58 protein-coding genes (2 of these 58 cut by a window edge) are annotated in these 57671 nt (G+C 48.5%); 49 read left to right on the top strand and 9 right to left on the bottom strand.

Annotated elements, in window-relative coordinates:
* The 3 genes in view from B2U10_RS15080 to B2U10_RS15070 are tightly spaced (each overlapping or abutting the next) and all read right to left on the bottom strand, a layout consistent with a single transcriptional unit that may run on beyond the window.
* Positions 1–351: the start of a hypothetical protein gene (locus tag B2U10_RS15080; protein WP_290788684.1), read on the bottom strand. 627 nt of this gene lie to the left of the window's left edge; only the first 351 of its 978 coding nucleotides appear in the window; it begins with the start codon at positions 349–351; its stop codon lies off the left edge, out of view.
* Positions 344–1210: an ATP-binding cassette domain-containing protein gene (locus B2U10_RS15075; RefSeq protein WP_035410673.1), complete on the bottom strand. Its 867-nt coding sequence runs from the start codon at positions 1208–1210 to the stop codon at positions 344–346. The genes B2U10_RS15080 and B2U10_RS15075 overlap by 8 nt, the downstream gene beginning before the upstream one ends.
* Entirely contained in the window at positions 1204–1572 is a 369-nt protein-coding gene (locus B2U10_RS15070; protein ID WP_035410669.1) for a GntR family transcriptional regulator, read from the bottom strand. The genes B2U10_RS15075 and B2U10_RS15070 overlap by 7 nt, the downstream gene beginning before the upstream one ends.
* A 156-nt stretch (positions 1573–1728) precedes the next feature.
* Between B2U10_RS15070 and prfA the strand changes: the two genes are divergently transcribed.
* From prfA to mreB, 27 genes are all read left to right on the top strand, one after another.
* Complete coding sequence (gene prfA, locus B2U10_RS15065) at positions 1729–2787, top strand: peptide chain release factor 1 (protein WP_290788681.1); 1059 nt, start codon at positions 1729–1731, stop codon at positions 2785–2787.
* Complete coding sequence (gene prmC, locus B2U10_RS15060; RefSeq protein ID WP_290788678.1) at positions 2787–3635, top strand: peptide chain release factor N(5)-glutamine methyltransferase; 849 nt, start codon at positions 2787–2789, stop codon at positions 3633–3635. The genes prfA and prmC overlap by 1 nt, the downstream gene beginning before the upstream one ends.
* Positions 3632–4630: an L-threonylcarbamoyladenylate synthase gene (locus B2U10_RS15055; RefSeq protein ID WP_290788675.1), complete on the top strand. Its 999-nt coding sequence runs from the start codon at positions 3632–3634 to the stop codon at positions 4628–4630. The genes prmC and B2U10_RS15055 overlap by 4 nt, the downstream gene beginning before the upstream one ends.
* A gap of 17 nt (positions 4631–4647) precedes the next feature.
* Entirely contained in the window at positions 4648–5163 is a 516-nt protein-coding gene (locus B2U10_RS15050; protein WP_035410655.1) for a low molecular weight protein arginine phosphatase, read from the top strand.
* 5 nt (positions 5164–5168) lie between these two features.
* On the top strand, positions 5169–5609 hold the full coding sequence (rpiB, locus tag B2U10_RS15045; RefSeq protein ID WP_035410653.1) for a ribose 5-phosphate isomerase B: 441 nt from the start codon (positions 5169–5171) through the stop codon (positions 5607–5609).
* On the top strand, positions 5609–6148 hold the full coding sequence (locus B2U10_RS15040) for a TIGR01440 family protein (RefSeq protein ID WP_035410650.1): 540 nt from the start codon (positions 5609–5611) through the stop codon (positions 6146–6148). The genes rpiB and B2U10_RS15040 overlap by 1 nt, the downstream gene beginning before the upstream one ends.
* Positions 6149–6259: 111 nt before the next feature.
* Positions 6260–7519 carry a serine hydroxymethyltransferase gene (gene glyA, locus B2U10_RS15035; RefSeq protein WP_035410645.1) on the top strand — a complete coding sequence of 420 codons (1260 nt, stop codon included), beginning with the start codon at positions 6260–6262 and terminating at the stop codon, positions 7517–7519.
* Between the two features lie 77 nt (positions 7520–7596).
* Positions 7597–8265, top strand: coding sequence for a response regulator transcription factor (locus B2U10_RS15030; RefSeq protein WP_290752984.1), 669 nt, complete (start codon positions 7597–7599; stop codon positions 8263–8265).
* The gene (locus tag B2U10_RS15025) at positions 8262–9617 is read left to right on the top strand and encodes a HAMP domain-containing sensor histidine kinase (RefSeq protein ID WP_035410640.1); all 1356 of its coding nucleotides are present in this window, start codon (positions 8262–8264) and stop codon (positions 9615–9617) included. Before B2U10_RS15030 ends, B2U10_RS15025 begins: the two co-directional genes overlap by 4 nt.
* A gap of 75 nt (positions 9618–9692) precedes the next feature.
* The gene (locus tag B2U10_RS15020) at positions 9693–10721 is read left to right on the top strand and encodes an ABC transporter permease (protein WP_290788671.1); all 1029 of its coding nucleotides are present in this window, start codon (positions 9693–9695) and stop codon (positions 10719–10721) included.
* Positions 10718–11386: an ABC transporter ATP-binding protein gene (locus B2U10_RS15015; RefSeq protein ID WP_035410636.1), complete on the top strand. Its 669-nt coding sequence runs from the start codon at positions 10718–10720 to the stop codon at positions 11384–11386. Before B2U10_RS15020 ends, B2U10_RS15015 begins: the two co-directional genes overlap by 4 nt.
* 154 nt (positions 11387–11540) lie before the next feature.
* The gene (locus B2U10_RS15010) at positions 11541–12497 is read left to right on the top strand and encodes a hypothetical protein (protein ID WP_290788668.1); all 957 of its coding nucleotides are present in this window, start codon (positions 11541–11543) and stop codon (positions 12495–12497) included.
* Between the two features lie 72 nt (positions 12498–12569).
* Positions 12570–13199 carry a uracil phosphoribosyltransferase gene (gene upp, locus B2U10_RS15005; protein ID WP_023469504.1) on the top strand — a complete coding sequence of 210 codons (630 nt, stop codon included), beginning with the start codon at positions 12570–12572 and terminating at the stop codon, positions 13197–13199.
* Positions 13200–13325: 126 nt separating this feature from the next.
* Positions 13326–14459: a non-hydrolyzing UDP-N-acetylglucosamine 2-epimerase gene (gene wecB, locus B2U10_RS15000; protein WP_290788665.1), complete on the top strand. Its 1134-nt coding sequence runs from the start codon at positions 13326–13328 to the stop codon at positions 14457–14459.
* Between the two features lie 773 nt (positions 14460–15232).
* Positions 15233–15451: an AtpZ/AtpI family protein gene (locus B2U10_RS14995; protein WP_023469502.1), complete on the top strand. Its 219-nt coding sequence runs from the start codon at positions 15233–15235 to the stop codon at positions 15449–15451.
* Positions 15448–15834 (top strand): ATP synthase subunit I, encoded by a 387-nt coding sequence (locus B2U10_RS14990; protein WP_290752966.1) that lies wholly within the window; start codon positions 15448–15450, stop codon positions 15832–15834. The genes B2U10_RS14995 and B2U10_RS14990 overlap by 4 nt, the downstream gene beginning before the upstream one ends.
* 8 nt (positions 15835–15842) lie before the next feature.
* Positions 15843–16586, top strand: a complete 744-nt coding sequence (gene atpB / locus B2U10_RS14985) for a F0F1 ATP synthase subunit A (protein WP_290784050.1) — start codon at positions 15843–15845, stop codon at positions 16584–16586.
* A gap of 76 nt (positions 16587–16662) precedes the next feature.
* Positions 16663–16875, top strand: a complete 213-nt coding sequence (atpE, locus tag B2U10_RS14980; protein ID WP_023469499.1) for a F0F1 ATP synthase subunit C — start codon at positions 16663–16665, stop codon at positions 16873–16875.
* 127 nt (positions 16876–17002) lie between these two features.
* Complete coding sequence (gene atpF, locus B2U10_RS14975; RefSeq protein WP_290788662.1) at positions 17003–17542, top strand: F0F1 ATP synthase subunit B; 540 nt, start codon at positions 17003–17005, stop codon at positions 17540–17542.
* Positions 17542–18075, top strand: coding sequence for a F0F1 ATP synthase subunit delta (locus B2U10_RS14970; RefSeq protein WP_023469497.1), 534 nt, complete (start codon positions 17542–17544; stop codon positions 18073–18075). The genes atpF and B2U10_RS14970 overlap by 1 nt, the downstream gene beginning before the upstream one ends.
* 19 nt (positions 18076–18094) lie before the next feature.
* Positions 18095–19603, top strand: a complete 1509-nt coding sequence (gene atpA / locus B2U10_RS14965) for a F0F1 ATP synthase subunit alpha (RefSeq protein ID WP_023469496.1) — start codon at positions 18095–18097, stop codon at positions 19601–19603.
* A 42-nt stretch (positions 19604–19645) separates the two neighbouring features.
* Positions 19646–20497 (top strand): ATP synthase F1 subunit gamma, encoded by an 852-nt coding sequence (gene atpG, locus B2U10_RS14960; protein ID WP_035410620.1) that lies wholly within the window; start codon positions 19646–19648, stop codon positions 20495–20497.
* 36 nt (positions 20498–20533) lie between these two features.
* Positions 20534–21952 (top strand): F0F1 ATP synthase subunit beta, encoded by a 1419-nt coding sequence (gene atpD, locus B2U10_RS14955; protein ID WP_023469494.1) that lies wholly within the window; start codon positions 20534–20536, stop codon positions 21950–21952.
* Between the two features lie 26 nt (positions 21953–21978).
* The gene (locus B2U10_RS14950) at positions 21979–22392 is read left to right on the top strand and encodes a F0F1 ATP synthase subunit epsilon (RefSeq protein WP_023469493.1); all 414 of its coding nucleotides are present in this window, start codon (positions 21979–21981) and stop codon (positions 22390–22392) included.
* Positions 22393–22709: 317 nt separating this feature from the next.
* The gene (locus B2U10_RS14945; protein WP_029342736.1) at positions 22710–22943 is read left to right on the top strand and encodes a DUF1146 family protein; all 234 of its coding nucleotides are present in this window, start codon (positions 22710–22712) and stop codon (positions 22941–22943) included.
* Between the two features lie 251 nt (positions 22944–23194).
* A complete protein-coding gene (murA, locus tag B2U10_RS14940) occupies positions 23195–24499 on the top strand; it encodes a UDP-N-acetylglucosamine 1-carboxyvinyltransferase (protein ID WP_290752951.1) in 1305 nt (434 codons plus the stop codon).
* 217 nt (positions 24500–24716) lie between these two features.
* A complete protein-coding gene (gene mreB / locus B2U10_RS14935) occupies positions 24717–25697 on the top strand; it encodes a rod shape-determining protein MreB (RefSeq protein ID WP_050676945.1) in 981 nt (326 codons plus the stop codon).
* Positions 25698–26171: 474 nt separating this feature from the next.
* Here the strand turns inward: mreB and B2U10_RS14930 are convergent, their stop codons facing one another.
* Complete coding sequence (locus B2U10_RS14930; RefSeq protein ID WP_290772008.1) at positions 26172–27041, bottom strand: hypothetical protein; 870 nt, start codon at positions 27039–27041, stop codon at positions 26172–26174.
* A 180-nt stretch (positions 27042–27221) separates the two neighbouring features.
* Here B2U10_RS14930 and B2U10_RS14925 point away from each other — a divergent pair, with 180 nt between their 5' ends.
* The 3 genes from B2U10_RS14925 to B2U10_RS14915 all read left to right on the top strand — a co-directional run bounded on the left by B2U10_RS14925 (position 27222) and on the right by B2U10_RS14915 (position 30284).
* A complete protein-coding gene (locus tag B2U10_RS14925; RefSeq protein WP_290752944.1) occupies positions 27222–28421 on the top strand; it encodes a multidrug efflux MFS transporter in 1200 nt (399 codons plus the stop codon).
* A gap of 279 nt (positions 28422–28700) precedes the next feature.
* Entirely contained in the window at positions 28701–29489 is a 789-nt protein-coding gene (locus tag B2U10_RS14920) for a flagellar hook-basal body protein (RefSeq protein WP_290788658.1), read from the top strand.
* Positions 29490–29501: 12 nt separating this feature from the next.
* Positions 29502–30284, top strand: coding sequence for a flagellar hook-basal body protein (locus B2U10_RS14915; protein WP_035410604.1), 783 nt, complete (start codon positions 29502–29504; stop codon positions 30282–30284).
* A gap of 50 nt (positions 30285–30334) precedes the next feature.
* On the opposite strand, the gene B2U10_RS14910 is transcribed toward B2U10_RS14915, so the two are convergent.
* Both B2U10_RS14910 and B2U10_RS14905 read right to left on the bottom strand, forming a co-directional pair.
* The gene (locus tag B2U10_RS14910) at positions 30335–31183 is read right to left on the bottom strand and encodes an NAD(P)-dependent oxidoreductase (protein ID WP_290788655.1); all 849 of its coding nucleotides are present in this window, start codon (positions 31181–31183) and stop codon (positions 30335–30337) included.
* Positions 31184–31281: 98 nt separating this feature from the next.
* Positions 31282–33822 (bottom strand): ATP-binding protein, encoded by a 2541-nt coding sequence (locus tag B2U10_RS14905; RefSeq protein ID WP_290788652.1) that lies wholly within the window; start codon positions 33820–33822, stop codon positions 31282–31284.
* 251 nt (positions 33823–34073) lie between these two features.
* Here B2U10_RS14905 and B2U10_RS14900 point away from each other — a divergent pair, with 251 nt between their 5' ends.
* Together B2U10_RS14900 and B2U10_RS14895 are read left to right on the top strand one after the other, a co-directional pair.
* Entirely contained in the window at positions 34074–35231 is a 1158-nt protein-coding gene (locus B2U10_RS14900; RefSeq protein ID WP_290752931.1) for an AI-2E family transporter, read from the top strand.
* 66 nt (positions 35232–35297) lie between these two features.
* Positions 35298–35621 (top strand): winged helix-turn-helix transcriptional regulator, encoded by a 324-nt coding sequence (locus B2U10_RS14895; RefSeq protein ID WP_035410591.1) that lies wholly within the window; start codon positions 35298–35300, stop codon positions 35619–35621.
* 215 nt (positions 35622–35836) lie between these two features.
* On the opposite strand, the gene B2U10_RS14890 is transcribed toward B2U10_RS14895, so the two are convergent.
* Together B2U10_RS14890 and B2U10_RS14885 are read right to left on the bottom strand one after the other, a co-directional pair.
* Positions 35837–36769, bottom strand: coding sequence for a class F sortase (locus B2U10_RS14890; RefSeq protein WP_290788649.1), 933 nt, complete (start codon positions 36767–36769; stop codon positions 35837–35839).
* Between the two features lie 93 nt (positions 36770–36862).
* On the bottom strand, positions 36863–38233 hold the full coding sequence (locus B2U10_RS14885; RefSeq protein WP_290788647.1) for a copper amine oxidase: 1371 nt from the start codon (positions 38231–38233) through the stop codon (positions 36863–36865).
* Between the two features lie 405 nt (positions 38234–38638).
* On the opposite strand from B2U10_RS14885, the gene B2U10_RS14880 reads away from it, so the two are divergent.
* From B2U10_RS14880 to B2U10_RS14855, 6 genes are all read left to right on the top strand, one after another.
* Positions 38639–38932 (top strand): DNA-directed RNA polymerase subunit beta, encoded by a 294-nt coding sequence (locus tag B2U10_RS14880; RefSeq protein WP_035410582.1) that lies wholly within the window; start codon positions 38639–38641, stop codon positions 38930–38932.
* A gap of 28 nt (positions 38933–38960) precedes the next feature.
* Positions 38961–39383, top strand: coding sequence for a 3-hydroxyacyl-ACP dehydratase FabZ (fabZ, locus tag B2U10_RS14875; protein WP_029342716.1), 423 nt, complete (start codon positions 38961–38963; stop codon positions 39381–39383).
* A gap of 7 nt (positions 39384–39390) precedes the next feature.
* Positions 39391–39813: a hypothetical protein gene (locus B2U10_RS14870; RefSeq protein WP_035410579.1), complete on the top strand. Its 423-nt coding sequence runs from the start codon at positions 39391–39393 to the stop codon at positions 39811–39813.
* Between the two features lie 96 nt (positions 39814–39909).
* Positions 39910–40224, top strand: coding sequence for a four-helix bundle copper-binding protein (locus B2U10_RS14865; RefSeq protein ID WP_290775128.1), 315 nt, complete (start codon positions 39910–39912; stop codon positions 40222–40224).
* Between the two features lie 135 nt (positions 40225–40359).
* Entirely contained in the window at positions 40360–41955 is a 1596-nt protein-coding gene (locus B2U10_RS14860; protein WP_290788643.1) for an SdrD B-like domain-containing protein, read from the top strand.
* Between the two features lie 115 nt (positions 41956–42070).
* Positions 42071–42496 (top strand): helix-turn-helix domain-containing protein, encoded by a 426-nt coding sequence (locus B2U10_RS14855; protein WP_035410570.1) that lies wholly within the window; start codon positions 42071–42073, stop codon positions 42494–42496.
* A gap of 68 nt (positions 42497–42564) precedes the next feature.
* On the opposite strand, the gene B2U10_RS14850 is transcribed toward B2U10_RS14855, so the two are convergent.
* The gene (locus tag B2U10_RS14850; protein ID WP_231496907.1) at positions 42565–42816 is read right to left on the bottom strand and encodes a hypothetical protein; all 252 of its coding nucleotides are present in this window, start codon (positions 42814–42816) and stop codon (positions 42565–42567) included.
* Between the two features lie 165 nt (positions 42817–42981).
* Between B2U10_RS14850 and B2U10_RS14845 the strand changes: the two genes are divergently transcribed.
* From B2U10_RS14845 to B2U10_RS14795, 11 genes are all read left to right on the top strand, one after another.
* Positions 42982–43392, top strand: a complete 411-nt coding sequence (locus tag B2U10_RS14845) for a hypothetical protein (protein ID WP_056064263.1) — start codon at positions 42982–42984, stop codon at positions 43390–43392.
* 497 nt (positions 43393–43889) lie between these two features.
* Positions 43890–47189 (top strand): hypothetical protein, encoded by a 3300-nt coding sequence (locus B2U10_RS14840; RefSeq protein ID WP_290788640.1) that lies wholly within the window; start codon positions 43890–43892, stop codon positions 47187–47189.
* 202 nt (positions 47190–47391) lie between these two features.
* Positions 47392–50070, top strand: coding sequence for a glycoside hydrolase family 70 protein (locus B2U10_RS14835; RefSeq protein WP_290788638.1), 2679 nt, complete (start codon positions 47392–47394; stop codon positions 50068–50070).
* Between the two features lie 124 nt (positions 50071–50194).
* Positions 50195–51769 (top strand): S8 family peptidase, encoded by a 1575-nt coding sequence (locus B2U10_RS14830; protein ID WP_290788635.1) that lies wholly within the window; start codon positions 50195–50197, stop codon positions 51767–51769.
* A gap of 137 nt (positions 51770–51906) precedes the next feature.
* The gene (locus B2U10_RS14825) at positions 51907–53466 is read left to right on the top strand and encodes a S8 family peptidase (RefSeq protein WP_290788632.1); all 1560 of its coding nucleotides are present in this window, start codon (positions 51907–51909) and stop codon (positions 53464–53466) included.
* 17 nt (positions 53467–53483) lie between these two features.
* Positions 53484–54167 (top strand): hypothetical protein, encoded by a 684-nt coding sequence (locus tag B2U10_RS14820; RefSeq protein ID WP_290788629.1) that lies wholly within the window; start codon positions 53484–53486, stop codon positions 54165–54167.
* Positions 54168–54211: 44 nt separating this feature from the next.
* Positions 54212–54910 carry a hypothetical protein gene (locus B2U10_RS14815; RefSeq protein ID WP_290788627.1) on the top strand — a complete coding sequence of 233 codons (699 nt, stop codon included), beginning with the start codon at positions 54212–54214 and terminating at the stop codon, positions 54908–54910.
* A 30-nt stretch (positions 54911–54940) separates the two neighbouring features.
* On the top strand, positions 54941–55645 hold the full coding sequence (locus tag B2U10_RS14810) for a hypothetical protein (protein WP_290788623.1): 705 nt from the start codon (positions 54941–54943) through the stop codon (positions 55643–55645).
* Positions 55645–56337: a hypothetical protein gene (locus B2U10_RS14805; protein WP_290788620.1), complete on the top strand. Its 693-nt coding sequence runs from the start codon at positions 55645–55647 to the stop codon at positions 56335–56337. The genes B2U10_RS14810 and B2U10_RS14805 overlap by 1 nt, the downstream gene beginning before the upstream one ends.
* Before the next feature lie 15 nt (positions 56338–56352).
* Entirely contained in the window at positions 56353–57048 is a 696-nt protein-coding gene (locus tag B2U10_RS14800; protein ID WP_290788617.1) for a hypothetical protein, read from the top strand.
* Between the two features lie 14 nt (positions 57049–57062).
* Positions 57063–57671 carry the 5' portion of a hypothetical protein gene (locus B2U10_RS14795; RefSeq protein ID WP_290788614.1) on the top strand. The gene runs 105 nt beyond the window's last position, so the window shows 609 of its 714 coding nt (coding positions 1–609); its start codon is at positions 57063–57065; the stop codon falls past the right edge of the window.

Here is a 57671-nt window from a genome sequence, read left to right as displayed (position 1 = left end):
GCCGATGATCGGAAACACGATCAGTGTTACGACGCCGATCGCCCATTTGATCCAGAACAACCAGACCTTCGGAAACGGTAACGCGTGCAAAATCAGGCTGCGACCACTCCCGCGCTCAGAACCGAGCATCAGGATCGCGAAGACAGCAATGAGAATCGCTGCGAATCCGGCGAAAAAGGGACTGACGAGTACGGCGTTGAGTAGAACAGGTTGCTGAGAGGCTTCGTATTTCTCGAACTCATTGATGACGCTATAACTGCCGAACCCATAGCTGAAGATCGCAAGCAGAATGAAACAAGCGAGCGGCCAGATGCCTTGTTTGATATGATAACGGATCAATTGCTTAACCATGTCGTTTCCCTCCAAATGTCCCTAAGAAGTAATCTTCCATCTGCACTGGCAAAGCATCTTTTAACAAGGGGTTCGTCGTTTCAAGATACTGCGCGCCTGCATCGGATAAGACGAGCAATGTCACGACCCGACCTGTTTGGGATAAGACGTGAAGATCAGCATGTGACAATTCCGGAACGTCCTCATAGACGACTTGCCATTTCTGCATGCTGGCTTTGGCGTCGTCGAGTGCTTTGGGTTCACGGACGAGATGCTTTTCGATCGTCATGACACGGTCAGCGAGTGAATCAAGCTCTTCGAGTTGGTGTGAGGCGATCAAGACGGCAGTTTGGCGCTCCGCAAGTAACGAGACAAGCTGCTTTAAGTAATCTCGTTTGTTGATTCGATCGAGTCCGTCTGTTGGTTCATCCAGTAAGAGGACCGGAGCATTCGTCGCGAACGCAAGTTGAAGAAGGAACAACTGAGCTTGTCCTTTGGATAATGACGTCACACGACGTCCGCGATCGAGGTTTGACGAACGACAATAGTTTTCGATGTACGTTTTCTCGAAGTTCGGATAGAACGCATTGTAGAAGTTGATCAGTTCACCGAGTGTCATCTGGCGATAGACGGAAACAGAATCCGGAACGAGGAAAAGGTGCTCGCGTGTCTTCGGGACGTGGTGGATCGACTCGCCATTCCATTCAACTTTTCCGCGCGTTGGCTCAAGAGCACCGACAAGTGTTTTCAGTAATGTCGTTTTTCCGGCACCATTACGCCCGATCAACGCAGTAATCGTTCCTGCTGGTAGAGTAAAGGATGCATTTTCATAAATCATGGTACGGTCAATTTGTTTCGTTAGATGAGAAACGGTCAACATGAGGAATCCTCCCTAATGTGTAAGATGAGTTGATAGAGTTCTTCGTTTGAAATGGAGAGTTCGTCGGCGACGGAACAAAGACGAATGAGTGGATCTTGAATGGCGGCTTTCTTGACTTCATGAAGTGGAATATCTGAGATGAAGGAGCCTTTGCCGCGCATCGTGACGATGAAGTTGCGGCTCTCGAGTTCCTGATAGGCGCGGGAGACAGTGTTCGGATTGACAAGGAGTGTACCAGCAAGTTCACGGACGGATGGCATCTGTTCGCCAGAGCGGAGTAGACCACGGGCAATCGAGCGGATGATTTGAGCGACCAGTTGTTCATAGATCGGTAACGGACTTTTTGGATCGACGGTGAACATTTCTTCACCTCCTTAAGTGTACTAGTTCAATTAATACACCAATTATAGGAATTCAAAACCTGTCTGTCAATGCCTCTTTTCAAGAAGACGATGACGCCATCGATCGCAATATTTGCTATACTGACGTCAGAAGAATCGCAGGAAGGATGACCCGAGATGTTGGATCGATTGAGTGCCTTAGAGGACCGTTATGAAAAACTGAATGATATGTTGGCTGATCCAGCCATCATTAATGATACGAATCAATTGCGCGAGGTCTCAAAAGAGCAGTCGCAACTTGCACCGACCGTCGAGACCTATCGCGTCTACCGCGAGAAGATGGAAGCCTATCAAGAGGCACGCCAAATGTTGACGGATCCGGAGATGCGCGACCTTGCGAAGGAAGAAGTCACGATGCTTGAGCCGGAGATCAAAGAGCTCGAAGCGAAACTGAAAGCCTTACTGCTACCGAAGGACCCGAATGACGACAAGAACGTCATCGTCGAAATCCGCGGCGCAGCGGGAGGAGACGAGGCAGCCTTATTTGCTGGTGATCTCTTTAAGATGTACTCGAAGTTTGCTGAGAAACAGAACTGGAAGATCGAAATCATCGACGCGAGCTATACGGAACTTGGCGGTTATAAGGAAATTATCTTCATCGTTAAAGGAACGGGTGCCTACTCGAAGTTAAAATACGAGAACGGAGCACATCGTGTCCAACGTGTTCCGTCCACAGAATCCGGCGGACGGATCCATACATCGACCGCAACGGTCGCCGTGTTACCGGAAGCAGAAGACGTTGAAGTCGAAATCCACGATAAGGATGTCAGGGTTGATACGTTCACATCGAGTGGACCGGGCGGGCAGTCCGTCAATACGACACAGTCCGCTGTCCGTGTCACACACGTGCCGACGGGAATCGTCGCCAGTTGTCAGGACGAGAAGTCGCAGATCAAGAACAAGGAAAAAGCGATGAAGGTCTTGCGCGCACGTGTCTACGATAAGATTCAACGCGAGCAGCAGGCGGAGTATGATGAAAAACGGAAGTCGGCTGTCGGTACAGGTGACCGTTCAGAACGGATCCGGACGTATAATTTCGCACAAAACCGAGTGACGGACCACCGAATCGGTTTGACGATCCAGAAGCTCGACCGGATCCTCCAAGGAGAGATGGATGAGGTCATCGATACGCTCGTCATGGAGTATCAAGCACGGGCATCGGAGGCGGCAAACTGATGCGGATCGCAAAACGTCTAAATGAAGCAAAAACGATGATGGAACAAGCAGGACGCGAGGGTTCGAGTGCCGAATGGTTACTCATGCACGTCTTAGAAGTCGACCGGACGGGACTCCTCGTCCGTCTGTCAGATGAATTGACACCGGAGCAAGATTTACGATTCAGTGAATACTTGCTTGCTCATGTTCACGGCGTGCCCGTTCAGCATTTAATCGGCTATCAGCCGTTTTACGGACGGGATTTCCGTGTCACACCGGATGTCTTGATCCCACGACCGGAAACGGAGGAGTTGATCGTCTTCGTGACGGAACGTCTCAAACGTGAGTCGTTCACCGCGGGACAGATCGTCGACATCGGTACCGGTAGTGGAGCGATCGGAATCACGCTCGCCCTCGAACTCGAGCAACCGGTCACGACCATCGATATTTCACCGGCCGCGATTGCGGTCGCGAAGCAAAATCAAGCAACGCTTGGTGGAGACGTGACGTTCCTTGAAGGAGATCTACTAGCACCACTTGCGGATGATTCCGTCCGGGTGCTCGTCTCAAATCCTCCTTATATCGAGGAAGAAGAATTACTCAGTGAGGTCGTATTCGATCATGAACCGCATCTCGCCCTGTTCGGCGGAAAAGACGGTCTCGTCTTTTACCGACGACTCGTCGAGGAGAGCGGACGGGTCCTACGCGACGATTTCCGACTGATTGCGTTTGAAATTGGACACAATCAAGGACCAGAAGTGCAAATGATGTTAAAAGAACGTTATCCAAATGCGGAAACGGGTATTTTAAAAGATATAAACGGTAAAGACCGTATCGTGTATGCGGAACGAAAGGATTGTACAGCGTGAAAACGGAAATGATTGACTTACAGACAATGGATGAAGCAGTTCGGTTATTGCAGGAAGGAGAGGTCGTGGCGATGCCGACCGAGACCGTCTATGGTCTCGCAGGGGACGCAACGAACGAAGCGGCTGTTCGGCGAATCTTCGCCGCGAAGGGTCGACCTTCCGACAATCCACTGATTGTCCATGTCGCATCCGTAGAACAGGCACATCAGTTCGTCACGCACATTCCCGATGTTGCAACACGTTTGATGGAGGCGTTTTGGCCAGGAGCCTTGACGATCATCCTCGAATCGAACGGCACCGCATCCACACTCGTCACAGCAGGACTAGATACGATCGGATTACGGATGCCAGATCATCCGCTCGCGCTTCAATTGATTGAAGCGACAGGGCTGGGTCTCGCAGCGCCGAGTGCCAACCGTTCTGGAAAACCTTCACCGACGTCATCTGCACATGTCGCACATGACCTCTCGGGACGCATCGCTGCGATCGTCGATGGAGGGGAGACGGGCATCGGGGTCGAATCGACTGTCATCGATTGTACGATGACGCCACCGGCGATTTTACGACCGGGCGGCGTGACACGCGAACAAATCGAGTCGGTCATCGGTCCTGTCACACTCGATCCTGCCTTATCGATGAAAGATGTTACACCGAAGGCACCCGGGATGAAATATACCCACTACGCACCGGAAGCAACACTTTCCGTAGTTGAGGGAGATCTTTCATTCTTACAGCAACTCATCGATGATGCACGACAAACCGGACACAAGACGGGCGTTCTCCTGTTTGATGGGGAGGATGTCGACGCAGATGTTCGCTGCTCCCTTGGTAACTCGATGGAGACGGCGGCACAACGTCTTTACGATTGTTTACGGCGATTTGATCAGACGACGGTGGATCAGATTTTTGTACGAGACCTATCAGAAGAAGGGGTGGGGCTTGCGGTCCGCAACCGCCTCCATAAAGCAGCAGGTGGTCGGGTCATTCGCCCTTGAAGAAGGAGGATACGGAGATGAGCACACGTCGCGTTTTATTCATCTGTACAGGAAATACATGCCGTAGCCCGATGGCGATGGCGTTACTACGCTCTAAGGTCGCTGATCAGGAATTCGATGTCCGTTCAGCAGGACTACGTTCGATGCAAGGATTCGATGCGTCCGAGAACGCACTACAAGTGTTACGCGAACGCGGCATCGAACTCGAGCACTATACGCAAGTCTTTGATGATGTACTCGGACGCTGGTCTGACATCATCTTGACGATGACGCGTCAGCACAAGCAGGAAGTCGGTGAACGCTATCCGGAACTGAAGGAACGGACGTTCACCTTGTACGAATATGTGACTGGGCTTGAACGGGATATCAACGATCCGTACGGCGGATCGATGAACGTCTATCGCCAAGTACGTAATGAACTCGAACCCCTCGTCAATCGTCTTGTGTTAAAATTAACGCAGAACGGAAACGGAAGAAAAACTCCGGACACACGGAAGCTTCCGAAAAAACAACCTAAACAAACGGGGGAATAGTAAAGATGAAAGTAGCAATCGGCGCGGATCATGGCGGTTTTAAGTTAAAGGCAGAAATCAACGATCTCCTACAAGAGCTCGGCATCGACTATACGGACTTCGGTACGCATTCGTCCGACTCGATCGATTATCCGGATGTCGCGATTCCAGTCGCGGAGGCAGTCGCGAACGGAGAGTTTGACCGTGGCATCTTGATTTGTGGCACAGGCATTGGGATCGGTATCGCAGCGAACAAGGTCAAGGGCATCCGAGCAGCGCTCGTCCATGATACGTTCAGCGCGAAAGCGACGCGGCAGCACAACAACTCGAACATCTTGACGATGGGCGAACGCGTTATCGGTCCAGGACTGGCTCGTGAGATCGCACAGCTTTGGCTTGAGACGGAATTCGAAGGTGGACGTCATGAGAACCGCGTTTGCAAAATCTCGGATTATGAGGTGAAGTAATGGACGTGACACGCATCCAGCACGATTTAGAAGAAACACTGAACGCTCTGGATGAACGATTTTCCTTAAAAGGAAAATTGCTCGTGATCGGCTGTTCGACGAGTGAAGTGATTGGCAAACAAATCGGCAAGGCAGGTTCACCAGAAGTGGCGGACGCCTTGTTCGATGTCTTCGATGCCTTTCGTCGATCGCATCAAGTCGATCTCGCCTTCCAAGGCTGTGAGCATATCAACCGAGCGCTGACACTTGAGCGGCAAACGGCCGAACGTCTCGGGCTTGATCCGGTGACGGTCGTTCCCGTTCCAGAAGCGGGTGGATCGATGGCGAGTGCTGCGTACCAGCGCTTCTCGGCACCTGTCGTCGTCGAAGCGATTCAGGCTGATGCCGGAATCGATATCGGTGATACATTCATCGGGATGCACTTGAAAGCTGTTGCGATTCCAGTGCGCTTGCCGCATAAGGAAATTGGTGAGGCACACGTGACGGCAGCCGTGACACGACCAAAATTAATCGGTGGGGCACGTGCTAAATACGAATAATTCATGCAAGGGGTTGCGCACCCCTTGCTTTTTTGATGTTGTTTTGGGGGATGCCGGGAACGAAACATTCGTGTTAAGATAGGTTTATCGAAATGAAATGGGGGAATTCAGATGGAACAAACACCGCTTACGTATCTGAAACAACAAGATGAGGCACTCTTTTCGGCAATGCGCCAGGAACTAGGTCGTCAACGGGATAACATCGAATTGATCGCATCCGAGAACTTCGTCTCGCAAGCTGTCATGGAAGCACAAGGCAGCGTCTTAACGAACAAGTACGCAGAAGGTTACCCGGGTCGTCGTTATTATGGTGGCTGTGAGTATGTCGATCTCGCTGAGAATCTCGCACGCGACCGCGCGAAGGAAATCTTCGGGGCAGAGCACGCGAACGTGCAGCCGCACTCCGGTGCACAAGCGAACATGGCGGTCTACTTCACGATTCTCGAACAGGGCGATACGGTCCTCGGGATGAACCTATCGCACGGTGGCCATCTGACGCACGGTAGTCCCGTCAATTTCTCCGGTGTCCAGTACAACTTCGTGGAATACGGTGTCGATCAAGAGACAGAGATGATTGATTACGACGTCGTCGCGAAATTAGCAGAAGAGCACAAACCAAAATTAATCGTAGCGGGCGCATCGGCGTATCCGCGCGTCATCGACTTCAAGCGGTTCCGTGAAATCGCAGACAGCGTCGGTGCTTACTTGATGGTCGACATGGCACACATCGCTGGACTCGTCGCAGCAGGTCAACATCCGAACCCAGTCGAGCATGCACACTTCGTCACGACGACGACGCATAAGACGTTGCGTGGTCCACGTGGTGGGATGATTCTCTGTAAAGAAGAGCATGCGAAAGCGATTGATAAAGCAATCTTCCCAGGGATCCAAGGTGGTCCACTCATGCATGTCATCGCCGCGAAAGCTGTTGCATTTGGTGAAGCCCTTGCACCAGAGTTCAAGGACTACATCGGTCAAGTCGTCACGAACGCCAAAGTACTCGGTGAGGAATTGACGAATCGTGGACTCCGGATCGTTTCAGGCGGAACAGACAATCACTTGCTCCTCGTTGACTTGCAACCACTCGGTATCACAGGTAAACTCGCCGAGCATGCGCTTGACGAAGCTGGCATTACGGTCAACAAGAACACGATTCCGTTCGACCCAGCGAGCCCGTTCGTCACGAGCGGTATCCGGATCGGAACGGCAGCGATGACATCTCGCGGATTCAAGGAAGCTGAGATGAAAGAAATCGCAGAGTTGATCGAACTCGTGTTGAACCACCCAGAAGAAGCAGACGTTCTCGCACAAGCACGTGAGCGTGTCGTTGCTTTGACAGGTCGTTTCCCACTCTACCCAGAGCGCGGATGATCGTCATCCCCTTCATCCTTTTCATTTTGAGAAGGGGGAAGGGGATTTTTTTGTTTGTCTAAAAAAGGAGGAGTACGATGTATATTCTAGTCGCAGAAGATGATCCTCATATCCAAGCCCTTGTCGTGTCAACGTTACAAGCCGACGGGCATTCCATCCGAGCGACAGCAGACGGAAACGAAGCGCTCGCTTGGATCGAGAAGGTGACGTTCGAAGCAGCCGTACTTGATGTCCTGCTCCCCGGACAGACCGGTCTCGTCTTATGCGAGCGATTACGGCAACACGGGGACATCCCGATCTTGATGCTGACGGCACTCGGGGAGCTGACAGATAAACGGGACGGTTTCGCAGCAGGTGCCGATGATTACATCACAAAACCGTTTGATCCGGAAGAATTAGTATTTCGCCTCCACGCTGTGGCTCGGCGCTATCAAAAAGCGGCGCAACCTGTTTTGCATCTTGGAGATGTCACGATCGATAAACGTAGTCAGCTCGTGACGATTCAGTCGACCGAGTGGACACTCCCGCGACGTGAATTTGAATTGTTGCATCAGTTGGCGAGTTTCCCGGGACGGGTCTTCAGCCGCGAGGAATTGATCGAACACGTCTGGGGACTCGATTTCATGGGGGATGACCGGACGATTGATGTTCACATTAAACGCCTCCGTGGACGCTTAAAGGAAACGAATCAGGTGAAGATTGAGACGGTCCGCGGACTCGGATACCGGTTGGAGGTCGACGCATGAGATCCCTCTATACGAAAATCGTCGGACTTGTCTGCGTTGTCTTACTCGTGTCGGCACTACTGGCGCTCCTGATTAGTAATATTGCCTATTATTCCTTTTGGCAGGACAGCTACAGCCAAAAAGTCGAGGAAGCGGTCGAGACGGCGATCGATTATTATGAAACGCACGGGGACGGCAAGACGGAGTCGTTTTACCGGATGTTACAAGCGACCGGCTTTCAACTTTATGTGCGCACGGACGACGCAATCGAGCGTTACGGAAACCCGTTTCGTGATGAAGCGCTCTCGAATCGGGTCGTCGAGCAAGTGAAGAGTGGTCAACCGTATTACGGAATGCGTGAATATCCGTTCCATCTCTTCTTGCTCGGTCTGTTCGATAACGAAGTCATCAATACGTACGGCACGTCGGTCAAGACGGTGCAAGGCACGGACGCGATCTTCGTCCGACCGGACTTGAGTCGTCAGATCCGTGAGTTGCATCTGTTCGTCGGTCTGTTCCTTGGACTGCTTGTCGTGATCAGTTTCCTTTTGCTTGTCTTTTCAATCCGCTATCTCGTTCGTCCGATCCGGCGCCTGACAAAAGCGACGGAACAGATGGCAGACGGTGACTACGGAATCCGCGTCGGAACGAAGGCACGCGATGAAATTGGTGAGCTGTCCCGGCGGTTTGACGAAATGGCAACGGCAGTCGAAGCGTCTGATACGGAACGGCGCCGATTCGTTGCGAACGTCTCGCATGAATTCCAGTCGCCGCTGACGACGATTGCTGGTTACGCGGGACAACTCGATGTGACGGGAGAAGACGTCAGGAAACGGACGGTCATCCGTCAAGAGGCGGAGCGAATGTCGGAGCTGACGCGTCAACTGTTGATCTTAGCGAAGCTCGATGAAGGACGACGCTTCAAACGACAAGCACTTAATCTGCGGACGAATCTTGAGGCGACACTCACGACACTTGCCTTCCAGCTGGATGAGCAAGGAATCGCTGTCGCACTCGATGTTCCGACGGTGATACAAATACAAGCGGATGTCAGTGCGTTGGAACATGTCTTCCAAAATGTCATCCGAAACGCTGTCTCGGTCTCAAAAGACGGAGCGACGATCCAGATTCAAGCAGAGGAACAAGCGGATCAGATCATCATCCGAATCAAGGATGAAGGACCAGGCATGACTGATGAACAGATGAAACATGCCTTCGAACGCTTTTATCAAGGCGATGCATCCCGGACGACGCGCGGAACGGGTCTTGGTCTAGCGATTGTCAAAGAGACGATGCGTCAACTCGGCGGGGATGCGAGCTTGTCGTCCGCTTCATCGGGTCTAACCGTAATGTTAACTTTTTTACGCGCGTGACACCTGCGTTCATGTTCCGTTCATATTGCGGCTGTATCATCAATCCTGTAGCGAACATACAGGAGGGATCATACAATGAAACTAGGATGGAAAGAACTCGTCCGGATGAAAGGGCGATTCAGTTGGATGACGATTGTGACGATGTTGATCGTCTTATTGATCTTGATGATCACCGGTCTTGCAGATGGACTAGCTTATGACAATGGGGCAGCCGTCCGTAATCTGCCGGTCGAACAGTTTGCGCTAAGTAAAGATGCAGAAGGGCAGCTGACCCGTTCATTCTTACAGGCGGATGAGACACCAAAGGACGCGGAAGCACTCGGTGTCCAGAACATGGTGCTTGAGAAGAAGAATAAAACGAAGGACGACGTAACGGTCTTTGCGTTACCACAGACTACGAAATATGGTCCCAAACAGCTGCAATCGTTGCAAAAAGGGGAGGTACTTGTTGATGCTGAGTATGCGGAGCAACGCGGAACGCGCGTCGGCGATACGATCACAGATTTTCGAACGAAGGAGACGTTCCAGATTGCCGGTACAGTAACGGACGGTCGTTATAGTCATGCACCCGTTCTCTGGATGACGGATGAATCGTGGCAAGCGTGGCAATCGAAAATGGGCACGTCATACGTATCAGCGTACATCGGTCAGTCGTTGCAAACGGATCAAGCGCTCTTTTCGAAACAAGCGGTGGTCGAGAACGTTCCGGGTTATGCGGCAGAACAAAACTCCTTTCAGATGATGCGGGTCGCGCTCGTCGTCATCGGAGCATTGATCCTGACAGCCTTCTTCTATATTTTAACGATGCAGAAGATGAAACAGCTTGGTGTCTTAAAGGCAATCGGTATCCGGACACGGACGATGGGTGCGAGTCTGCTCGTTCAAGTCGTCATACTGACGAGTCTTGCCTTTGGTGTCAGCGTCGCCATCACCTATCTGACGAGTCTTTTCCTACCGACGGATCTTCCCTTTCGATTTGAATGGTCGACGAGTCTGATGTACGGCGGCATTCTACTCGCAACGGCGATTCTCGGTGCGCTCGTTCCGTTACGGATGGTCAAGAAACTCGAAGCGGCAGATGCGATGGGAGGAATGAACGGATGATTCGATTAGAACAGATTGAGCAAAGTTATGGTGAGATGACGGTGCTGCATGACATTAACTTACAAGCAGAAGCGGGTGAGTTGATTGCTCTCGTCGGACCGAGCGGTAGTGGGAAAAGTACACTGCTCCAGTTGCTTGGATTGTTACAGACACCAACGAATGGTGCCGTCTACTTTGATCATACGTGTGTCAGTGAAGCAGTGGACGAAGAACGCCGTCGCTTACGTCTCGAAGAAGTCGGATTCATCTTTCAGGAATCGCATCTCGTGCCGTTTTTGACGGCAGGTGAGCAACTGGAGCTAGTCGCGAAGGAAGCCGGTCGATCGGTTGACGCGACGGCGGCACTCGCTGTGTTCGGACTCGAGCACCGGAAAGACCATTTGCCGCACGCCTTATCGGGTGGGGAACGTCAACGTGTCGCAATTGCCCGGGCTTTCGTCAATGACCCACGACTTGTACTCGCGGATGAACCGACGGCGAGTCTCGATTACCCAAATGGACGCCGGGTAATGGAGTTATTGCAACAGCAAGCGCATGATGCGAACAAGACCGTCATTGTCATCACCCATGACGAACGGATGCTAGATGTCTGTGACCGGATTTGGCGGATCGAAGACGGACGGATTACGGAAGCGACAGCATCCCGGTCCTATTCTCATAGTTGAACGAGTTACCCTTTTGTTTTCGTGCCTCAGTGCATGTGAAAACAAAAGGGTTTTTTGCTGATTCGTCACGAAGATAGGGGAAACGGACCATTTGCGGAAGCGTTATCTTTGATATACTTAACCGTAGTAAAAAAAGATAAGGGTGGAAATAAATGTGAATTTAACAACCTTGATCCAAAGCGAATTACAAGCCATTCAGACTGAACGACTAACGGAATGGTTTACACATAAAAGCCACGAGCGCCGGGAATATCAACGGATGCTCGAAGATTTCAAAGCAATCGTCATCATGCAACAGGCCGGATTTTATGAACAAGCGGATGCTCGGTTTGAACAGTGGAAGACGTTACCGATGCCGGCAGAGGTTTATCGTTACCGCCTAGCGATCGCAGGAAAAGCAGGCGGGAAACGTCTTGTTCAGAAACGGCTAGCATCGTTTCCTATGACCGTTCAGAATCATCCACAGCTGAAAAACTGGAAGCGACTCGGAAAACTAAATCCGTGGTGGCTCGGTGGAGCTGTAGCTGTCGTTTGTCTCGGTCTGATCTGGACACAGTTGGACGATGAACCGGCAATACCTGTCGCGACGAAACAGACAGAGGTCGAGCAACAACTCGCAGCGCTGCAAACAGAAGTCGAACAGTTAAAAGAAAAAAACGAACAATTGGCAAGTGAGCAAGAGAGAGAGAAAGCAATCAAGCCAGAGAAGAAGAAAACGAAAACGGAAACGCAGAAGCCGAAAGTGTCTGCGAAAGAATCGCTCGAGCAAGGGGTCGCTGCCGTTCAGGCGAAGGACTACAAACGAGCAGACAGTGTCTTGAACGGATCCGTCTTGACGAACAAAGAGACAGCAGGCATGGCACGCTTTTATAAGTTAATTGCTGCTGGAAAGTTGAAGAACACGACACAAGCGGATTACATCGCCTATCGGGAAGATTTTCCGAAGTCCGGTTACATAAGTGATGTCCTCTGGATGCAAGCCGTTTATGAACAAAAATATAAAAAAGGCGACTATCGAGCGACCTTACAAGAACTCGCGAAACAACCGGAAAATGAATGGTCTTATGCGGCAAAAGCGATTCTATCGGGTAAGAGTACGCTCGGGAACTGACGAAAAAACAGTTCCCAAGCAGTACGCTTATAGAGTACAATGCGAAAAGAGAATGGAGAGGAGATGCAAACAATGAGTAAAGTACATGTATTTGATCACCCATTGATTCAGCACAAGATGACGATCATGCGTAAAGTCGAAACAGGAACGAAACAATTCCGGGAACTTGTCGACGAGGTGGCTTCATTGATGGCATATGAAATCACACGTGACCTTCCACTCACAGATGTCGCGATCGAGACACCGGTCACGAAGACGACGCAGAAGATGATCGAAGGCAAGAAACTCGGGATCGTCCCGATTCTCCGCGCCGGTCTCGGTATGGTCGACGGCATGCTCCGCATGATGCCGAACGTCAAAGTCGGTCACATCGGTTTGTACCGTGATCCGGAGACACTCGAGCCAACGGAATACTACCTCAAGCTCCCAACAGACGTCGCAGAACGTGATTTCGTCGTCGTTGACCCGATGCTTGCGACAGGTGGTTCGGCGGCAGACGCCATCTCCTCCTTAAAGAAACAAGGGGCGAAGAGCATCAAGCTCGCATGTCTCTGTGCAGCACCTGAAGGCGTTAAACGCGTTCAAGAAGAACACCCAGACGTCGACATCTATCTCGCGGCACTCGACGAGAAGTTGAACGACCATGGATACATCGTCCCAGGACTCGGTGATGCAGGAGACCGTCTCTTCGGAACGAAGTAAAAAGACAGCAAGATATACGAAAAGACCGCAGACGATGATCTGCGGTCTTTTCGTTGCTATTTCGTAAACTGCGCAAGATTGCTGAAATATGCTTTAATGAAAAAAGGAAAAAAGGAGGAAGTCACCATGCCGATTACAGTCATGCCGATTTTCGGGACACGACCGGAAGCCATCAAGATGGCACCGCTCGTCAACGCCCTGAAGCAACACCCTGCTTTTGATGTTCATGTTACGATCACTGCTCAACACCGCGAGATGCTCGATCAAGTACTCGAACTGTTCGAGATCGAACCGGATCATGATTTGAATATCATGAAGCAACGTCAAACACTCGTCGACATTACGACGCGTGGTCTTGAAGGACTTGATGCCATCATGAAGGACATCAAACCGGATCTCGTCCTCGTCCATGGGGATACGACGACGACGTTCGTCGGAAGCCTGGCTGCCTATTACAATCAGATCGCGGTCGGTCACGTCGAGGCGGGACTGCGGACCTATAATAAGTACTCTCCGTTCCCGGAAGAGGTCAATCGTCAGTTGACGTCGACGCTCGCGGACTTGCATTTCGCTCCGACAGCGCAAGCGGCAGCGAATCTCGCATCCGAAAATCGTCACGCCGGTGTTTACATTACAGGAAACACGGCGATCGATGCCCTGCAAACGACCGTCCAATCGGATTACGTCCACCCGATGCTCGAGACGGTCGGGGACAGGAAGTTGATCTTGATGACAGCGCACCGTCGTGAGAACCAAGGCGAGAAAATGCACCAAATGTTCCGGGCGATTCGTCGCCTCGTCGATGCGTTCCCGGAGACGCACGTCGTCTATCCGGTCCACCTCAATCCAGTCGTTCAAGAAGCAGCGAAGAAGGTTTTTGAAGGGCATGATCGGATTTCGCTGATTGCTCCACTCGACGTCTTCGATTTTCATAACTTCGCGAGCCGTGCCCATTTGATCTTAACTGACTCGGGTGGTGTACAAGAAGAAGCACCATCACTCGGTGTTCCTGTTCTTGTCTTACGCGATACGACGGAACGTCCGGAAGGGATTACTGCCGGAACGTTGAAGCTTGCCGGAACGGAAGAAGAGACGATCTATCAGATGGCAACAGAACTCTTGACGAACAAAACACTTTATCAGGAGATGGCACATGCCTCAAACCCGTATGGAGACGGTCACGCGTCCGAACGCATCGTCCAAGCGATTCTGCATCACTTCGGTCAAGGAGAAGCACCGGCACCGTTACTCACGCAATAAAAAACGATCATCCTCGAATCGCTTGCATTCACTTGCTTTCCTCAGGCGAGACGTGAGCCGCGCCTCCTTCGTCTTTAGACGAGGAGTCGGATCTCACTTGTCTCTGACAGCACGAAAACTCGTGCTTTTTCCTGTAGGAGTCGCGTGATGTGAGCGATTCTTTGTTATGTCTTGAATTTCGTGTAATCGCAATAGTTGATTTAGGAGGATAATATCTTTAAATCTTACCATTTTCACTAAAATCAGCCCATTTGTTTAGAAAATGTAAAACCAGATGACCTTGAAACTGGAAGGGAAGCGATGACGATTCAAGCTGTGACGTAGCGCACGATTAAAAAAATGGAAATCGCTGAAATGTATTGTTACAAACAGATGTCAGAGCTGTTTTTATGTCCTGATTCGGAAGCGTTTTCAATTGTGAACGAAAAATGCTTTTTCACAAAATCGACACAAATCAATTTTAGAGGTCTTGTTTCGGTTTAACGGGTACGATATAACGTTACTGTTCAACGGTTTTGTTCACCATATGAACAATCTCTTTAACCGTTGATAGCACTACATATTTTCTTCACATCTTCGTGAAATGACTTGCATGTAAGACATCTGTGAAAACCTTATCAATCGTTGATATGTATAGGTTTTTCGGCTCTGTTTTTATTGTGAATTCATTTGACTATGAAAGCTGCTTCATTGTATTCTTGACTAGTATGAAAATCCGCAAATTGTGGGAAAGAAAAAGAACTCACAATTGGGAAAAAAGGGGGTCGTCTCTAGTGCGCCAAAGTGGGCTCGCAAAGAGTATGGTCATGGCCTCGCAAATTTCGACGGCACTGGCTGCACCGATCGTCATTGGCTTTTTGGTTGGGAACTATGGGGAACAACAACAATGGTGGGAAAAAATGGGTGCGACGTTCGCCGTGTTCATCGGGATTTTCATCGGCATTCTTTGCATGATCGCCATGATCAGGCACTTGTTAGGGGAGAAGACATGAACATCATCCTTCAAGATGCGTTGTATCGTGCGTACTTACGATGGTTTGGACTCTTTTACGGGATCCTGGCTGTCCTGCTGCTCATTGGACGCCCGAGTGAACCGGTCATTTATGGACTGGCGCTTGGTGGAACTGGCAGCTTTCTGATCTTGACGCTTCAACGACTCAGCGTCGATCGGATGTATCGTGTAATCGAGACGGGGCGTAAGCCGATGTCTCGTGGGACCGTTTCACGCATGGCGGTCGCGGTACTTTGTGTGATGATCGGTTTGAAATATCAAACTGAATTGTCATTAACTGCGGTGGTAATAGGCCTTCTCGCCGGCCACGTCATACAATTTTGTGAGTTCTTGACTCACGAACTCAAGCGGGAAAAGAGGTGAATAGTCAAATGAACCACGAAATGCCACTTTACGAAATCCCACTCTGGGGTGACTTCGTTCTGTACGGTAGCTGGACGAACTTGATCACAGTATTGATTGCTGCTGCTCTCGTCTTCTTGATTGCCGTGGCCGGTACGCGACGTCTTGTGATGAAGCCAACCGGTGCTCAAAACGTGATGGAGATGTTCCTCGAATTCGTTCGCGGTATCATCAGCAGCACGATGGACTGGAAAACAGGGGGTCGCTTCCTTACGTTCGGAATGACATTATTCCTGTTCATCCTTGTATCCAACATCATGGGTCTCCCATTCAACGTCGTGACGGGACACTACATTTGGTTCAACTCACCAACTGCAGATCCTTACGTGACACTGGCACTTTCATCTATGGTAGTGGTCATGAGCCATTACTACGGTGTGAAGATGCGAGGCTTCGGCTCTTATGCGAAAACATTCATGACGCCGATGTTTATCATTACCATCATCGAGGAGTTTGCAAACACGTTGACACTCGGTCTTCGTCTTTACGGAAACATCTTCGCTGGTGAGATCATGATCGGAATCATCCTTTCGATCGGTATCGTCTCTGGTACGAACGATTTCCAATTCGCCGGACCACTAGGCGCGATCATCTCGGGTATCCCGATGTTGATCTGGCAAGGATTCTCACTCTTCATCGGTGGTATCCAAGCGTACATCTTCCTTATCCTGACGATGGTTTACATCGGACATAAGGCAGCGCACGACCATTAATTCGAAGGTAAAGCATCCGCTTTTCCGATAACAGCACGACCAAATCAATGAACACACTCTAGGGAGGCAATTTATCATGAATCTTATTGCAACAGCGATCATCATCGGACTCGGCGCACTCGGCGCAGGTATCGGTAACGGTCTTATCGTAAACGGTACAGTATTAGGTCAAGCACGTCAGCCAGAACTCAAAAACGAACTTCGTCAAACAATGTTCATCGGTATCGGTCTCGTCGAGGCACTTCCAATCATCGGTGTAGCGGTCGGTTTCCTTCTTCTCAACTCTTAATCCACGATTAACGAGAACGGACTACATAGGGCGCTATTCGTTCAACGTTTGAGTGAACCGTCACGGGAGCTTAGGCTCCCTTATGTAGATATTGAAGTTGAACCAACCACGAGGGGAGTGTAATCGAATGAATCTAGCGTATCTTGCTGCTGAAAAAACAGAGACTGCAAACACGCATGAACTCTTGATCGGCAATATGATCGTCACGATCGTCGTTTTCCTCTTGCTCCTCATCCTCTTGAAGAAATTCGCATGGGGCCCGCTCGTCAACATGATGAAAGCGCGGGAAGAGCATGTGGCTAGCGAGATCAACTCGGCTGAAAAGAGCCGTAAAGACGCTGAAGTCTACGTAGAACAACAACGCGAAGAATTAAACAAGGCGCGTACGGAAGCACGCGACCTTTTAGAAGCATCACGCCGTCAGGCAGAAGCAGAGCAAGCACGTGCGATGGAGCAGGCACGTCTTGAATCCGAAATGAGTAAGGAAGAAGCTCGCCGTGCGATCGAACGTGAACGCGCTGAAGCACAAGCTGCTTTGAAGAACGATGTCGCTCTTCAAGCAATCGCTGCAGCACGCCACGTCATGAAAACACAGCTTGCGACGGACGAAGCCGCTCAAAAGGCACTCGTCGATCAATTCCTTGCTGATACTAAGGGCACGAACTAATGCGTGATCACGTAGCGGGACGCTACGCAAAAGCGCTCTTCGATCTTGCGCTTGAGCACCATGTGCTCGAGCAAGCAGAAGCTGATGTGCGGACGCTCGGCGAAGTGCTCCACGCAACACCAGAGCTCGCTTCGGTTTTAGATAACCCATCGATTTCTGCTGAAGAGCTCAAGCAAGTTCTTCAAACAAGCTTCACTGGCTTCAACTCGATCGTTTTGAACACGTTGCTCGTCATGGTCGAAAACGACCGGGCAGCAGAAATCGTCACGTTACCGGAACACTTCATTGCATTGTTGAATGAACACCGCAATGTCGCGACGGCAATCGTCACGAGTGCATACAAATTGTCAGACGAGGAACTCACGAAAGTGAAAGAGACGTTTGGCCAAAAATCAGGTAAAACGCTTGAAGTCGAGAACGTCGTCGACACGAGTGTCATCGGAGGACTTCGCGTTCAAATCGGTTACACGACATATGACGGTACGATCGAAACTAAACTAACGCGCCTTGAGCGTGAGCTGTTAAAAGCGTAAGAAAATAGGGGTGAAACGCATGAGCATTAGAGCTGAAGAAATCAGCGCCCTGCTTAAAGCGCGTATCGCGCAGTACGGTTCTACGATGGAAGTGAACGAGACAGGTACGGTCATCCAAATCGGTGATGGTATCGCTCGTGCACACGGACTCGACAACGTCATGTCGGGAGAGCTCGTAGAATTCGCTAACGGCACAATGGGCTTGGCGCAAAACTTAGAAGAAGGCAACGTCGGTATCATCATCCTCGGTGACTACCTTGAAATCAAAGAAGGCGACTCTGTTCGCCGTACGGGCCGCATCATGGAAGTACCAACTGGAGATGCACTCCTCGGACGTGTCGTCAACCCACTCGGTATGCCAATCGATGGTCTTGGTCCAATCGAAACAGAACACTACAACCCGATCGAGCGTAAGGCGTCTGGCGTCATGGCGCGTAAATCGGTACACGAACCACTTCAGACAGGAATCAAGGCAATCGATGCCCTCGTTCCAATCGGTCGTGGACAGCGTGAGTTGATCATCGGTGACCGTCAGACGGGTAAGACGTCGATCGCAATCGATACGATCATCAACCAAAAAGAAGAAAACATGATCTGTATCTACGTCGCAATCGGACAAAAAGAATCAACAGTCCGTGGCGTCGTCGAGACGCTCCGTAAAAACGGTGCCCTCGATTACACGATCGTCGTTTCGGCAGCGGCTTCACAGCCGGCTCCACTTCTTTACCTCGCACCATTCGCAGGTGTCGCGATGGGTGAACACTTCATGGACCAAGGCAAACACGTTCTTGTCATCTATGATGATCTTTCAAAACAAGCAGCTGCTTACCGTGAGCTTTCACTTCTCTTGAAACGCCCACCAGGCCGCGAAGCTTACCCAGGGGATGTCTTCTACCTCCACTCACGCCTTCTTGAGCGTGCGGCGAAGTTGAACGACGAGCTTGGCGCAGGTAGCTTGACTGCCCTTCCGTTCATCGAGACACAAGCGTCGGATATCTCAGCTTATATCCCGACGAACGTTATTTCGATCACGGATGGTCAAATCTTCCTTCAATCGGATCTCTTCTTCTCAGGTGTCCGTCCCGCGATCAACCCGGGTCTCTCGGTATCGCGTGTAGGTGGTTCGGCTCAAGTAAAAGCGATGAAGAAGGTAGCGGGTACGCTCCGTCTTGACCTCGCATCTTACCGTGAGCTTGAAGCATTCGCACAGTTCGGATCTGACCTTGATAAAGCGACTCAGTCGAAGCTTAACCGTGGTGAGCGGACAGTTGAAGTCTTGAAACAAGACTTGAACCAACCACTTACTGTTGATAAGCAAGTCATCATCATCTATGCCTTGACTCGTGGTCACCTTGATGATGTTGCTGTAACGGATATTCGTCGTTTTGAAAAGGAACTCAACCTCTGGCTCGATCAAAACCGCAAACAACTTTGCGATGAGATCCGTAAGACAGGTAACCTTCCAGCAGACGAAGAGATCGTAGCAGCAATCTCAGAATTTAAGAAAACGTTCCAAGCGACGGTTTAATCCGGCGGAACGCTCTTGATACTAACAAGGTGGTGAATCGAAATGGCATCGTTGCGCGAGATACAAACGCGGATCAACTCGACGAAAAGTACGAAACAGATCACGAAAGCGATGAACATGGTTTCGGCGTCGAAACTGAACCGCGCTCAAGCACATAGCGCGAAGTTCCAACCTTACATGCTGAAAATGCAAGAGGTACTCGGAACCATTGCGAATGGCACGACAGGTGCGAGCCATCCGATGCTCGAGAAACGTCCCGTCAAAAAGACAGGATATATCGTCATCACATCGGATCGCGGCTTAGCTGGTGCATATAACGCCAACGTGCTGCGTGAAGTCTACCGGGAAATCAAAGAAAAGCATACTACGGACAGTTACGTTCTCTTCGTGGTCGGTAAAGTCGGTGTCCAGTTCTTCCGTTCGCGCGGAATCACGGTCACGGATGCGATCACAGGTTTGAACGATTCTCCTTCGTATGTCGACGTCGCTGAGATCGTGAAGCGCACAGTGAGTGCGTTCACGGTCGGCGAAATCGACGAGCTCAAGCTGTGCTACAACCACTTCCTATCTGTCATCAGCCAGGAAGTGAAAGTCGAAACCCTTCTCCCACTCGGAGAAATCGAAGCTTCATCTTCGACGACTTATGAGTACGAGCCAAGCGAGGAACAAATCCTTGCGGAACTCCTCCCGCGTTATGCGGAGAGCTTGATCTTCGGTGCGCTTCTTGACGCGAAAGTAGCAGAACATGCGTCACGTATGACAGCAATGCAAAGTGCGACAGATAACGCAGATGACTTGATCGGTCGATTGACTCTCGTCTACAACCGAGCTCGACAAGCTGCGATCACGCAAGAAATCACAGAGATCGTCAGTGGGGCTGCTGCGCAGCAGTAATCCCGACTGGCGTAACGATAGGTAGGAGGAAACACGATGAACGAACTCGGTTTAAAAGGCCGCGTCGTCGCGGTCATGGGACCTGTCATCGACGTTAAGTTCGAAGGACACTTACCGAACATCTACAACGCGCTCCGTATTCAATATACGCCGCAAACTGTAGAAGAAGTGGCTATCGACTTGACGCTTGAGGTCGCCCTGCACCTTGGTGACGACGTCGTCCGTACCATTGCGATGGACTCTACGGATGGAGTACGCCGTGGAATGGAAGTACTCGATACGAATGCTCCAATCTCGGTACCCGTCGGAGAAGCGACACTTGGTCGCGTCTTCAACGTACTCGGTAACCCAATTGATGAAAAAGAAATCGCTGCTGACGTGGAACGTCTTCCGATCCACAAAAAAGCACCGACTTTCGATAACCTTTCAACGAAAGTTGAAATCCTCGAAACTGGAATCAAAGTCGTCGACTTGCTCGCTCCTTACATCAAGGGTGGTAAGATCGGTCTCTTCGGTGGTGCCGGTGTAGGTAAGACCGTCCTCATCCAGGAATTGATCAACAACATCGCGCAAGAGCACAGCGGTATCTCGGTATTCGCAGGTGTTGGTGAGCGGACGCGTGAAGGAAATGACTTGTTCCACGAGATGACGGATTCAGGCGTTATCAAACAAACAGCGATGGTCTTCGGTCAGATGAACGAACCACCGGGTGCACGTCTTCGTGTTGCCTTGACTGGTTTGACGATGGCGGAATACTTCCGTGATGAGCAAGGACAAGACGTTCTTCTCTTCGTTGATAACATCTTCCGTTACACACAAGCGGGTTCTGAGGTATCGGCCCTTCTCGGTCGTATGCCATCTGCCGTTGGTTACCAGCCGACACTCGCAACAGAGATGGGTATGCTCCAAGAGCGAATCACATCAACAAACAAAGGTTCGGTTACATCGATCCAAGCGGTTTATGTACCAGCCGATGACTATACTGACCCGGCTCCTGCAACGACGTTTGCTCACTTAGATGCAACGACGAACCTTGAGCGTCGTCTCTCTGAGATGGGGATCTATCCTGCCGTGGATCCACTTGCATCGACATCACGTGCCCTTTCACCGGAAATCGTCGGCGAAGAGCACTACGGTGTTGCACGTCAAGTTCAGGAAACACTTCAGCGTTATAAAGAACTTCAAGATATCATCGCGATCCTCGGTATGGACGAGTTGTCAGAAGACGACAAATTGACTGTACACCGTGCGCGTCGTATCCAGTTCTTCTTGTCGCAGAACTTCCACGTAGCTGAGCAGTTCACAGGACAAAAAGGATCGTACGTCCCAGTTAAGGACACGATCCGCGGCTTCAAAGAAATCCTCGAAGGTAAACACGATGATCTAACGGAAGAAGCATTCCGTCTCGTCGGTCCGATCGAAGATGCGATTGAAAAAGCGAAGGCGCTTGTCTAAGTGACAAAGCATAAGGGGGACTTGAGATGAACACACTTCATGTCAATATCGTCACCCCGGATGGCGAAGTGTATGATGGCGATATCCGTATGGTCGTTGCGAAGACGATTTCTGGTGAGATCGGGGTTCTCCCGCACCACGTCCCACTCGTGACACCACTCGATATCAGCATCTTGAAGTTGCGCCACGAAGATGGCGGACGCACGTTGATCGCTATCAGCGGTGGCTTTATGGAAGTGCGCCAGGATACTGTAACGGTTCTTGCGGAAACTGCGGAGCAAGCAGACAAGGTCGACTATGACCGTGCTGCAGCTGCCAAGGTTCGTGCAGAACGTCGTCTCCAGGACACGAAATTATCAGAACTCGAATTCAAGCGTGCTGAACTTTCACTGAAACGAGCAGTTAACCGTCTCAGCTTGAAAGACTACGGTCGCGATTGATTCGACCAAAGACCCGAATTCCTTTGCGGAATCGGGTCTTTTTTTGTACGATACGTCAATGATTTTTCTAAAGACAAACGTTTTCGCAAGAGGGGGAACGATACAGGTTTAAAACGCCGTAAAAATGTAAAAGTACATTATATGCCTCGTCTTCACAATTTCTTCAACATTTTTTCTTTGGAAGACTAAATTTATCTTCAATAAATATATTTTATACGCTAAAATTAATTCAGCGTGTTCTTTTTTGTTTGCGCAATCATTCATTTTATGAAATCATAGTAAAGTTGGAGAAACTATGAAGAAGAGGTGCAACGAAAGTGACATCTATTGGTGTGAGTGCGTTAGTTAGTATGCTGGTCTACATCGTAGCGATTCTACTCGCTTGGTGGTCCTTATTACCAGTCAAATGGGAGAAAATCCTGCAACATCCTAAAGGACCGCATGCGGTAGCCTTGCGAACGATTCTAGCCATTGCACTCGGATCGATCGTCGCTCGCTTTTTATTGGATTATGCCGGTTTTGCACAGCGTCTTCAGTTTTTAATTGGGTGAACTTGTAACTGCATTGTAAACCCTGAAATGGTAATTTGTTTTAACATGGAACAGGACACTGCTCTTTCAATGAAGGAACACAGTCATTTAGCAATCATCTAACATTACAATCGAAACGTCGTATTGGCTTTGGAGTAAGAGATCAACTATAGGGAAGTTTCTTTTCTAACATTCGTTGAATTCCAACTATGATCCTCACCAATCACGAATTGAACATACTAGAACAGAAACGAAGCAGAGGAGTAGGGAGAATGGAAAAAATCGTTGTCCGTGGCGGACGTAAATTAGCTGGAACAGTCAAAGTAGAAGGTGCAAAGAACGCGGTCTTAAAAACACTCGTCGCGACATTGCTTGCATCAGAGGGCCAATCGGTTCTTCAAAACGTACCACGTCTAGCAGACGTCTATACAATCAATAACGTCTTACGCAACTTGAATGCGGAAGTCGAGTTCGACGCTGAAGCAAACACGGTGACGGTCAATGCCGAACCGAATCTTAAAGATGAAGCGCCACTCGAATACGTCCGTAAGATGCGGGCTTCGATCCTCGTCATGGGTCCATTACTTGCACGTCTCGGTCGCGCACGTGTTGCGATGCCAGGTGGCTGTGCGATTGGTTCACGTCCAATCGATCTTCACTTAAAAGGTTTCGAAGCGATGGGTGCGAAGACGATCATCGGAAATGGATTCGTTGAGGCACATGTCGACGGTCGTCTCAAAGGTGCGAAAATCTACCTCGACTTCCCATCAGTCGGTGCGACAGAAAACATCATGATGGCTGCGACACTCGCAGAAGGAACGACAGTGATTGAGAACGTCGCAAAAGAACCAGAAATCGTTGATCTTGCGAACTTCTTGAACGCAATGGGCGCAAAAGTCCGCGGTGCAGGTACAGAAACGATCCGCATCGAAGGCGTCGAGAAGTTACATGGTGCAACACACTACGTCATTCCGGACCGGATTGAAGCAGGTACGTTCATGATCGCAGCAGCAATCACAGAAGGTGACGTCGAAGTCATCGGTGCAGAGCGCGAACACCTTCGTCCACTCATCTCGAAGATGGAAGAGATGGGCGTTAAGATCACGGATACAGAAGAAGGTCTCCGTGTCGTTGGTCCAGCGAAACTCGAAGCTGTCGACGTCAAGACGATGCCACACCCAGGGTTCCCGACAGATGTTCAAGCACAAATGATGGCACTTGTTCTCAAAGCAGGCGGCACATCGGTCATCACGGAAACAGTTTTCGAGAACCGTTTCATGCACGTTGAAGAATTCCGTCGTATGAACGCGGATATCAAAATCGAAGGTCGTTCATCGATCATCAATGGTGGCGTGCAATTACAAGGTGCAGAAGTGCTCTCAACAGACCTTCGCTCAGGTGCGGCACTCGTCACAGCAGGATTGATCGCTGAAGGCGAAACGCGCGTTGGCGCACTTCACCACATCGACCGTGGATACGTCGACTTCCACTTGAAGTTACAAGCACTTGGTGCAGACGTAGAACGTGTGACAGAAGAAGCAGCAGTCGTTGAAGAAACAGCTGCAACAAAACTTTAAGCACTCATTCAAGAGCATTCTCTCGTTTCCGGGAGGATGCTCTTTTTGTCGTCTTTTCAAAAAGATGACAATGAAATCAGAAAAGCCGAAAAAGAAAGTCGTTTCACGATGGGGCATATGCTAGAATTGAAAGGTATGTATACATAAATGGGTTAGACGTCCAAACGACGTTCTATATTTTGGAAGAATAGCCAGTGGGTAAAGGAGAGCACACGAGATGTTTTCAAGAGATATCGGAATCGACTTAGGGACGGCGAATGTCGTCATTCATGTAAAAGGTAGAGGTATTGTCCTCGATGAGCCATCGGTCGTCGCGATCGATAAGGCGACAGGCAAGATTCATGCGGTAGGGACAGAAGCACACTTGATGGTGGGCCGGACACCGGGAAACATTGTGGCCATTCGACCGCTTCAAGACGGCGTCATTGCTGATTTCGAAATGACAGAAGCGATGCTACGCCATTTCATCGATAAGATTGAGGTCCGTAAGATGTTCGGTGGAGTCCGCATGTTGATTTGTACACCAGCAAGCATCACAACGGTCGAAGCAAAAGCGATTCGCCAAGCTGGTGAAAAATCAGGCGCGAAGACGGTCTTCCTCGAAGTCGAGCCGAAGGTCGCAGCAGTCGGTGCCGGTATGGACATTTGGATGCCAGCAGGGCACATGGTCATTGATATCGGTGGCGGAACGACGGATGTTGCCGTACTTTCAATGGGTGATATCGTTTGTGGTGAAACGATCAAAGTCGCAGGTGACCGGTTTGATCACGACATCATCCGCTCGATCAAGGATACGCATAAGTTGATCATCGGGGAACGAACAGCGCAAGCTGTCAAGACGACGGTCGCGACGGTCTCAGAAGACGGACGTCGGGAACAGATGGATATTCGCGGACGTAATCTCGTGACAGGCTTACCGCACAACATTACGGTGACATCAGAAGAGATGCATGATGCACTTGCAGAAGCAGCGATGGAGATCGTCGAAGCAACGAAGCGCGTGCTCGAGAAGACACCACCAGAGCTTGCTGCGGACATCATCGACCGTGGTATCATCCTGACGGGTGGGGGCGCACTTCTTGACGGAATCGACCAGTTACTTGCAAAAGAACTCGGCCTACCGGTTCTGATTGCAGAAGATCCAATGTTATGTGTCGCACGCGGTACAGGAATCATGCTCGACAATCTTGGGAAGTAAGAGCGTGTCAGTGTAAAGGATATGATTTTTCGTAAAAATTCATTCCTATAACGACCGTCTTGTCCTTCTCGCTTTCCACAGGCGGGAGGTAAGCCGCGACAGCGCGCATTTCATGCGAGTTGTCGGGTCTTACCTATCCCTGACGAAAGTGCTGCTTGCACTTTCTTTTCCTGCAGGAGTCGAGAATGGACAAGTTCGTTCGATATGAATCAAACCAATAGGGAGTCCGGTTTCCGAAGTACGTATCGGAAACTGGACTCCCCTTGTTTTAAACATAATGCTTAGTCCATAATGTCATGGTACTAAATGATTGTGTGCCTCCTTGTGCTTCATCCGACTCCTACAGGAAAAAGTGCAAATTTTTGCGCTGTCAGAGACAAACAAGACCCAGGTTCACTGTTATACGAACAGTGAAGACTGGCTTGTGTCTCGCCTGAGGAAAGCGGATGAAAAGCAAAGGGGCATAAAGATGACTTACTGCGTACTACGCATGAAAGTCTGGTAGGCTTCAAAATCATGATAGACAATGGCACTTGGTGGCAACGAACTTGCCATCGTCTGATTAACGAGCTGATTTAGCTGCGTCCGTGTTTTGCCGTAGAACGTAATGTCTGGTGTTTCCGGAAGCTCCGTGAATTCGATAGCATACGATAAACGATATCCGTTACTCGCCGCATACAATGCATCCGTCATCGTGATGGCGCCAAGTCCGTTGCCGCCACCGTAAACGGTCCGGTAACTCATCAATGTGACTTCGTCAGCGAGATCCATCGCCCATTCGCTGATGGAACGCCCACCTGCATCCTGTACGGTATGGAACCAGAACGGGAGGAACAGCTGAAGCGGTAATCCTTCAGCAGATGCTTTTTCGCGGAAGGCGAGTAAGATGCGTTCGTAGGAGGCGATGACTCCTGGCTGGTCCGTCTCCCATTCCGGTAAGGCGTACGGTTCGAGATCGACACTGATGCCGTCCGGATGACTGATCGTCTCCTGCTGATAGGTCGAGATCCAGGCTAACGGATCCTCGACGTTCGGTCGAGCTGTCGTTCCTTCGTTTGTAATCCAGCGCGGCTGTCCGAACAGAAAGTAGACTTCGATTCCGACAGCATGCGCTTTTTCAACGAACGTTCGGTAGAGAGTACGGTCACCCTCGACAGCGACATGCAGATAGACACGTTTCATCTGTCTGTTTGCCAGCTGATTGATCTTCGTTGAAATGGAGTTGGCCTCTGGGATGGACCAGATGACCGTGTGACGAGTGACGGAAACGGCAGCTGAACTCTTGAGTGGTAGTCCGAATTGAAGCAACGATAGGCAGACTACGCTAATCAAAAAGCGTTTCATTTCAATTTCACTCCTTCGTGTGGATTACCTTACTATCGGTCGTTGCGCATTCACTTATATGCATCAAAGGTCCTGTTCTACACTTTGACAGTTCAAATCCTAGACATTTCACATTGTGAAGTGTATATTGAAAGTTGTTATATTGAAACGAATTGTCAAATAAAAGGAAGTGATGCCACAATGCCATTGTGGAAAAGAAATTTAGTAGTCGTCTGGTTCGGTAGTTTTTTGACTGCCGCCGCTCTTAGTCTCGTGTTACCGTTTTTGCCCTTATTCATTGAAGAGCTCGGTGTCGACGGCCGACAAGATATTACGACGTGGTCCGGGATCGCCTTTGGTGCTACCTTCCTCGTCGCTGCGATCGTCTCACCGATTTGGGGACGTCTCGCCGATCGAAAAGGGCGTAAGCTCATGCTACTCCGAGCAAGCCTTGGTATGTCGATCGTCATGTTCTTGATCAGTTTCGTCCAAGATGTGTATCAACTTGTGTTCTTACGTCTTGTCATGGGAGCCGTCTCCGGATTCATCTCAGCCGGAATTACAATGGTTGCTTCCCAAACCCCAAAAGAGAAAAGTGGCTGGGCGCTCGGCACCCTGTCGACCGGTGGGATTGCCGGTGGATTGCTAGGACCTCTCATTGGAGGATTCCTCGCCGACGTTGTTGGGCTTCGACCCGTTTTTCTCTTTACGAGCGTTCCGCTCTTCATCACCTTCCTCGTGACCTACTTCTTCGTCAAAGAAGAATTTGTCCCACTGGAAGTCAAAAAGATGGCGTCTGCGAAAGAAATCATCCAGTCACTTCGCCATCCGGAACTCATTTTAAGCCTTTTCTTGACGACGTTCCTGATTCAGTTCGCGGCACAATCGATTAGTCCGATTCTGTCGCTGTATGTTCGGGAACTCAGTCCCGGTACAGAACGTCTTGCGTTACTATCCGGTATTGTCGCGTCAGCACCTGGGATTGCAGCCTTGATTGCGGCGCAACGACTCGGTCGTCTATCCGATAAGATTGGCGCTGAGCGTGTCTTATTCTTTGCGTTACTCGTCTTTGCAGCTTTCTTGATTCCGCAAGCATTCGTCACGGATACAAGTCAATTGATCGTCTTACGGATGGGAATCGGTTTTGCGACAGCAGCACTACTGCCATCTGTCCAAACCTTGTTACGGAAGAATACGCCAGCGAACGCATCGGGGCGGATCTTTGGGTATAACCAGTCCGCGCAGTTCATGGGGAACTTCCTCGGACCACTCGCAGGTGGACAGATTGCCGGTCACTTTGGTTTTGAAGCGCTGTTCCTCTTTACTGGCTTGATCGTCATCACGAATGCGGTGCTAGAGCGAACACAAACGGCTGTTTTAAAGAAAAATCCGAATAACTAATGAGAAGCTTCCATTTCCTAGACTGTGTTTGGGGAACGGAAGCTTTTTTTCATAGGATTAACCTTAAGTATCTTTAAATTATTATCTAAAGTATAACAAAATTTGTCAATTTTCAATATGTAAACTATGGAAAAGCGAATTATGGAATTGAGGTAGGTCTTTCGATGCATCTCTGCTGGATATTACCGTTTTGTTCAAAAAAGCTCATAATTCCTCTTCGGTCGACCGATATACTGAAAGGAAAGAATTGAACATGAAGTCAATGAGGAGATGGAACGCATGCTACGAGGAATGTATACGGCGTCGAATGCGATGCAGGCATTACAACGTCAACAGGAAATGCTCAGTAACAACTTGGCGAATGCGCGGACGCCGGGCTTCCGCGCTGATCAAGCGTCACTCCGGACGTTTCCAGAGATGCTGATCCAGCAAACAGCAAACAATGAACGGACGGGTGTGCGAGGAGTCGCGACGGTCGGGAAACTCGCGACCGGTGTCTTCATGCAGGCAGCGACCCCGAACTTCACGCAAGGTTCGATCACGGAGACAGGCAATGCGACCGATCTACAAATCAGTTCACTTGAAGGAGCACCGCTGTTCACGATTCGTCACCGGGATCCGTTGACAGAAGAGGAAGAGACGCTTTATACGACGAACGGACAGTTTGCCGTCGGACAAGACGGGTTACTCCGGACGACAGAAAATGATCTCGTTCTTAATACGAACGGACAACCACTCGACGTCGTCAATGAGGACTTCAAAGTCGATGCGGACGGAGCCGTCACGGATGGAAATGGTCAAGCGATCGGCAATCTCGGTCTCGTTGTAACGGATCAACCGGAGACGCTCGAACGGACAGGAAATGGTCTATTCCGGTCAGCCAATCCATTGAATGCCGGAAACGTTCGAGTCGATCAAGGTGTACTCGAACTCGGAAATGTCGAGATCGAACAGACGATGGCGGAGATGAATGCTGGTCTACGTCAGTTCGAAGCCAATCAAAAAGTCATTCAAGCGTACGACCGGACAGCAGAAAAAGCTGTTTCCGAAATCGGACGCGTTCGCTAATAGGAGGATATGATGCAATCAATCTATACATCCGCAAGTACGATGGGACAACTGCAAAAACAGCTTGATACGACCGGGCAAAACCTTGCCAATGTGGATACGAACGGCTATAAACGGCGGGATGCTCAGTTCAATGAACTGCTCGTCCGTAACATCAATAACCAAGCGACAGGCTTCACACCAGGTCCCTTGACGACGCCAGAGGGTCTTCGACTCGGCGTTGGTGGTTATGTCGCGAACGAAGCGACACGTTTTGGCGTCGGAACATTCCGGACGACGGATCGAAAACTCGATGCGGCACTCGGAAACCCGCACCATTTCTTCGGTGTCATCGATACGGATGGCGTGACGAAGTTTACGCGGGACGGAAACTTCCAGTTGTCGCCGCAAGCGAACGGACAAGTTCTGTTGACGGACGATGCCGGGCGCTCCGTCATCAACCAGGCGAATGATCCAATCGTCTTACCTGCGAACGCGACCGAGATTGAACTGAACAAGGACGGCAACATCACCGGCATCTTAAACGGGGATCGTCGTGTCCTCGCTCGAGTGGGTGTCGCGGACATCCCGAACTACGGAGAGCTGACGGAAGTCGGGGGTGGCTTGTTCACAGCAACCGGACAATACCAGAATGCGACAGGGAATCCGTTGACGGTCGGTCGGCTTGAGACATCGAACGTCGATATGGCGCTTGAGATGACGAACTTGACGCAACTCCAGCGGGCGTATCAGTTTAACTCGAAAGCGTTGATGACGAGTGATCAGATGATGGGGATCGTCACGTCACTGAAATAAAACATCACAAAAGGGTGATGCTTCTCGCAAGAGAGGTATCACCCTTTTCATTATTTTTCCTGTAACGCAAGATAGATCGCAGCCATGTCCGCGTCGCCGTAAGCGGGTTTCGCATCAGTGTAGCTAGCGTCCGTTGCTTGCGCAAGGGGTAGCTCAAGCTGTTGGCGTCTCGCTTCTGCCGTAATCAGTCCAAGATCCTTTGCCATCAGACGGAGCGGGAAAGCAGACGGGAAGTCGTTCTTCCGGTACATGTCACGTTTACCGCTGAAGAGGGGAGTGTTCATCCCGGAAGCACTGATCATCTGGATTAGCTTCTCTTTTTCGAGCCCGGCACCTTCTCCGAGCAGTAATGTCTCCGCGACCCCTTGACCGACGACAGCGAGCAATAAATTGATGGCGAGCTTCGCCGCACTGCCTGAGCCATGTGGTCCAAAATGAATCGTTTCCTTGCCAAGTAGCTCAAGATACGGCTGACAAGTCGCGACGACGTTCGCGTCACCACCGGCAAGCAGGACGAGCTGACCGTTTTCTGCGACCGGAACGGAGCCCGAGACAGGCGATTCCAGATACGTGCCGTCATTCTTTTCGACGAGACGAGCCATCTCCTTCGTTTCTTCTGGGGAGATTGTACTTAAGTTAACGATTGTCTTACCTGTGAGGTTCTCTTGGATACTTTCGAGAACGGACGCGACGGCAGGTCCGTCCGCTAACATGACGAAGAGAATGTCGCTCTGACGTACCACGTCCTGTATTTCTTTGACAGCTGTTGCTCCTAATTCTGTCAACGGAGCAGTCTTTTCATACGTCCGGTTATAGACGAGCAAATCATGACCGCCATCAATTAAACGTTTTGCCATCGGTACACCCATATGTCCTAAGCCAATCCATCCGAGTTGCATGTCGATTCCTCCTTATCATGATGCGCTTTTGACTATACCCCGCACTTCGCCAAATCTAACGAAAAAAGACCGTCCACATGATGTGAACGGTCGCGTGATTAATCTTCATACGTGAGGATGGTCGAGATGACGGCGATCGGGAAACGAATCGTAAAGGTCGATCCGACACCAACGACAGATTCGACATCAATCGTTCCGTTGTGGTGCTTGACGATCTCCTTACAGATCGACAGACCAAGACCGGTTCCGCCAATTTTGCGTGTCTCGGAGTTATCGACACGATAGAACTTATCGAACAATTTTGGAAGGGCGTCTTGCGGAATCCCGATGCCTTCATCTTGGATACGGATTTGAGCGAAACCAAGTTCATTTGTAATCCGTATCAAGACTGTACCACCGCTCGGCGAGTACTTGACGGCGTTGCTGAGCAGGTTGTTCAGCAACTGTTTCATCTTTTCCGCATCCCCGTCAATCATGATCGGTCCACGGGCCTCAAAATCAATCGTATGCGTCTCATGCGAGACATCATAGAACTCGATCAAGTCCTGAGCAAGTTCGACGACATCAAACGTCGTCATCTCATACCGGTGTTCACTCGACTCCATGCGCTGGACGTCGAGGAAGTCGTTGACGAGTGTCGTCAGGCGACCGGTCTCGGAGTGGATCGTTTGGAGGTACTTCCGTTGCCGTTCCTCCTCGAACCGTTTGTTGAGCATCAGCTCCGTGAAGCCATAGATCGAAGAGAGCGGTGTCCGTAACTCATGCGAGACGGTCGAGACGAACTCTTCCTTCATCCGCTCGGCTTCCGTTTCTTTCGTCACGTCGCGGAGAACGAGCATCGTACCGACCCACATACCGTCTACCTCGATCTTCTCCGCGTAGATTTGGATGTAAGTACTATGCTTGCGGATCGAGACGATCAAGCTGTCTTTCGGTAAATCGAGTTCGATGATCTGTTCAATGTAACGTTCGAACGCTGCCGGTTCGTCAATGATGTCAGCGAGTGCCTGCATCGCTTGCTCGAAGGCAGAACGTTCTTCGTCTTCGAACGTTGTCGGGACTTCCGGAAACAACGTCATGAGGGGTTCGTTGACGAGCAACTCATCCGTCTCATGTTCGATGTAGACGACAGCTTCCCGAATCGAGTTCAACAGTTGCGTCGTCTTGTTCTTCTCGCGGATCATTTCCTCATAGATCCCCATCCGTAGGAGGGAGAGTGACAATTGATGCGAGAACGACAAGATGTCGCTCATCTGCTCCGTCGTGAAGGCATCACGATAACGAACGAGATAGATGCAGGCGATCATATGCTCTTTTGACGGATCAAGGACCGGAACCGCGACTTCATACATATAGTACGGGTACGGAAGCGGGCTTTCGTGCGCTACCTGTTTCGATGAGTGCACAGGACGCTTCAGAAGACGTGCCCGGTGCAGGAGTGACTGATCATCAGAGACGAGACGACCGACCATCTCTTCTGTCATCCCGTAATCGATCGTCGAGCGGACTTCCTGTTGATCGAGGAACAAGAGGGCGCCGATTTCAGAATGCGTGATGGAGACGAGTTTCTCGATGATTTCCGGATAAGCCGTCAACGTCTCACGAGAAGCAAGCGTCTCAGTCAGTTCGTTACGATACTTGAGGTGTTGTTCACTCCGAAGCGTGATATCAAGTGCTTCTTCGAGTTCTTCCTGCTGCGCTTGCAATTCTTCTTGCTGCGCGACGAGTTCTTCCTGTTGCGCTTGGAGTTCTTCGTTCTTCGCGAGCATATGGACTTTATTGTCCGCGATCGAAGCCGCCATCTGATTGAACGATGCCGTTAGCGTATGCAGTTCGTCCTTGCGTTTCGGTAACGGGATTGTTTGGATGTCTTCCCCTGATGCAAGTAGAGCACTGTCGTGGGATAGCGTATTGACCTGTTTCGTGACGCGACTGATGAACGGACGCACGAGAGATAAGAGGACGAGAATCAAGACGACGAGATTCGACAGCCAGATGAACTGCGCGACACGCATCTCGCTTAAGAGATCGTTTTTCGCGTCCACTTCCTTCTTTTCGATCAATGTCAGATAATCTGAAAGCAACGTATCAATCCGTGTCATGTCGACGTCTGCTTCTGATAAGCTGACCGAGCCACGTAACGTCCCATTTTTGGTGAACAAGTCTTTCCCGTTGGAAAGAGCAGCGAGCGTGTCAGGAGTCACAAAGTCTTCATTGATCTTCCCGTCCTTTTTTCCTTCGACGTATTCGTTGAGAAGTGGAAGCGATGTGCCGAAATAATCGTCATAAATGCGACGAGTCGCTGTCGCATATTCTTTCCCTTGCTCATAAATTGCATACTTTTCGAACCACGTCGTCAGACGATTGATTTCCTGCTGATTCGTCTTCACCTGATCAAGTGTTTCCTGTGAACCAGTCAATAAGTAAGATTTGACGTTACTTTGCGCGACGGTCCATTCGTTCGCGAGTGCATTCGCATTCGTCCGCCGTTCACGTAAATCATCAAATGTTGCATTGGCTTGATCGATCTTCTGTTCCGTATAGAAATAGACGATCGCAGACGTGATGCTAAGAGCGACGAACACCATATAGAAGGCGAACATCAATTGACGACCGATGGTACGATTAATCCATTTCACTGGGGTATCCTCCGTATTCTGTTTTACATGTATGAAAAAGATTGCTTAAATGCCGAATATATTCATCTTACGTAGTTTTAAAGGTCTCGGCAAATTTGAATCTGCAAAAACCACTAAAACAAATATATCATATATTTGTTAATTGATATTAAATGATACATTTTTTAAGAATAAGGATTAAGAAGCAATGTTTTAAGGAAAAACCATAGAAGATATTGAACTTCATCATTTTAAGTAGGGGAAGTGGTCAGATGCAAAAAATGTTTGAAAATAAATGGTATCGATTCGCATGGTGGGTCATGACATTGCTCATCATCGTCTGGATTGGCGATCATGTTACGTTCCTGTTCCGACCGATCGCAATTCTGCTTCAAATGGTCGTACCACCCCTTGCAATCGCCGGGATTCTCTATTACGTCCTGTTGCCAATCGTCGAGTTGCTCGAGAAAAAGATGAAGCGGCGACCTGCTGTCTTAATTGTGCTCGTCGGTTTAATCGGTATTTTAACGACACTCGGCTTCATCTTTGGTCCGATGTTGTCGGAGCAGGTCACGCAGTTCGTCAATTCGATACCGACGCTTGCGACACAGTTCCAGCGCCAATTGATTGACGTCCGGGACCAACTCGAAAACAGTGCAGCCTTTTCACGCTTCCTATCAGGACCAGATAACTTGTTCAATAAGTTCTCAGGGAACATCTCGGAATATGCATCGACGTTCCTGAAGAACATCGGTACGGGTGTCGGTGGGTTCGTCAGTGTCCTGACGACAGCGGTCGTGACGATCATCATCATTCCGATCATGTTGATCTATATGCTGCTTGACGGCGATAAGCTTAAAGGCAATCTCGTTAAGCTGATGCCGTATGAGTACCATAAGGAAACGCAAAAAATCCTCGGGGACGTCCACGTGACGATCATGAGCTACATCCGCGGGCAAGTCATCGTCAGTATCGGTGTCGGGGTCATCGCCTATATCGGATATCTCATCATCGGAATTGATTATGCGTTGTTACTCGCCTTGTTTGCGACACTGACGAACATCATTCCGTTTCTCGGTCCGGTTCTCGGTGTCATTCCAGCACTGATCGTCGGGTTCATCCAGGATCCGATCCTTGCGATTTATGCAATCATCGTCATGACGGTCGCGCAACAGATCGATTCGCACATCATGTCACCACTTGTACAAGGGAAGACACTCGATGTCCACCCGTTGACGATCATCATCGTCTTGCTTGTCGCGGGGAACATCGCCGGTTTCTTCGGAGTCTTGCTCGGTGTACCGTTCTACGCTGTCATGAAGGTCGTCATTCTAAACATCCGTCGTCTCTATCACCTCCGATCGCAGAAGAAGATGGTCATTACGGAGGAAGAAAAGACGTTCGATACGATCATCACGGAGCGCGATTGAGTTTTGAAATTCATGTAAAAGTGCGTCATACTGAAAAGGTAGCTAAGAGAAGGGGGCAAGAATCAGATGGATTCACGTCATACCGAAGAACAAGCCGATCTACTGGCGTTGCAAAAATTTCAACACAACTTCGAGAACAGTTTGAAGTCGAGCATCATTTATCTCTTGCGTGATGGAGCGTTGACGATCGGGGAACTCGAGCAACGGATTGATCAGTCGCACGGGCAAATCCTCGAGCAACTGCAGGAGCTGATTGAAGACGGACTCGTCATCCAGCAGATGTCTGAGAAAGTGCACGGACTGGCCTATTATTTGACGGCACCGGCAGAAGACCTTGTCCGACAATTCACGGAATCGATCCGGTGGAGTAAACAGCACATCCGATATTAAACAGCAGGATTCTAGACCTCCGAGCAGCTGCTCAGAGGTCTTTTTTTACGTTTTTTGAAGCGATACTCCTATAAAAATGACATACGAGTAAAGAACCAGATCAAAACAAGGCGATGCATGTCTTCTTCAATGCTTCTGAACGAGCGAACGAACTTGAAGAGTAGTAGATAAAAGTAAAGCAGGAACCAAATCATCCGTTGGTTCCTGCTCTGCTATCATTTTTGGACGGCGCTGAACGCATCCTCTGATTCGATTCCGGCTTTACTGACTGCCGTGATGACGAAACGACCTGTTGCATCTTTAGGGAGCGGGAATGCTTTACGCTCGATTGATTCCGTTGTACCGAGTTTTTTGCGTTTTCCGTCCTTCTCTTGATAGATGTTGTATTTGACGACATCCTCATCTGTTGAGGCATACCAGTTGATGAATCCACCGCTAACCCGAATATTCGTCGCTGGTTTTGGTGGTGTCTTGACGGGATCTGATGCCTTTTCGTCTAATTCCGTGAAAACGACGAGGCGGTTATCATACGTTCCTTGATTCTGATCGTATGTTCCGATACACGTGATTAAGTTCAAATTCCGGGTGTCGGCTGGACCGAAGATTTTTTTCAGCGGTGCTTTTAAGTGATCGTACTGGACGAGCTCTTTGACACGAAAGACGAGCTTACGTCCGGAAGCATCCGTCACTTCGACCGGATCACCCTTTTTTAGTTCATGCAGTTTATAGAAGATGGCAGGACCGGTCTTCGTATCGGTATGTCCGTCAATGACGGCGTTCCCGACATCACCCGGACGCGGACCGAACTTATACCAACCGGCTTGTTGTTCATTTTTAGGCGTTGCCATCGCGCCATCTTGATCGAGTCCGACTTGTTCGACCTTCGTCTTGATGTCGTGTTTCGGAATGAAGAGTTGTTTTGGGAGCTCGACCTCTGTCGTCGAGAGATCCTTGAACTCCTTCTTAAAGATTTCTGACGGCTTGAGCGGATCTTCCTTCGTCTCGGAAGAGGCCGCGGATTCTGTTTTAGCATCACCTTGCGTGATGTTCGATGTGTCCGGCTTTGGTTGACCGAACAAAAGGAACAACAATGTTCCGACCGATGCGATCATCAAAAGAATGCTCGCCGGTAATAACCAACGGTTCATGTGCGCGTAGCTCCTTTCCGAGAGAAGGTGTTCCCTCTATGTAAAAAAACAGGATAGCGGATCGCTATCCTGTTATGGAGTATACCCAATTTCTTAGGCGTTTTGACGTTTACGTGCGAGGACAAGACCAACTGCTCCGAGTGCAAGACCGAATACTGCGATTGCACCAGTTGTTGCAGCTGTGTTGTTGCTATCGCTCATACCACCGTTACCTGTGTTCGGCATTGATCCTGGAGTACCATCCATGAATTTCTCTGGTGATTGTTTGACGATGGCATCACCGAGGTTAGCTCCTACGCCGTACATGTAAGCGTAAGACTCACGGAATGTGTCGACAGAACCTTTGTAGTCGCCTTCCACATACTGCATGAATGTGTCTTGGACGTACGTCTCGTGACCGGATACGGCTTCTTGTGCTGCTTTTGTTGGAAGGTTTTCTTCTGTAGCCGCACCAAGGAATGCACCGAAGTCGTTCGAGAACATTTTGAGCATGTCTTGCGCGTCACCCATCAATTTCTTATCGTCATTGACAGCTGCTGTGACAAGGTTCGCTTGGGCTTCGATGTGGTTTTTCGTCCAAACTTGTTCGAATTGATCGGCACCGGCTTGACCGTAGATTGATTTGATGGCTGCTTTGAAGTCAGCTGTGTGCATGTCTTCAGCCCAGTTTGCTGCATCGTAGTCTTTCGCTTGGTCAACGCCAGCTGTCATGCTGAGGTTTGCAAGTGCGACGTGTTCAGCGGCGAGACTGTTGAGTGTTGAACGAAGATCGGCTGCTTTTGAGTCAGCTTTCGTGTTGTCGAATTTCTCAGGCATCTGTGTTGTGATCGCAACAGAGAGTGCTTTTGAGATGTCATACATACGGCTGTATCCTTCGCGGAACGTGTTGTACGATCCTTCGTAGTCACCCGCTGCATATTGTTGGAAAGTCTTGTAGACGTCTGCCTCATGAGCACGAAGGACTTCTTCAGCTGCTGCTTTCGGGAGTTTACCTTCCGTTGCTGTATCGAGGAAGCTTGAGAGATCTTGTACGAACTCTTCTGTTTCTTTCTTCGAAGCGTTGATACCGTCTTGGTCGTCCGCTTTTACGGCTTTGACGAGGTCTGTCGTATATTTGTTGTGAGCAACGAAGATTTTCTCGAATTGTTTCGCGCCTTCATCACCATAGACAGAAGCAATCGCTGGTGTCATGTCGAGTGCGTTTTGTTTAAGTGCTGCTTCGTAGTACTGTGCGTCTTTTGAACCGTCATATTGTTTCTTCATGTCCATGACGGCAAGAACGAAGTGCTCAGAGAGTAATTGATCGAGTGTGGCACGAAGGTCAGCGGCTTTCGTTTTGACCGTGACGTTTTTCGGTGCATCTTGTTTCATGTCTTCTCCGCCACCGGAAGCGAATGCTGCCGTTCCTGGTAGTACGAGTGCTGCTGCCATTGCTGATGCTGCGAATTTTTTCGTGTGTTTCATCTGAAATCATTCCTCTCATTTTTTGGTTTATTTGGTAGGTGTTTCTTGCCTGTTCTGAATAGCTTACGCATCACTGGTCGATTTGGATTGCATGAAGTTTTATTTTTTTCAAAAGACTGTTGAAGTGATGTTTCATGCCATCTGGTGGACCGTTGCTGCGTCGTTCTGGAAAGCTTACGCCGAGCAGTTCATTTTGGATTTAAAAAAATCGTAAAAACCCGCAGATTGTGGGAAACTGTTTTTCTGCTTCCTTATATACACAAACTAAAATTTTTTAGAGAAATTGCCTGTCTGGTCGTGTTACACTAATTGCGGAACACGTTTTGTAGCGAATTTGGAACTATTTAATACCAGGTACTAATATGCTATACTGTTCTCAGACTGAATCAATGAAAGGTGATCAAGATGGTACAAAACCAAACAGGCACGGATCAGCCAACGCGTGAACGCCTGAAGAAGCAACAGCCTTCGAACCAGGAAACCGGCAATCCGGAGCACAAATCAGAGCGACGTTTTCGTGCGTACTCGACACGCCGAGTTCCGATCATCGTACGCGTACTGATCGTTCTCATTCTCATCGTCGTAGCACTGATCGTCGGTGCAATGGTGGGTTATGCGACGTTTGGTGGTGGCGAGGCAATGGATGTGTTAAAGCTCGACACATGGACCCGCATCACCGATTTTTGGATGAAATCTTAATTTTAATCAGTGATGGGAGCTGTCGAATATGTATACAATCGAACAAATCAAGGAAGTCATTCCGCACCGGTATCCGTTTTTACTCGTTGACCGCATTTTAGAAGTCGAAGAGGGAAAACGTGCCGTTGGAATCAAGAACGTGACGGCGAACGAAGAATTCTTCAATGGCCATTTCCCAGAATACAATGTCATGCCTGGCGTCTTGATCGTCGAAGCACTCGCACAAGTCGGTGCTTTCGCTGTGCTGAAGATGGAAGAAAACCAAGGAAAGCTTGCCTTCTTCGCAGGAATTGAAGGATGTCGCTTCAAACGTCAAGTCGTTCCCGGGGATCAGCTCCGCCTCGAAGTCGAATTGACGAAGGTCCGTGGACCAATCGGTAAAGGTCGTGCCACAGCCACAGTCGATGGGGAAGTCGCCTGTGTCGCTGAACTGACGTTTGCTATGAAGTGAAGCCAACATGAAACGCTGGCTGATCCCTCTTGCGATTTCCTTACTTGTCATTCCGGGTTGTCAGCGCGCGGAACAAGCGAAGACCGCTTCCCCGACGGTCATCGTAGATCCCGTTAAGCGTGCGGGGCAGACCGAGAACATTTCCGCACAGGTCACGCTGACGGAAAATGACCGGATGCGTCTCGTCATCCGGACAGCAAATGACATTCGGCTCGATGACCAACAGGTCGATATCCGCCTCGATGTCGCCAATCAATCGATTCCGTTTCCGTTCGTCTCCTTCCAAGCAAAGAAGATGGGGGAAATCCGGACCTATACGTCCGATACGACGATTGAAAAAGAAGTCTTCGATGACCAGCGTCTTCCGGTCCTCATCATTGATGCAGGAGCAGGGCGTGGGATCGAGATTCCGCTTGAGATCGTTAAATAAGACAGCAGGGTGAGCATTTTGCTCCAAATGCTGTCTTATTTTTGTTTTGTTTCAAGTCATCAGGGTAATCAAAACCTATACAAAGGAGGAATCAATATGGATCACGCAGTACAGCAACGACTGACGGATTGTATTCTCGCCTGTAATCATTGTTTTGATGCTTGCCTGAACGAGGAACATGTCGGACATATGTCAGATTGTATTCGACTCGACCGCGATTGTGCCGATATCTGTAGCTTATTGCTGCAAGCGATCGCTCGAAACAGCGCAAATGTCGCGGTCCTTGCAAAGGCATGCCAAGAAATCTGTGAAGCATGTGCGACTGAATGTAGCAAACACGATCATGACCACTGCCAAGCTTGTGCGCAAGCATGTACGGAATGTGCAGAAGCGTGTCGCCAGCTTATCTAAAACCTTGTCCTTGGACGAGGTTTTTTTATTATAAAAAAATAGCAGGAATTCAAGAATTCTTCTGGTTATTTTTGGCGGATTTGTTTACTATTTAGGGAGGTAATATTAAATCACGATAGGAGCATACATACACTTATGAAAAAACTTAGCTTACTTTTGATGGCACTCGTTGTTGCATTTGGTCTGAAGTTACCGGTCTATGCGGAAACAGTCGAGTGGGACGTCACAGGAACGGGCACAGGTCCGTATACGTTGACGTTTGAAGGCACAGGCATCGTCGATATCACGTCGGAGACGGCACTTGTCTTTGAAAAGGGCGTGACAGGAAAAGACGTCAACATCGAAGAGACACCGGTCGTGACGTTCACGGCAGAGACGGCACCTGTCGTCAAGGTCGTCTCAGCAGATGGACAGCGGACGGTTCTCGTCCAGTTCAGTAAAGTCGTTACACCAGATGAGCCGACGACAGACGAACCAACGACAGACGAACCGACGACAGAGACACCAAAGACGGATGAGCCAGTCACAGAAGATCCAGCGACAGACGAACCCGTCAAGGAAGAACCAACACCGGAAGAGCCTGTGAAAGAAGACCCGGTCAAGGAAGAGCTGACATCGGAAGAACCAACGACCGAAAAACCAGAGACAGGTGATGACGCGACACCGACACCAGTCGAAACACCGACGACGGCAACGATCGAAGGAACGATCTGGTTCGATGAGAACGAGGACGGGATCCGTCAAGAGAAGGAAACACGTCTCGATGATATCCTCGTCTCTTTGATGAATCGGAACGAAGATGTCATCGATGAAGCCTACACGAAGAACGGCACATACAGCTTCAAGAATTTGAAGCCAGGAACGTATGAAGTGGAAGTCGACGGATATGATATGGGTTACTACTTCTATTCCGAGCAAAACGTCGGTGACGACCGGACGATCGATTCCGATGTCGACGAAGACATGGGAACGAAAAAAGTCCGTCTCGTCGCAGGACAAACGGAAGTGATCGACGCTGGTCTCTACGGCGACGAAGAGCTTGACGGTATGTTCGAGCATTGGTTAGCTGTCGTCAACTTCTTTGATGCGAACGGCAACCAAAAGCCAGATTATGACGAAGGAACAGTTCCTGCGACATATACGGTGACGGATGCAATCACAGGAAAAGACGTCTATCAAGAGAAGATTTCGAAAGATGATCTAATGATGATCCAGCTCGATCCAGGAACATACACAGTCAAGACGGAAGTCGCAGAAGGCTACACGGTCAAAGCGATGCACCATCTTGACATGGATGACTTAATGATGGATATGGACGAAGAAATGTATGAAGATTATGAGTCATTCGCTCAGCAAGCAAAAGCGATGAAATTGATGGCGAACGATGAAGAAGCCTTGACGCCAGAAGAACAAGAAATGGTTGATGAGTTGTTGAAGTACTTTGAGCGGAAATCACCGGAAGCGGGTGTGACGATCGAAGAAGGTAGCTTCGGTACGATCTTGCTCGCAGAAATTGCGAAAGTAGAACCGGTCGCGAAGCCGACGCCAAAACCAACACCAACGTCAACAAAAACGCCAGTCAAAGCAGTCGATGCTGCGACAAAACAGTCGACGACAACAGCAACGGGAACATTACCACAAGCTGGGGAAGACAAGCCATTCCCATATGCAGCAACAGGAGCAGGTCTTGCTGTCGTGGGTCTTTGGTTACTCGTTCGTCGTGGAGCTTAATCATTACAGGGGGACCTTCTACAAGGAGGTCTCTTTTTTGATGTGTGTATTCTTTGACACACACGCACACATGTGTGTATAGTGAAGGTATTACTAAAAGGAAAGAGGGATGACGATGTTAACGACAAAACAGATTAGTGAATTGTTACGCGTCTCAGAAGAAACGGTCCGTCGCTGGATCCGGACAGGTGAATTACATGCTGAACAGGACGGAAAAGGGTACCTCGTCGATGAGTTGGCACTGAAACGTCTCGTTGATCAGAAGTCGCAAATTCCAGGTACAGCGATGAATAAGATTCTCCCGCTCATCCAAGACATGTTCGGACCGGAAGCAGCGCAGTTCGCAAAATCGAACCTGTTCGATCCACTCCGTCAATCGATGGAACAGGCACCACCGAAACCGGAAGCGTCGACAGAGTCACTCGCAGAAGAACTCGATCGCCTGAAACGGAAAAAACGTCGTCTTGAACTCGAGCATGAACTGAAGTTACTAGAGATTGAAGAAAAAATTGCGGCGGTTGAACGGAAAGTTCAATCGTAAAGACAAAAAGCGATGTTCCCGATATAGGAGACATCGCTTTTTTCGTTTCGCTACAAGAAAAACCCACTTCACGAGGCGGAAGGGGTTTTGTCGTTTGTTTGTTTCTTTTTTCGTTGCCAGTACCAGTAAGCAAGTCCCAGTCCAATCGGGATTGCAGCCAGATACGGATTGGCTTCGATGAAGCCGATCATCTCAAAGAGCGCGAACCATCCACTGAGTAAACCGAGGATGAGTAAAATCGTCCGTAGTGCTTCGGGAAGCTTGCGGATCCGATACGCAATGAGACAGACGAGGCAAAAGATAATGATAGCCACGAGCATTCCTCCCATTCCCGTAATCCAGTATAGCGTATTCGGAAAGCTTTTTCGATGTTGAATGATGTGAAATGATTCGGATCAGTTTCGAACAATCGAACCATTTGACCTGTCATGATAAGTGAGACCCACGCGGACTCACCTATTTTTTTGATGAAAAGGAGCAGACGAATGGTCATTGATTATTTCGCAGTCTTACCGAGTGGTAAAAAAGGAGCGCTAGAGCCGCACTGTCTGACGCAAGGTACCTGGTATCAGCGTATCAATGAGGAGTTGTTCCGGGCGATTCATTACGGAGCGGGCATCATCCGGATACGAGATAAGGGAGCGGAGCTACGGATTCCGATTGAGTTTGGATTCGGTTATGTCCTCCAGTACTTGCGCCAGTTTACGGAAGCGGAGCGACAGGACGGACGAAAGCGTCATGTCTTGCAACGTCAACTTGATTGGATTGGTCGTGGATTACCGATTGAACTCAAACGACGTGGATCAAAAATCGAGATGTGGGCCGATGATGTGCATCGGCTACATCGTGAATCATTTCTTCGAGCGATCGAAAAAGCGGATCATTTCATTTCATGAAACCAAACTTTATTTTAGTAAAACGAAAACAAGACAGAAATTTAATATAATGTAAGCGTTTTCTTTAAAGGGGTAAATCCAAAAATTAATTTCCATGCACAGCCCATATAAATATATTTTATCTTACTACTATTCCCCTATTTTTTACAAAAAATCTATTGTGGCGTCTTTTCTAGTTTTGTATATTTGACGTGTAGCATTCTTACCGATTCTCAAAAACGAAACGGTGGTGTGCACGAATCTACAATAAAAATGGCTTTTTGAAGCGGTTTTGGCAGTGTCTTTAGTTCATCCCAATCGGATACATATGAATCACGGATAGATCGTCTTGATGATAGACGAATGATCGCACGTGAAACAGAACGTATTCCTCCTAAGACGACTAAAGAATTTTTTGACTGCTCTAAAGTAAAATATTTCTATATTTTACTTATATTGTAGATTTAAAATTGGGGTTTTCGCTTTTGATTTGTTAGAAAAGAGGAGGAATAGTAAACATGGGTTATTCGAAGAAAACGAACAAATTGTACGCTGCTGCAGCTGCGCTTGCAGTCACGGCGTCTGTCGTAGCTCCGGTTGCTGCTGATGCAGCATCGAAGGTCTCGGTTAAATACATCTCTCCAATCTTGATGAAACATGCAGGTGGTTCGAAATACGCAGTCAAGAAATTGACGCTTCCGACGAAAGTCAAAGTCAAACTTTCAAACGGCAAGTATGAGATGCGCTCAGTCAAGTGGAGCGGTTCTGTCAAATTCGAAAAGAAATACATCAACAAATACCAAGTTCTCTACGGTAAGGTAGCCGGTACGACGAAGAAAGCAGTTCTTAAAGTCGAACTTCAAAACTATGTCGTAGATATCATCGAACCAGTCCTCGAACCGGTTGCTGTTGGCGGAAAAGTTCAACTGCCAAGCACAATCAACGTTCAATACAAATCAGGTATCATCGTCAAGCGCCCAATTAGCAAGTTCAACCTCAAAACTCCATCGACTTCAAAAGCAGGAAAATATAAATTAGCTTACACGTACAAAGGTGCTAACTCTGTCGTAACAGGTTACATCAACTACGAAGTTAAGGCAGCAAACATCTCGAACGTCATGGGAAGCGTTGATGATCAGAAGCTTTCAGTCAAAGCAGACGTCATGTACCCAGCAGTGGGCGCGAAAGCAGAACTCTTGATCTACCCAGGCAAAGACATGTCAGCTACACCAATCGTAGCGAAAGGAACGCTCTCGAAAGGGAAGTTCATGGCATCGCAAGGTGGTATTCCAGAAGGAACACACAGCTATGTCGTCAAAGTCGGCGCTGTCAAATCAGCTCCGATGGACTTCACGATTGCAAAAACAGTCCTCGCTTCAGCAAAAGCAATCGGCAAAGAGAGAGTCGAAGTTTCATTCTCGCGTGCCGTTGACTCTGTCACAGCAGACAACTTCAAAATCGCAGGTGCGACAGTTAAATCCGCGACACTTAGCCCAGACAAGAAATCAGCAGTTCTTGAAGTGGAAGGACTCGAGTATGGCAAAGACTACTCAGTTGACGCGAAAGGGATCATGGTCGGTGGCGTCGCGAAGGATCTCGGTTCGCTTAGCTTCATGACACAAAGTGTTGAAGATATTTGGATGCTAGAAGTATCACCAAAAGCTTCGACAATCGTTGCGAACGGAGCAGATAACACGGAAGTGACATTCGCTCTTAAAAACAAATCGACTGGTGAAGTCGATAAAAATGCAGATGATATCGTCTTGAAATTGTCGACATCATTCGGTGCTCTCGCGAAAGATCGTGTCACGATCCAGGACGGTAAAGCGACGGTTCTGTTGACGTCTGAATTCAGTAACACAGATATCGAAGCAATCATCAAAGCAGAAATCATTGAAACGGCAGCTGGTGACTACAAAAACCTAATCGGTAAGATTGCTGGAGAAACGAAAGTCAAATTCAGCACGATCGCTGTGACGCCTGCTCCAATTGAGATGATCAATGTTCTTGCAGCTGAGTCGAACCAAGCAGATCGCGTAACGATCTTCCTTGATAAAGCCGTCTCACGTGAACTTCTGCTTAAATCATTTGGACTCGATAAAGTCATGCAAGGTCTTCATGAAGAAGATTACCTCGCAAACGATAACATCCAAATCGAACAATTCGAGGGAACAAAACGTGTCATCGGTGTCAAAGCAGTTCCTTCTAATCCAAAAGCATTCGAGTTGATCTTGGACAAAGAAACACCACTCCAAGATAACGCAGTCGTTAAGCTGACAGCGAAAATCACGAGCAACACGGATACAGAAGTCAAATCAAAAGCAAGCTTCAAGTTAACAGATGCTCGTCAGCCTGAAGTCACTTCTGTTAAGGCTGTAGGGTTGAATCAACTCGAAGTGAAATTCTCTGAATCTGTTGCTACAGCTGATTTCAAAATCGACGGTCAGTACGGCGAGAAGTACTTTGACGTCCTCCATTATGGATTTGATAATAAAATGGGTGTCGATCGCCGCGATACAGTCAAAATCACTTTAAAAGATAACTATCCAGGTCTTAAACAAGGTTACTTCGCAGCGGGTAAACACTCACTTCAAGTATCAAGCATTTACGACTATGCAGCGCTTTCTGATGAAACGAATATCGGTACGACTCAAAACCTTGACTTCACAGTTGCAGCAGACACGGTTAAACCGACAGCTGGTGTTGTAGTTGAGTCGCCTGAACAATTCCGTATCATGTTCAGTAAAGGTCTTAAAAAAGCGAACATCTTAGCATTGCTTGATAATGAATTGAAGTTTGAACGTTACAACTCGAATACGAAGAAATATGAAGACTTCAGCAAATATGTGGACGTCACGTCGTACAACAAAGAGACGGGCGAAGCAGTCATCGAGTTGATGAAGGACTGGACGGAAATCTATGATACCGTCAACACGAAAGAAAACTACTACAACGATAAATTCCGCATCACACTCGCGAAAGATGCGATTCAGGCTGAAGCGAATGGAGAGAAGAATGACGCACTCGTGCTTGATTTGAACTATGATGGTTCTCCTCTTAATTCACCAGATCTGAAGAGTGCTGAGATTAACACGATTGATCGCTTAGCACCAAGTAATGATTTCGTTGTTATGATGAGTGAGCCTGTTAAAATCCGTGATCTCGATGAGTACAACACGCCACTCATTAATAGTGATGGTGTAGTCTTACCTCCAAAGACAACTGTTGAATTCATTGGTAAAAATAAAGACGGAAAAATCGTTACAATCGATGGTTCGGTCCTTAATTACACGGATACAACAGACAAAAACTTCCGCGTCGCAGCAAACGAGAATCTACAAAAGCTTGTTGACATGGAAGGTTACGGTGAAGAGTGGAAAGTCGTCGTCAAATCACTTTCGGATGATGTCGGTAACACAGTTGCGACAGCGACACATGATTTCAAACTCATGAAAACACCACCAACACCAGTCTTATCACCATTTGAAATCCTTAAGGTCACTGCTAATGAGAAAAACGAGAAAGATGTCATTCGCATCAAATTCACAGAAGGCGTTCAGTACTCTGGTATGTACGATGCGACAAGTACAGCGAATTATGTCTTAAACGGAAAAGCACTTCCGGTCGGAACAACGATTTCGCTTGCTGACTCAGATGACATCGTATCGAACGGACTTGATATCGTGAAGATCAAAGTCCCAGCTGGTACGCTGAAAACGTTGTCGAACGTCATCGTCGTCAACAAAGATCTTCAGTCGTATGACAACTCTGTCTTGACTGGTGGTTACGAGAAAGCTGTTCTTCTCGGATTGAACTAAGGAACGTGAACCTCTTTCTACTTCGGTAGGAGGAGGTTTTTTCGAGGAATTAGCGCAATCGATTGCATTTTGAAAAATCTATTTACTTAATTTGAAAAATCAGACTCATATTCATCTCAATAAAATGTTAAATTATGTGATGTTATTTGGAAATTCAGGTATAAATATTTAAAAACATACAGAGATAAAGGAGATTTAATCCATGAGCAAAACAAAAAAAGTATCTGCTGGGTTGTTAGCTGCAGTCGTCGCAACAAGTGGACTCACCTATGCACCAGAACGCGCACAAGCATTCACAGCAGGTGAAAAACTCGATAATCGTGTCATCTTCCAAAGCTTTAGCCTCTTCCAACCGTACGAAAGTAACATGTACCGGACGCTTGCGAAAAAAGGAGATTTATTGAACACATGGGGCGTGACGGATGTCTGGCTTCCACCTGCCTATCGTTCATTTGACATGGCTCGTTATTTAGAAGGCTATGCGATTGCCGATCGATATGATCTCGGTGAGTTCCCGCAAGGACCGGGTGGTACGATTCCGACAAAATACGGAAAAGCCTCACAACTCGAGATGATGGTCGATATGTTGCATGACGATCACATCAAAGTCCAGATGGATCTCGTACCGAACCAAATGCTTGGTCTAAGTCAACGGGAAGCGGTCTACGTGCGTCGTGCGACGGGGTCAGGTAAACCATTCGCAAATCCATTCACAGGTGGCGAAACGACGAAGACCCTTGCGACACCTTACCTCGCTTACACAAAAGGTGGCGGTATGGGACAGGCGAAATACGGCTACATCAAAGAATGGAACAAGTCGTATCTCAACGGAACCTCCCTTCAAGGTCAGGGACTTGGACGGATCATGACGGACCAAGACGGGAAAGCGTATCGTTTCTTTGGTGTCGATCACGCGGACAACTACTTGCCAGAATGGTTGCTTGAAGCAGCAAAAACGGGACACATCGACACGGTCGATTCGTATCTCGCGACAGATAGCTGGTATGAAGTATCACCGGATAACTGGAAGCCGATGTTGACGCAATACACAAAAGACACAGGTTATCTGCCGTTCATGCTGAAGAATGGCTTTGCATCAAAAGAAGCATTGTTAGCATCTGGAGATAATGGAAAAATTGCAGACTTAACAAATCAATACATGAGCACAAAAGCGGAATATGGTTATGGTTCAGAAGAACGTTCGTTCCAAAACGATAACTCTGGTATCGATACAGAAGATCAGTTCCTCTTCGTCGATGAAAAAGGAAACCCGACGCAGACGATCAACAACACGATGGCAAGAAATGATGAATTCCTCGTCGGCGTTGACCTTGCGAACTCGAACCCGGAAGTCATCAAAGAACAGAAGAACTGGATGAAGTGGATGCTTGAAACGTATAAGTTCGACGGATTCCGAATCGATGCGGCGTCGCACTACGATAAAGCGATTCTAAAAGCAGAAGCAGAAATCTCGAAAGCGCATTTCGGAAAACAAGATTACTTGAGCTATATCGAAAGCTATAAAGCATCTCAACGTTCGTACATGAAAGCAAACAACAACGAACAACTCATCATGGACTCTGATTTGTACTTCACATTGCGTTCAGCGCTAAAAGCTTCGCAAAAACGTCCACTTCGTGATCTTGCGAAACTCTCAGTCGTAGACCGTGAAGGGTATGGCGCGACGGATGTTCAACCGAACTGGTCGTTCGTCAATAACCACGACCAAGAGAAAAACCGTGTCAATCAAATCATGCTGGATATGTACGGCATCAAGGCGGGTGCTCAGTACAGTAAAACGGATCAGCCGAAGTCGTTTGAGAAGCTGTATACGAAAGAAAAAGAAGCAAAAGCACTCGCAATCTACAACAAAGAGCTTGCTAGTCCGACGAAGAAATACTCAACGGAAAACATCGTTGCGCAGTATGCGTTCCTTCTTTCGAACAAAAATACAGTTCCGACCGTCTACTACGGTGATCTCTACCAGACCGATGCATCGTACATGTCAAAAACGACACCGTACTATGACGAAATCACGAATCTCTTAAAAGTACGTAAAAAATACGCGTACGGTAAACAGTTCGTGGCTTACCATACATCGAACACATCAAAAGAAGCTGGGAAAGATTTGATCTCAAGCGTTCGCTTCGGGAAGAACCGTAACACGGGTGTCGCGACCGTCATCGGGAAAAATGCAGGTCTAAATACGACGATTCCAGTCAACATGGGTAAAACACACGCGAACCAAGTCTTCGTCGATGCTAGTGGCGTCACGAACACGAAACTCGTCACAGATAAGAACGGTGTCTTGACGGTTCCAGTCAAAGGAATCAAGACGGCGGAAGTCAACGGTTACGTCGGCGTCTTCGTTCCGCAAGCAACAAAAGCACCAGTCGCGACGATCAAAGCCGGTTCAGTCTATCAAGGGAAAGCGTTGAACTTGAAAACGACAATCGCAAACTCAAAATCAGCAATCGCTTCGACTCGCTACCGTGTCCTTGATACAAAAAAAGCGACAGTCGATTCAAAAGGTCGCTTGACAGGTAAAGCAACAGGGAAAACGACGGTGGAAGCAACGGTTACGTTAAAAGATGGTTTTGTTTTGAAGACAGTTTTACCGATCGAAACAAAAGCAAACAGTGTCACGCTGAAAGCTTCAAAAGCAACGCTGAAGAAGAACCAGACGACACGTATCTCTTATACGTCAACAACGGATAAAATCAAATCCGTTCAGTATACGTCAGCAAACAAAAAAGTCGCACAAGTCTCGTCACGCGGTAACGTCAGAGGTATTAAAGCAGGCAAAACGACGATTCGTGTCACGTACACGACAGTTGGAAACTATAAAGTCGTCAAAACATTCACAGTCACAGTCAAGTAACACCAAGCGCCACTCTCAACACGAGAGTGGTGCTTTTTATGATTTGCGTCAAGGTTCCACTATATTCCACATAATTCCATCTAATCTGGGTATTAGTAAGAAAGACCTAGAGGGAGGAACGATGGTGCGCAAATGGATAGCAGGAAGCCTAGCACTTGGTTTGATCTTTAGTACGGTACCAGTCAATGCAATCGAGAAAAAAGAGACGATTCGTCCTGCGATATTGGCGAAAGCAAAAGAAGTACCAGTCTTCTCGAAGCAATCGAGGAGTGCGTTAACAAGACGATTTAATTCGGAAGGATTCGGGGTCTGGTATTTTGACGCAAAGCATTTTGTCGTGAAAGGAACACACTTCGAATTCGAGCTTGATTACAACACGTACGGGACGATGTTCACGAGCAAGGCGGACGCCGAAGCGGGACGGGTCTACAATCGTTATTACCAAGTCACGGATGATACACTCTACTTCCCGCTCAGTTGGAGTGGACGACAGTACTTAGTACTCGAAGGGTATCCGGGCGACCGCTACTCCGTTCCTGCCTATATCTCACGTTACGAACCCATCGAGGAATCGATGACGGCAGCCGTTCAATCGGTTAAACCGGCACTGCTCGTGCAGACACGCCCAGGTGCAATGCGAGCGCAAGCCTTCGGCGCCTTAAAAGTAGAGTCGGTCGCGTCCGAGCTTCGAATCGAGCGACTCGTCTATGCTTCCTATGCAGAAGCGAAAGCAGCGCAACAGAAATTCGAACGCTCATCAGCTGTCGCGTTCGCGGAGTTCGATGCACCAATTCAAGCATTCGGAGTCGATGCCTATCAGAAATATCAATGGTCTCTGCAGAATACGGGGCAAAAGAAAGGTCTCAAGGGGGCGGATATCGGTTTCGTCGCCATGCAAAAACGGATCAAAGGTAAAAAGTTATCTGCAACCAAAGTCGCAGTCCTTGATTCTGGTATCAATCCGAGTTACGCCGACTTCGCGGGCAAAATCCGGATGGATCTCGGCTATGATTTCATCAATGGCGATAAGAGCGCCTGGGATGATAACGGACATGGTTCACATGTGGCGGGAATCATTGCGGCGGGTGGAAATAACACATATGGGATGACAGGCATCAATCCGATGGCGACGTTGATTCCGATTAAGGTCCTCGATGACTCAGGCGCTGGTTCAGTGTCAGGACTCGTCAAAGGTATTCAGCATGCGACGAAACAAGGTGCTCGGGTCATCAACATGAGTCTCGGTGGGAGTTCCTCTTCGAAATCAATCGAATCGGCATTAGCGGTAGCGGTGAAAAAGAACATCTTGATTGTTGCGGCATCCGGGAACGAAGGACGTGGAACGATTGCTTATCCGGCTCGTTCGAAATATGTCTTGTCGGTCGGGGCGACAGGACGAAAAGATACGAAAGCCTCGTTTTCGAACTACGGGACGGGACTCGACCTTGTCGCACCGGGTGTCTCGATTCCAAGCTACCTCGCAGATGGGGAGTTGTTATATGGAAGCGGAACCTCGATGGCGACGCCACACGTCGCTGGTGTCGCGAGTCTCTTGATCAGTTTGAAGCCGTCTTTGAAGGCAAGCAGTGTCGAAAGCATCCTTAAGAAATCGGCAAAAGATCTTGGGAAAAAAGGCTATGATACGAGCTATGGTGCTGGTCGGTTGAACGCCGATAGCGCCGTCAAACTGATTCCTTAAATCATTAAAGAAGTCCTGTGCTGACAGGGCTTCTTTTTTTCGGTCAATTCATTGATTGATGGAGGTAAAAAGAACTAGAAAAATCAATTTTTTCCATTATAATGAAAAAGGATACATGAATGAAGGAGTGAAATCATATGAAAAAGATCATCGTCAGCGCTCTCCTCGTGAGTGCGTTTAATACATATACGTTGGATACAACGGAAGCGGCGACAACGGCTAAAAAAGTGCCAGCCATCGAAGCAAAAACGAAAAAAGGCTATATCAAAGGAAAGTTCGACGCGAGTGGGAAAGCATTGTTCTATTTCGATACCAAAACCTATCTTGCCGGCGGAACACACTTGAAGTTCGCCTTTGATTCCTCAAAGAAAGCGACGATCTATACGTCGCAAACCGAATACAAACAAAAAGACCCGTATGCGCGGTATGCGAACAGTAAAAAGACACTCTTTTTCCCACTGACGTGGAGTGGACGGCAATACATCGAAGTGACAGGGACGAAGAACAAAGCGTTTACGATTCCCTATAAACTTGAACGGCTCGAACCGATCCGGGAATACGCCACAAAATCAACGACGACCGGACAAGCGACGAGTCTCGTCGTCCGTCTGGACGGGGCGACGAAAGCGAGTACGTTGTCACAGACGTCGCGCGCCGCCCATCACGAAACGATCGACAACACCTTACGACTTGAGAAATTCTCTTACAACAGCTTCATTCAAGCCGTAGCTGCGAAACGACAACTCGAACAAACGAAGGGTGTCCGGTACGTCGAACTCGATCAATCGATGAAGTTGCTCAGTACGGATCCTTTCCAGTCCGTCCAGTGGGCGTTAAAAAATACCGGACAACGCGGTGGTGTCAAGGGAGCGGACATCGGTTATCATGCGATGGTCAAGCGGATTGCGAATAAGTCACGTTCGACTGTCCGTGTAGCGGTCGTCGATACCGGCATCAATCCAACCTATGCGGATTTCGCTGGACGCGTCCGGATGGATCTCGGATACGATTTCGTTCATAAGCGCCAGCTCGCTTATGACGATCATGGACACGGTACACACGTCGCCGGTGTCATTGCCGCAGCATCGAACAATGGTTACGGGATGACGGGAATCAATGATCGGGCGAGCATCATTCCGATCAAGGTCATCTCACGCAATAACTACGCTTCGAACTCGAATATCGCCAAAGGCATTCTGTTTGCCGTAAAACAAAAGGCGAAAGTCATCAACTTGAGTCTTGGCGGTGGCGGTGTTTCCCTCGCGATTGAAGATGCCTTAGCGGAAGCGCGTAAGAAAGGAATCTTCGTCGCAGCAGCAACTGGCAATGAAGGTGCACCAAAACTGTCCTATCCGGCACGCTCGAAATATGTTTTCTCAGTCGGGGCGACGAATCGATTCGATAAACGAGCATCGTTCTCGAACTACGGCGAAGGACTGGATCTCGTCGCACCAGGGCAAGACATCGCGAGCTACTTACAAGACGGCGAATCCATCTTCTGGAGCGGGACATCGATGGCAACACCGCATGTCGCTGGCGTCGCGAGTGTCCTCTATAGCTTAAAGCCAAGTATCAAAGTGACGGACGTCGAATCGATCCTCCGCAAGTCAGCGAAGGACCTCGGCAAAAAAGGCCGTGACACGACGTACGGATACGGTCGCTTGAATGCCGATCGTGCCGTTCAGCTCGTGAAATAAGGAAAGTAGGTTAAACGATGAAACGTATCCTATGTGTCCTTCTCATCAATGTCCTCTGTATAAGCGGAACACTCGAAGGACAAGCAGCATCAAAGGAAGCACTGCAAATCAAGCAAGAGTACAAAACACTCAAATTCGGCATGACGCTGACGGAAGTCACGAAGACGATGTACGGAAAAGAGTACCGAAAGTACATCAAGAAAAAAGATGGGAGAGTCGTCTTTACGAAAAAACCGGGCACGACCGGTAACGAACAAGGTTATCGGTCCCTCGGATATGTACTGGATCGTCCCTCTAAAAACCTTCCAACAACAACACTTCTTGAATTTAGTACGAAACAGCATCAGAAGACATATTACCTGACACAAAAAGCGCTGTACTATCAAGGCGATACGGAGAATGGCTTGTACGAAAATAGCCGGACCGTTGTGAAACCGTCGGCACTCCGCCACGGAATGACAGAGAAACAGCTTAATCAACTGGTGACAGGTAAAAAGCTCGGACAGGTGTCGATGTATTGGAGCTGGAACGTTTCATCCGTCATAAAAAAAAGCTCAATGAAGAATGGACGCTATAAAATCTATCAATTCCACCAATCACATTCGAAAAAAATTGAAGTCATCACCTTGTCCTATAACACGCAGAAAAAGCGATATGAGGTTGACACAGAAATCGGGATTTCATTGAAGTACGAAAAATGAATAATGATGATTCATGGAGTCATCAAGGAGAGAGGGAAGCAGGTATGAAGCGCATCATCACGTGGTCACTCTGTTTAGTACTGTTACTTGGTTTGTTTGTTCCAGGAACAGTATCTGCAGCAACAAAAGCAGAAACGCTTGCGACGACACAGTACAAGGGCTTGAAAAATGGAATGACGATGGAACAAGTCGCGCAAGTCTTGTATGGCAAGTCGTATCAGAAACACCTGAAGAAAAGAAACGGATCGACTGTTCTTAAACTTCCAATCAACTTCGAAGGAAACGAAGAAGGACATAAGCAATTAATCCATGTCATCTCTGATTCGACAAAACAAGATCCCCCGACCGAACTTGTCTTACAGTTCATGACGAAGCAAAAGAGTAAAAGCTATCGATTAGTGACAAAAGCATTGTTCATCGAACGGAAGACGAAGACAGGATATCGTGAAAGCACACGGACGCTCGTCAAAGGTGCTGTACTCCAGAACGGGATGACGGAAAAAGAGCTGGATGCAAAATTGACGGGGAAGGGTCTTGGCAACTGGACGATGCTCGGTCATATGGATACAGCGTCTGCTTATACGCTGGACGAACAAAAACGAGGATTTGCTGAAGTGGCTCGGATCAAAGAATATGTCTTTAAATCGACGACGAACAAGTGGAAACATGTCGAACTGACGTATAACGAACAAAAAAGAACCTATCAGGTCAGTGATATTCGGACGATTAAGAAAGAAAACTAAAGCACGTGCAACAGAAAGTGAGTGAAATGGATGCAGAAATGGATCAAATCGAGTTTCGTCTGTCTGATGGCAATCGTATTGCTTGGAAGTGGTACCGTCTCAGCGGCAACAAAGAACGAACAACAATTCACCGATTCTTTGAAGAACTATTCGTTCGGGATGACGGTGACAGAGTTTGCGAAGCAGATGTATGGCAAGTCGTATCAAAAATACCTAACGAAGAAGAATGGTTCGATCGTCCTCAAACATGATGTAAAGAAAGTCATTTCAGAAGAATACGTTGATAGCCTCCAATATTTCTTCTTTGATCAAACGAAACAAGAGCCGATGCATGTCATGCAAATCATGTTCATGAAAAAGCCGAAGGACAAGCTCTATCGTCTTGTATTCAAAGGCGTTGACATGAAACGAGATAAGACCGTAAGGCAAAGTACGAAACAGCTCATGACAGGGAAACGGATTCGATTCGAAATGACTACGAAACAAGTAGATGCTGTCTTGACAGGAAAAGGGCTCGGCGATTGGATGACGTGGGCTGTGATCGATTATCGCTCGGTCTTCTCAAAACAAGAGCTGAAAAATATTGGGTTCAGAAATGCTAAAGTAAAAATCTATATCTTCCAGACAAATAACAAGAAGAAACAGAAGCGCGTCAGGATGCATGACACGGGAAAAGGCTATGTCGTCACGGATATCATGACGGTTTCCGGCACGACTGAAGATGGTGGGTTCTAATGCGTAGCTGGAACGTGAAACAACTGCTCATCCTACTGTTTGTAGCAACCGTTTGTCTCAATCCGATAGCAGCGAGTGCGGCGACGAAGGCTGAGACAATCGCAACGAAACAATATCGTGCGTTAAAACCGGGGATGACAGTGGAGCAAGTCGCAAAAGTCCTCTATGGCAAGACATACAAAAAACAACTGAAGATGAAAAAAGGTTCACAAGTCTTACGATTGAACACAGAAATCGAGATGGAGGAATGGGATCGAAACGTCCTTCTCTACGATCTCGTGAATCGAGAAGTTGAATTCCCGTCAGCAATCGGTGTCCTGATGTTCATGACGGAGACGGGTGGAACAAAGTACCGGCTGACGATGAAGCAGATGGAGTTCAAGCGTAACACGGCAGCAGGCTTCCGGACGAGTGATCGTAAACTAATCAAAGGTGCGAAAATCAAGAACGGGATGACGGAACAACAAGTCGATCAACTACTGACGGGGAAAGGACTCGGAGCATTCGGAACACTCGGTCTAGCTGACACGACATCCGTCCTTCGAAAAAAAGAAATTAAAGCAGGGAAAGCGACGATCATTCATACGAAATCATACGTTTTTCCAACAGCAACGAATCAGTGGCAGTATGTCTTTTTCATCTATGACGCCAAAAAGAAAACGTATCGTGTCGAAAGCCACGATCGTTATTAAAAAGGAGCTTGGAATATGAACACGACATTCATGAAAATCACGGTGGCGACAATCATCGCGGGAACAACACTCTTTAGTGGAACAGCATCTGCTGCGTCGAAAGTCGAGACAGCGGCAACGAATCAATACAAAGCACTCAAAGCGGGTATGACGATGGAGCAAGTCGCAAAAGTCTTATACGGTAAAGATTACAAAAAGCAATTAACGACTAAAAATGGTTCACAAGTATTGAAGACAAAAGAAGAATTAAAAGACGTTGAAGATAAACGTAAGGAAATTTATTACGAAATCTATGATCGGAAGGCAAAAATTCCACCGACGTTAATATCACTCGGTTTCATGACGAAAAAGAATGATTCCGTATATCGTCTTATTTCAAAACAAGTCGAAATGGGACGGAATACATATTCCGAGTATCGCGAGAGTACGCGGAAGTTAAACGCAGGCGCTAAAATCAAAACGGGCATGACGGAGAAACAACTCGATGGTGTGCTCTCAGGTTCAGGTCTTGGTGAATGGGCTGGATTAAGTGAGGGAGATGCCCGGAGCGTCTTCAGTACAAAGGAAATCAAAGAGTATAAGATCGAGACGCATAAAGGAAAACTTTATGTCTTCCAAAAATCGACGAAATCACGGATTTATGTTGATTTGGCATATGACGCGAAAAAGAAAAAGTACGTCGTTGTGGATCACGAGACAGCGACATTCTAAAGGGGGACTTACAGATGAAAACAACATTCACGAAAGTTGCGGTGGCGACAGTCATCGCCGGATCAACACTCTTTAGTGGAACGGCATCCGCAGCGACGAAAGTCGAGATCACGGCAACGAATCAATTTGAGGCACTCAGAACCGGTATGACGATGGAGCAGGTCGCAAAAGTTCTCTACGGTAAAAACTATAAAACGCAGCTGACGAAAAAAGATGGATCAACGATTTTGAAGAAAAAGCCGGAGTACGCGGATAAAGAAGACGGTCAGAAGTTCACTACCTACAATTTTTACGATACGAAAGTGAAAGTTGCGCCAACCTATACGGCGTTAGCCTTTACGACGAAAGCGAAGGACTCGGTTTTCCGTCTGACTTCGAAAGTAATTAACATAACGGCTAAAACAAAACTGGGTGCCCGGGAAAGCAACATGCAACTAGTGAAAGGTGCGAAACTGTCGGAAGGCATGACGGAACAACAACTCGATGCCGTCTTGACGGGTAAAGGACTCGGTGACTGGATGGACTGGGCGAACTTTGATTATTCGATGGTCGCTTCAAAAGCGGAAATCAAGCAGGGACTTGCTGATCCGATCATGATGAAAACGTACATCTTCCAGACGACG

The sequence above is a fragment of the Exiguobacterium sp. UBA7533 genome, assembly GCF_002479335.1.
GTDB lineage: Bacteria > Bacillota > Bacilli > Exiguobacteriales > Exiguobacteriaceae > Exiguobacterium_A.
Note: the sequence above shows the minus strand (reverse complement) of the source record. Positions and strands in the feature narration are given on the sequence as shown.

Coding starts and splice junctions, on each gene's coding strand:
- atpB (WP_290784050.1), top strand. CDS start 15,843: ATGAACCACGAAATGCCACTTTACGAAATCCCACTCTGGGGTGACTTC.
- atpD (WP_023469494.1), top strand. CDS start 20,534: ATGAACGAACTCGGTTTAAAAGGCCGCGTCGTCGCGGTCATGGGACCT.
- atpG (WP_035410620.1), top strand. CDS start 19,646: ATGGCATCGTTGCGCGAGATACAAACGCGGATCAACTCGACGAAAAGT.
- B2U10_RS14800 (WP_290788617.1), top strand. CDS start 56,353: ATGAACACGACATTCATGAAAATCACGGTGGCGACAATCATCGCGGGA.
- murA (WP_290752951.1), top strand. CDS start 23,195: ATGGAAAAAATCGTTGTCCGTGGCGGACGTAAATTAGCTGGAACAGTC.
- B2U10_RS15070 (WP_035410669.1), bottom strand. CDS start 1,572: ATGTTCACCGTCGATCCAAAAAGTCCGTTACCGATCTATGAACAACTG.
- B2U10_RS14950 (WP_023469493.1), top strand. CDS start 21,979: ATGAACACACTTCATGTCAATATCGTCACCCCGGATGGCGAAGTGTAT.
- B2U10_RS14855 (WP_035410570.1), top strand. CDS start 42,071: ATGTTAACGACAAAACAGATTAGTGAATTGTTACGCGTCTCAGAAGAA.
- B2U10_RS14835 (WP_290788638.1), top strand. CDS start 47,392: ATGAGCAAAACAAAAAAAGTATCTGCTGGGTTGTTAGCTGCAGTCGTC.
- upp (WP_023469504.1), top strand. CDS start 12,570: ATGAGTAAAGTACATGTATTTGATCACCCATTGATTCAGCACAAGATG.
- B2U10_RS14845 (WP_056064263.1), top strand. CDS start 42,982: ATGGTCATTGATTATTTCGCAGTCTTACCGAGTGGTAAAAAAGGAGCG.
- B2U10_RS15030 (WP_290752984.1), top strand. CDS start 7,597: ATGTATATTCTAGTCGCAGAAGATGATCCTCATATCCAAGCCCTTGTC.
- B2U10_RS14925 (WP_290752944.1), top strand. CDS start 27,222: ATGCCATTGTGGAAAAGAAATTTAGTAGTCGTCTGGTTCGGTAGTTTT.
- B2U10_RS14920 (WP_290788658.1), top strand. CDS start 28,701: ATGCTACGAGGAATGTATACGGCGTCGAATGCGATGCAGGCATTACAA.
- B2U10_RS14825 (WP_290788632.1), top strand. CDS start 51,907: ATGAAAAAGATCATCGTCAGCGCTCTCCTCGTGAGTGCGTTTAATACA.
- B2U10_RS15025 (WP_035410640.1), top strand. CDS start 8,262: ATGAGATCCCTCTATACGAAAATCGTCGGACTTGTCTGCGTTGTCTTA.
- B2U10_RS15050 (WP_035410655.1), top strand. CDS start 4,648: ATGAGCACACGTCGCGTTTTATTCATCTGTACAGGAAATACATGCCGT.
- B2U10_RS14890 (WP_290788649.1), bottom strand. CDS start 36,769: ATGAACCGTTGGTTATTACCGGCGAGCATTCTTTTGATGATCGCATCG.
- glyA (WP_035410645.1), top strand. CDS start 6,260: ATGGAACAAACACCGCTTACGTATCTGAAACAACAAGATGAGGCACTC.
- B2U10_RS14970 (WP_023469497.1), top strand. CDS start 17,542: ATGCGTGATCACGTAGCGGGACGCTACGCAAAAGCGCTCTTCGATCTT.
- B2U10_RS14900 (WP_290752931.1), top strand. CDS start 34,074: ATGCAAAAAATGTTTGAAAATAAATGGTATCGATTCGCATGGTGGGTC.
- B2U10_RS14840 (WP_290788640.1), top strand. CDS start 43,890: ATGGGTTATTCGAAGAAAACGAACAAATTGTACGCTGCTGCAGCTGCG.
- B2U10_RS14810 (WP_290788623.1), top strand. CDS start 54,941: ATGCAGAAATGGATCAAATCGAGTTTCGTCTGTCTGATGGCAATCGTA.
- B2U10_RS14805 (WP_290788620.1), top strand. CDS start 55,645: ATGCGTAGCTGGAACGTGAAACAACTGCTCATCCTACTGTTTGTAGCA.
- wecB (WP_290788665.1), top strand. CDS start 13,326: ATGCCGATTACAGTCATGCCGATTTTCGGGACACGACCGGAAGCCATC.
- B2U10_RS14880 (WP_035410582.1), top strand. CDS start 38,639: ATGGTACAAAACCAAACAGGCACGGATCAGCCAACGCGTGAACGCCTG.
- mreB (WP_050676945.1), top strand. CDS start 24,717: ATGTTTTCAAGAGATATCGGAATCGACTTAGGGACGGCGAATGTCGTC.
- B2U10_RS15040 (WP_035410650.1), top strand. CDS start 5,609: ATGGACGTGACACGCATCCAGCACGATTTAGAAGAAACACTGAACGCT.
- B2U10_RS14860 (WP_290788643.1), top strand. CDS start 40,360: ATGAAAAAACTTAGCTTACTTTTGATGGCACTCGTTGTTGCATTTGGT.
- B2U10_RS14910 (WP_290788655.1), bottom strand. CDS start 31,183: ATGCAACTCGGATGGATTGGCTTAGGACATATGGGTGTACCGATGGCA.
- prfA (WP_290788681.1), top strand. CDS start 1,729: ATGTTGGATCGATTGAGTGCCTTAGAGGACCGTTATGAAAAACTGAAT.
- atpA (WP_023469496.1), top strand. CDS start 18,095: ATGAGCATTAGAGCTGAAGAAATCAGCGCCCTGCTTAAAGCGCGTATC.
- B2U10_RS14865 (WP_290775128.1), top strand. CDS start 39,910: ATGGATCACGCAGTACAGCAACGACTGACGGATTGTATTCTCGCCTGT.
- B2U10_RS14870 (WP_035410579.1), top strand. CDS start 39,391: ATGAAACGCTGGCTGATCCCTCTTGCGATTTCCTTACTTGTCATTCCG.
- B2U10_RS14915 (WP_035410604.1), top strand. CDS start 29,502: ATGCAATCAATCTATACATCCGCAAGTACGATGGGACAACTGCAAAAA.
- B2U10_RS15015 (WP_035410636.1), top strand. CDS start 10,718: ATGATTCGATTAGAACAGATTGAGCAAAGTTATGGTGAGATGACGGTG.
- B2U10_RS14990 (WP_290752966.1), top strand. CDS start 15,448: ATGAACATCATCCTTCAAGATGCGTTGTATCGTGCGTACTTACGATGG.
- rpiB (WP_035410653.1), top strand. CDS start 5,169: ATGAAAGTAGCAATCGGCGCGGATCATGGCGGTTTTAAGTTAAAGGCA.
- atpF (WP_290788662.1), top strand. CDS start 17,003: ATGAATCTAGCGTATCTTGCTGCTGAAAAAACAGAGACTGCAAACACG.
- B2U10_RS14885 (WP_290788647.1), bottom strand. CDS start 38,233: ATGAAACACACGAAAAAATTCGCAGCATCAGCAATGGCAGCAGCACTC.
- B2U10_RS15020 (WP_290788671.1), top strand. CDS start 9,693: ATGAAACTAGGATGGAAAGAACTCGTCCGGATGAAAGGGCGATTCAGT.
- B2U10_RS15075 (WP_035410673.1), bottom strand. CDS start 1,210: ATGTTGACCGTTTCTCATCTAACGAAACAAATTGACCGTACCATGATT.
- B2U10_RS14820 (WP_290788629.1), top strand. CDS start 53,484: ATGAAACGTATCCTATGTGTCCTTCTCATCAATGTCCTCTGTATAAGC.
- prmC (WP_290788678.1), top strand. CDS start 2,787: ATGCGGATCGCAAAACGTCTAAATGAAGCAAAAACGATGATGGAACAA.
- atpE (WP_023469499.1), top strand. CDS start 16,663: ATGAATCTTATTGCAACAGCGATCATCATCGGACTCGGCGCACTCGGC.
- B2U10_RS14930 (WP_290772008.1), bottom strand. CDS start 27,041: ATGAAACGCTTTTTGATTAGCGTAGTCTGCCTATCGTTGCTTCAATTC.
- B2U10_RS14895 (WP_035410591.1), top strand. CDS start 35,298: ATGGATTCACGTCATACCGAAGAACAAGCCGATCTACTGGCGTTGCAA.
- fabZ (WP_029342716.1), top strand. CDS start 38,961: ATGTATACAATCGAACAAATCAAGGAAGTCATTCCGCACCGGTATCCG.
- B2U10_RS14850 (WP_231496907.1), bottom strand. CDS start 42,816: ATGCTCGTGGCTATCATTATCTTTTGCCTCGTCTGTCTCATTGCGTAT.
- B2U10_RS14815 (WP_290788627.1), top strand. CDS start 54,212: ATGAAGCGCATCATCACGTGGTCACTCTGTTTAGTACTGTTACTTGGT.